Here is a 57,671-nt window from a genome sequence, read left to right as displayed (position 1 = left end):
CCAATTGCTGCGTAATGCATCTTTAGCAGTACTGCGTGAAATTGGTGTAGAAACTGGTGGTTCAAACGTTCAGTTCGGTATCAACCCGAAAGACGGCCGTATGGTTGTGATCGAGATGAACCCGCGTGTTTCTCGCTCATCTGCACTGGCATCTAAAGCAACTGGTTTCCCGATTGCAAAAATTGCTGCGAAATTGGCTGTCGGTTACACCCTTGATGAGTTGAAAAACGACATCACTGGCGGTACAACTCCTGCGTCATTCGAACCTGCAATTGACTACGTTGTAACGAAGATTCCTCGTTTTAACTTCGAGAAATTCCCGCAAGCTGATGCAACTTTAACTACACAGATGAAATCTGTGGGTGAAGTGATGGCGATTGGCCGTAACTTCCAAGAGTCTGTATCTAAAGCGCTTCGCGGTCTTGAAGTCGGTGCATGTGGTTTTGATGAAAAAATCGCAGTGGGTACTGAAGGTGCGCGTGACAAGATCTTAGTTGAGCTTAAAGTTCCGGGTCCAGAGCGTATTTGGTATGTGGCTGATGCATTCCGTCACGGCTTCACATTGGATGAAGTTTTTGAAGCAACGAAAATTGACCGTTGGTTCTTGATCCAAATCGAAGACATCATTAAAACTGAAGAGCAAATCCGTACTTTAGGTTTTGGTGACTTAAACGCTGACAATATCCGTTCATTCAAACGCAAAGGCTTATCGGATCTTCGCATTGCGAACTTGATGGGTATTTCACAAAAGCAATTCCGTAAACACCGTTGGAACTTGGGCGTAACCCCAGTGTACAAACGTGTAGATACATGTGCTGCAGAATTCGAATCTGATACAGCGTACATGTACTCAACTTACGATGAAGAGTGTGAAGCAAATCCATCGAACCGTGACAAAATCATGGTGATCGGTGGCGGTCCTAACCGTATTGGTCAAGGTATCGAGTTCGATTACTGCTGTGTACACGCTGCCCTTGCAATGCGTGATGACGGTTATGAAACCATCATGGTGAACTGTAACCCTGAAACAGTTTCAACCGACTACGATACATCAGATCGTTTGTACTTCGAACCAATTACACTTGAAGATGTTCTTGAAATCGTTCGTATCGAGAAGCCAAAAGGCATTATCGTTCAGTACGGCGGTCAAACGCCGCTTAAATTGGCTCGTGCTTTAGAAGAAGCGGGTGCGCCAATTATCGGGACATCTCCTGACGCGATTGACCGTGCAGAAGACCGTGAACGTTTCCAGCAAATGATTCAACGTCTACAACTTCGTCAACCAAACAACAGCATCGTAAAATCTGCTGAAGAAGGTATGGCTGAAGCGGCAAAAGTTGGTTATCCACTTGTGGTACGTCCTTCATACGTACTGGGTGGTCGTGCGATGGAAATCGTCTATAACGATGACGAACTAAAACGCTACTTACGTGATGCGGTTCAAGCGTCTAACGAAGCACCTGTTCTGCTTGACCACTTCCTAGACGATGCGATTGAAGTTGACGTGGACTGCGTATCTGACGGTAAAGACGTTGTGATCGGCGGTATCATGCAGCACATCGAACAAGCCGGTATTCACTCAGGTGACTCAGCATGTTCAATTCCTCCTTACTCTTTATCTAAAGACGTTCAGGACGAAATGCGCCGCCAAACCATCGCTATGGCGAAAGAGCTTGGCGTAATCGGTTTGATGAACGTTCAGTTTGCGGTTAAAGGCACTGACGTCTACATCTTAGAAGTGAACCCGCGTGCATCACGTACTGTTCCGTTCGTTTCTAAATGTATCGGCGAATCTTTAGCGAAAGTTGCTGCACGTTGTATGGCGGGTCAATCTTTAGAATCTCAAGGATTCACTACCGAGATTATTCCTGAGCACTTCTCTGTAAAAGAAGCGGTGTTCCCATTCAACAAATTCCCTGGTGTTGACCCAATTCTTGGCCCTGAGATGAAATCTACAGGCGAAGTGATGGGTGTAGGCAAAACATTTGGTGAAGCGTTCTATAAAGCTGTACTTGGCTCAAATGACCGTTTACCAGGCCTGCCAACTGAAGGCGAAGTGAAACATGCATTCTTATCTGTACGCCATTCTGACAAGCCGCGCGCTGTAGGTATTGCGAAACAGTTAACAGACCTTGGCTTCAAAGTGATCGCGACTGGCGGTACTTATGATGTAATTAAAGAAGCGGGTATTGAATGTGAACGTGTGAATAAAGTTACTGAAGGCCGTCCAAATATCGTGGACCGCTTGAAAAATGGCGAAGTTCACCTCATTATCAATACCACTGAAGGCAAACAGGCTCAAGAAGATTCATTCTCGATCCGCCGCTCTGCACTGCAAGGCAAAGTGTATTACACTACTACCCTTAACGGTGCCGATGCAGTATGCCAAGCTTTAGCAATTAAATTGCCAATGGATGTATACCGTCTGCAAGACCTTACTAAAGGTTAATTAAGTTACCGAGAAGTCCCGCCACCTCTCGGTGGCGGGCTTTTTTTCATTTATAGGTCAGTGGTTTTTACTGATTTTTTCTTTTTTACAAACATGAGGGACAACAATGCAACGTTATCCTATGACTCCCGAAGGCAAAATTGCCCTAGAGAAAGAATTACAGCAGCTTAAAAGTGTAGATCGTCCACGCATTACTGCAGCCATTGCTGAAGCGCGTGAACATGGGGATTTGAAAGAAAACGCGGAATACCACGCTGCGCGCGAGCAGCAAGGTTTCTGTGAAGGCCGTATCCAAGATATCGAAGGTAAATTGGGCGCTTGCCAAGTGATTGATGTTAAAGCGCTGGAGCAAACTGGCCGTGTAGTTTTCGGTGTAACCGTCACTATTGAAAACCTAGACACAGAAGAACAAAAGACCTATCAAATCGTGGGTGATGACGAAGCAGATTTTAAAATCAATAAAATCTCCGTGAACTCTCCGATTGCGCGCGGCCTGCTGGGTAAAAACGAAGGCGAAGACGCCAAAATTACCACTCCGCAAGGCGAAGTGGAATATGAAATTGTAAAAGTTGCTTATCTTTAATTCATAAAGATAGTTACTGTTAAGCCCCTCTGTTGAGGGGTTTTTTATTGCCTTGAAATTCCCCTGCTGCAGGTATCTGAAACTGGAAATATCTAATTTTTAAAGCTGCACATGCATTGACCATAAGTATCAATATAGATGGGGCTAAAACATCATTGCATATTCAGCGCATTGCATTAGAGTTTTCATCCATATAACAACAAATTTGAGATGAATGATGAAAATAGGCCGCGCCAGCCGAACTGCGCAAGCTGCTGCTGCAATTCGCGCCAATCACTATCTGTATGCCAATAATCCGGTTTTTTCTGATCCTTATGCATTGCACATGACCAGTCCAGCTTGGCAGGCCGTGCTATCAAACCGCTTCTTAATTAAAAGCTTAAACTCAAAAATTGCGAATCACGCTTTCGGCCTGCTGACGGCGCAAGTGGTTGCGCGCTCCCGCTTTGCTGAAGATTTATTGAAACAGGCGATTCAAAAAGGCATCCATCAATATGTTTTGATCGGCGCCGGGCTTGATTCATTTACCTTGCGTTTAGCGAAACAGTACAGTCAGATTAAAATTTATGAAGTGGATCACCCAGATACGCAGGCTTTAAAAATCAAGATATTAAGTCAATTAGGCGATATTCCAGACAATGTGGAATTTGTACCAATTGATTTTGAACAAGAACAGCTCAGTGATGCACTGCAGCGCAGCCACTATGATTCAGGCCAAGCCGGCTTTTTTTCTTGGCTGGGCACCACGCATTATCTCAGTCCGCAAACCACCTTAAATACCCTGCAGGACATTGCCATCCTAGCCGCCGCAAAAAGCGAGCTGGTGCTGGACTATTCGATTCATTATCAAGATTTAACAGGGATTGAACGCCTAGGCACTTTTGCCGTCTCCCAATTCACCCATCTGCTGAGTGAGCCGATTATTGGCGCGTTCAATACCTGGCAATTGCATGATACCGTGCAGCGCATGGGGTATCAGATCATCGATGATCTTTCTGGCCAAGAGATTACGCAGCGTTATTTTCATCAGCGTGTGGACGGCATTCAGCATACTCAGGCCACGCATTTGCTGCATTTAATTACGGCTTAGACTTTTGCATCAAGTCATATAAAATAGCGCTGTGCATGTCCAGCCCTTGTAAATTGTATGTCTGAAAAATTGATTAATTCTCCTGTGAATCATTGGTGTGAATTTGAGTTCATCTCCAAAACTGTGAAGAATCCGAATATTCACATTAAGGGCAATTATTCATATTATTCGGCCTATTGGGATCAAGGCTTTGAGCGCTGTGTGGTGCGTTATTTGCATGATAAGCCTGCAACCGCAGAGAAACCCATTGATCAGCTCTATATCGGCAATTTCGTCTGTTTTGGCGCTGAATGTGTGATTATGATGGGTGGCAACCAACTCCATCGTACAGACTGGATTTCGGCTTTTCCGTTCGATACACGCAGTTTTGTGCCTGCTGGCGATACTATCATTGGCGATGGCTGCTGGATTGGTTCACGCGCCATGATTATGCAAGGTGTGACGCTTGGCGAAGGTGCTGTGGTGGCTACAGGCGCTGTAGTGACCAAAGATGTGCCGCCTTATGCTGTAGTGGGCGGTGTTCCTGCAAAAATTATTAAATACCGCTTTTCTGAGGAAGATATCAAAAAACTGCTTTCACTTAAACTCTATGAGATGAATGAAAAGCAGTTTTTAAAGATGCGGGAACAGTTGCAGACGGAGGATGTCGATAAATTAGTTCAATATTTTCAAACTAAAACTCTTTAAAATTCCAAATATTATATTTCTTTCATAAATCAAGAAGTGATCATCAAGTGGCAATGAAATTAATATTAAAAGTTCCTTCTCCCTTTGGGAGAAGGTTAGGATGAGGGAGTTTTTTAATAAAATCCTCACCCTAACCCTCTCCTTAAAAAGGAGAGGGAATTTCCATTGTGAATTAAATACTGTTTAAAAATCAATTTATGAAAGAAATCTATTTATAAGCAAATCATATAAATAAACACAAGGTATCTAATAGCTCTGACCCGTAAAATTAAATTAGTTATGAATTGGCTTTCTGAACCTAAATTACTATTTTATATCTATTGTTAGCTTTCTCTTGGATAAGCGTCTTTCACTATTCTGAACCTAGCTTTCGATTAAGCGGATTCCTGCCCCAAATTTTAGGTATCCTCCAAACTCGTGAACAGTTTGGGCATGACTAATATCTCAGATTATTTTCAGCTTGTTGGATACAACGATTTCCACTTAAGTTAAGAATAAAAGCTAAAAAGTCCGACATTAATAATTTAAACACAAGCTATCTGAACAGAAAATTTTAGTCAACTCACCAAGTTGCAAAACCTGCAGACAAAAAAAGACCACGTTTTGGAACGTGGTCTATAAAAATGGTGGCTATGACGAGACTTGAACTTGTGACCCCCGCATTATGAGTGCGGTGCTCTAACCAACTGAGCTACATAGCCGTAAACAGTGCGCGCATTATGTGGTTTTATCCAAAGTACGTCAAGTACCTAATGCGCTTAATTGATCAAAATTTAGTGAAGTGAGCCGATAAGCCGGGTTCTGTCGAGGACGATCATTCCTCTAGGCGCACAATCACTCATGCGCTCAAGCGACCTACCCGGATCCAGCATGGGCCATGCCTAAAGGATCCCTATTTGGTCTTGCTTCCGGTGGGGTTTACCATGCCGTGAACTGTTGCCAGACACGCGGTGCGCTCTTACCGCACCCTTTCACCCTTACCTCCGATTCTAATTGCTTAGAACCATAATGAAGGCGGTCTACTCTCTGCTGCACTTTCCGTCGGCTCATGCCGCCCAGGCGTTACCTGGCACCTTGCCCTATGAAGCCCGGACTTTCCTCCCCTGTTTCAATCACGGAGATCTCCACAGCAGCGATCGTCTGGCTCACTTCGGGGCGCATCTTAGCAAAATTTCAAACTAATTGCTTGATGTTTTTTGAGCAGTCAGTTTTTCATACTTCAATTGCAGCTCTTCCTGCGTCTCGGCATGGTTCGGATCCAGCGGGATGCAGTCGACTGGGCAGAACAATTGGCACTGCGGTTTATCGTGATGCCCGACGCACTCTGTACATAAGTCTGGATTGATTTCATAAATGACCTCACCCAGAAAAATCGCCTCATTCGGACATACAGGTTCGCAAACATCGCAATTGATGCATTCATCAGTGATATATAAAGACACGCTACTCGCCTTGTTGGAATTTGCGTTTAAATGCGGCTTCCACGTTTGCCGGAACAAACTTGGTGACGTCGCCTTTCAAACGCGCAATTTCACGCACCAGTGTGGATGAAATAAAAGAATATTGCTCTGACGGCGTTAAAAATACTGCTTCAAAATGCGGATCCAGCTGGCGGTTCATATTCGCTAGCTGAAATTCATATTCAAAATCAGACACGGCGCGCAATCCGCGCAGGACAGCAGTCGCATTCTGTTCATGAAAGAAATTGACCAGCAGGCCGTCAAAACCTACAAACTCTACGTTGTTCAAATGGCTTAAAGACTCTTTTGCCAGCTCTACACGTTCTTCCAGACTAAATAATGGATTTTTATGATGTCCTATAGCAATTGCAACCACCACTTCATCAAACATGCGCGATGCGCGTGTCACTAAATCAATGTGGCCATTGGTAATTGGATCGAATGTGCCCGGATAAATTACGCGAGTTTGAGACATCCATTTGTACTCAGTTGGTTTGGTAGAGCCCTATTTTAGCAAAATCTTGTTTTTGGGTGAAGAAACTCCATCAATTTAAAAAGTTCATCTAGATGCAAGTTCGGGTACAATAGTCCTAACTTTGGAAGTTTCTGATTATGACGAAAGTAGTTGTTAAAAAAAATAACACTGGCACCATCGCGCAGAACAAACGCGCACGCCATGATTATTTCATTGAAGAGAAATTTGAAGCCGGACTTTCGCTGCAAGGCTGGGAAGTGAAGTCTTTGCGCGCGGGCCGTATGACTTTAACTGAAAGCTATATCACCTTCAAAAACGGTGAAGCTTTTTTATTTGGCGCGCAAGTGCAGCCGCTGTTAAGCGCCTCTACGCATATTGTTCCTGAAGCGCGCCGCACACGCAAACTGCTGCTGAGCAAGCGCGAAATTGACAAATTACTCGGTGCGGTCAATCAAAAAGGCTATGCCTGCGTACCTTTGGCCTGCTACTGGAAAGGCCGTTTAGCCAAACTGGAAATTGCGCTGGTGAAAGGCAAGCAGCTGCATGATAAGCGTGCAACTGAAAAAGACCGTGACTGGCAGCGTGATAAAGCGCGGATTATGCATAAATAAAATGCACTATCCATCAAAAAGATCACAGCCTCCCATTGGAGGCTGTTATTTTTTGGCTCATCAAGTTAGGCCAGCACGGCGCATAGACAGTGCGCAGATCATTGCTCAGACAATCAGATGAACAAATCCTCAATCCGCCAAAGCAGTTTGATTTTACTTCCTGATTGCCCAAAATTTGATTTTTCCGCATCAAGGCAGCTGACCTGAATTAAACAGATTCAGTAATAAAAAAAGCCAAAAGAAGATAAGTTTCTCTTGGCTTTTCATTGTTTTATCTATAAATAATAAAACAATCCATTATTTGAATTTATTTAACAGCAGTCCTAAATATTCACCAAACCAAAGCGCAGTTTCCAAATCACCTTTGGGCGGCGTAACTTCAACAGGCGCATTGTCCGACTGCGTCATGAGGCCCAAAAAGCTCGACATGCGGTTTAAGTCATCAATGCCGCGGCCAGTCGGCATGATAGGCAAACCCGACCACAGCATGCCATGCTGCATGGCGAATAAATTAATCTGCTGCAGCACCGCCAGCTTATCACCGCTCAAACCGCCGCCATTGGTAAAGCCCGCGGCCAGCTTGCCCTGCCATGCCCGCGCCAGCCAGCGTTTCGACGACTGCTCCATGAACTGTTTTAAGCCGGAAGTTAGATTGCCCATATAGGTGGGACAGCCAAAAACAATAGCATCCGCTTGGTCTAAAATATCCCAATCCACTTGTTCAATGTTCATGCTATGCACAGCCGCACCCGTTTGGGCTGCGCCCTGCGCAATACATGAAGCGACTTTGGCGGTATGGCCATAAGGGCTGTGATAAACAATGGCGATAGATTTAGCCAATACAGATGCAGTTAAAGACATAATAATCAAAAGTCTACAGATTCGCTCAAGTTTAGCATTTTCATGCTATAAACACGAATGTTGCCATGCGGCCGGTTTTCGCTTCACGGCGGTAAGAATAATAATCATCCTGCTGCTGATAAGAGCACTGATCACCGCCTAAAATGGTTTTCACTCCATGCAGCGTCAGAATATAGCGGGCAATGGCATATAAATCCGCATAGAACTTGCCTTCTTTCACACCCGCCTTAAAAGCGCTGTCCAGCTCTGGATATTTTGAGCAAAACACCTGTTTCACCTCAGCGCCAATTTCAAAATTCTCCTGGCAAATTGCCGCCCCCAGCCATGCCCAAGCGGGCGGGCTTTGCATTTCAGCAATAGTGTTTTCAATAATACCGCCGGCTAAACCGCGCCAGCCTGCATGCAGATTCGCTACTTCTGTGCCTTCAGCATTGCCCAAGACCACAGGCAGGCAGTCGGCAGTCATCATCATTAAGGCATGGCCAGCCGTTTGCGTGACTAGGCCATCACCTTCAAGCGCATCAAAAGACATTTCCGCATTGATGGTGCGGCAAATCGTGCTGTGGGTTTGCGTCATCCAGGTGATTTTATTCACCCCATGCTCGGAAAACTCCTGCAGCAGCGTCATGCGGTGGCGCTGCACGCGCTGCGGATCATCATCGACATGCAAAGCCAAGTTAAAGCCTGCCAATTCAGCGATGTCTGACGGCAGCGCCTTATCGTGCTGTACGCGGGTCTGGCCTGCAAATACGCCTTTTGGCAGCCCTTGAACAAATTGCATGTCAATTTCCTTATGTATGATGATGAAAGCTGATCGTTTTGCCGTGAGCCAGATCTATCGATAGACGCAATCAGCCCCTAAAACAGCAGCGGCACCGGCCCTTGTTCGATTCAGGCCGGCATCCGTTTCGGCTTAGTAAGCTTTGTTTTCTGTACGCAGCACGTCCACCAAATGAGTGAAGTCTTCCGGCCACGGCGCTTCAAACATCATTTCTTCGCCGCTGCGCGGATGCACCAAGCCCAGTTTCGCGGCATGCAGCGCCTGGCGCTTAAATGCACGCAAGGTTTCCGCCAATAGCGGAGATGCGCCCGCCGGCACGCGCACACGGTTCATATAGACTGGATCGCCGACTAAGCCGTGGCCGATGTAGCTGAAATGCACACGGATCTGATGGGTGCGGCCTGTCTCCAGGCGCGCTTGAATGCGGGTGAAATGCTGAAAACGCTCTTTCACATTGTAATGGGTAACCGCTTCTTTACCGCCCGGCAGAATCGCCATTTTGATGCGGTCGACCGGATGGCGCTTAATCGGCTCATCAATGGTGCCGCCGGCAATAATCGCGCCATACGCCACCAAATCATAAATACGGTAGACTGATTTCTTTGCCAGCTGCTTGCTCAAAGAGAACTGCGCCTCTAAGTTTTTCGCAACAACCAGCAGGCCCGAGGTGTCTTTATCGATCCGGTGCACCAAGCCCGCACGGGTCAGTTCAACCGATTTAGGATAATGATGCAGCAGCGCATTGACCAGCGTACCCGTCGCATTGCCTGCGCCCGGATGCACAACCATGCCGACCGGCTTATTGATCACGATAATGTCGTCATCTTCATACACGATGTCTAAAGGAATGTCTTCCGGCTGGCTGCGGGTTTGCGCTTCCAGCTCAACTTCCAGTGTCAGCAGCTCATCTCCCTCAGATTTATACTTTGGCTTCACGCTGTTACCATTCACTAACAAATGGCCTTCTTTCAGCCACTGCTTGAGTTTTTCGCGTGAAAAATCAGGCCAAACCGCTGCGGCCACTTGGTCGATGCGCTGTCCAAAAAAGCTGTCATCCAATTGAAATTGCAACGATAAACGTGTTGCAGTTGCGTCTGAAGTATGGTTATCTGCATCCTCAGAATCTTCAAGCAAATTGAAGTCAGTTTCAGGGATATCGGAATTAGAAGATTGTGCTTGAGTCATTTGATCATTCAGGCAAAAGTGGTTTAATAGTGCAATTGTAGCTCATTGCCAGTATTAACAGAGGAATTTTTATGTCGCTACCACATTATAAAAAGACAATGCTTGCTCTAACCCTTGGCGTTGCGGCAGCAATGGCAGGCTGCAGCAGCAATCCAAAAAAAGATGTGGTTGATACTGGTCCGCAATCCAGCGAACAGGTTTACATTGAAAAAGCAAAAAAAGCGCTGGACCGTCATCAATATACTGACGCCGCCAAGCATTTAGAAGCGCTGGAAACTTATTACCCAACAGGCAGCTATGCAACGCAGGCACAGCTGGAACTGCTGTATGTAAAATTTCAGCAAAAAGATTATGAAGCGGCTATCACTTTGGCAGAGCGTTTTATCCGCCTGAACCCGCAGCATCCGAATGTCGATTATGCTTACTATGTCCGCGGTGTCGCGAACATGGAACAAAACTATGACGGCCTGATCCGCTATACCTCGCTGAAGCAGTCGCACCGTGATGTCAGCTATCTCAAAATCGCGTATCAGAACTTCGTGGACTTTATCCGCCGCTACCCATCCAGTGAATATGCGGTCGATGCCGCACAGCGCATGAAGTTTATCGGTCAGGAATTGGCTGAAAGCGAAATGAACGCTGCGCGCTTCAACATTAAGCGCAAAGCCTATTTAGCAGCGGTTGAGCGCTCTTTATGGGTGATTGAGCATTATCCGCAAACCCCGCAAATTCCAGAAGCGCTGGCCACTGTGGCCTATGGCTATGACAAGCTGGGCGATAAACAAACTTCGCAGCAATACGTGGATGTGCTGAAACTGAACTATCCAGAGCTAGTGAAGTCTGACGGCTCTGTCAACATGCGTGCAGCGCGCAGTGAAGGCAGCTTCTGGAACCGTGCAACTCTAGGCGTATTCGGCAAGGGCGGCAGCACGCATTCTGAACAGGATGAAGTGAAAAATGCCGGCAGCGAAGAAAAACGCAGCTTAACCAACCGCCTGTCTTTTGGCCTGCTGGACCGTCCAAAAGCGGAAGCCGCTGATATCCCTCAGCCGGCTGAATCTGACGCCGCTGAATAAATCCGCCGATTCAGATGATTTTTCGCAAAGGGCAAGTTATCATACTTGCCCTTTGTCATTTCAGCTTCAGGCGTTTTCACGCTTGATCCGCATGATCAAAAAGGATACAACAGACAAAGCAGATGTCTGTCCGATGCTTCAAGGCATCAAACCTGAACTGCACAAGCAGGGCTTTCTTTTTCCATCAGCTTTTAAGGCGCATTGAAATAACAGCATGGCGATTCCTCAGCACACCATTGATCAAATTTTAGACCGCACCGATATTGTCGATGTGATTGGTCAGTTTGTGAAATTAAAAAAGACTGGGCGAACCTACTCCGGCTGCTGCCCCTTTCATCAGGAAAAGTCCCCTTCTTTTCACGTTTACCGCGATAAGCAGTACTTTCACTGCTTCGGCTGTCAGGCCAACGGCAACGCCATCCGCTTTTTAATGGATATCGGCAGCCGCAATTTCATCGAAGTGATGAAAGACCTGTCGAGTCAAACTGGCATTGAGCTGCCGAAAGATAATTTTGATTCCAATAAATTAAAATACAAACGCGAAGCGCCCAAAGCTCAGGCGCCTGCTCCGGCAGCGCAGCCCGCAGCGCCAGAAGCCCAAAAAACCGCGGCAAAGACCGTATCCAATGATGCCGCGCCGGCTTTTGACCACGACCCCTTTGCAGAGTTTCAGCAGCAGGATGAGGCCTTTTACGGCAATGATCCTTTTGCGGCTTTTGATCAGCCTGCAGCATTTGAACAGGCGCAGCCAGACGGCAACCTCTATGACCTGCTGGAAAATATCGCCCAGTTTTATGAACATCAGCTGCCGGCCAGCCGTACAGCGCAGCAGTATTTCAAGCAGCGCGGACTGTCCGCAGAAACCATCGCCTACTGGCGTTTAGGCTATGCGCCGGAAGACTGGCAGCATTTAGAAAAAGCCTTTCCGCAAGATATTGAGGGCTTAAAGCTGCTGGGCTTAATCCGCACCAGCGACAGCGGCCGCGACTTTGACCTGCTGCGTGACCGGGTGATTTTCCCGATCCGTGACGCCAAAGGCCGTGTGGTCGGTTTTGGCGGGCGCGCGCTGAATGATGAAGTCAAACCCAAGTACATCAACTCGCCCGATTCTGAAGTCTTCCATAAAAACCAGCTGCTGTATGGCCTCTACGAGGGCCGCAAGCAAAAAGCCAATGACTGGCTGATGGTGGAAGGCTATATGGATGTGATCGCCCTGCAGCAGTACGGCATTGCAGGTGCAGTGGCGACGCTGGGAACGGCGAGCAACACCGAACATTTAAATATTTTATTCAAGCAGAACAACCGCATTACCATTGCCTTTGACGGCGATGCCGCGGGGCAAAAAGCGGCGCGCCGAACCTTGGAAATTGCCCTGCCGCTGCTGAATGACGGCCGTGAGCTAAAATTCTTTGTGCTGCCGAATGATCACGACCCTGATTCTTTGATCCGCCGCGAAGGCATTGAAAATTTTAGGCGCCTGCTGGACACTGCGCCGCTGCTGTCTGAATTTGTCTTTGCGCATTTGACGCAGAATTTTGACATCACTACGCCGGAAGGCAAAAGCCAAGTCATGGCCGAATTGCGCCAGCTGACCGAACTGCTGCCGCCTAAAGGCTCTTACCGCTATCTGCTGCAGCAATATTTCCGTGAAAAACTCGGTTTCAGCCGCAAGTGGCAGCGGCAGGTCAATAATGATGCTTCACTCAGCTTCAGCACCAAAATTGATGCCGAAGAATATGTGATTGCGATTTTGATCAATCACCCTTATCTGTATATTCATTTTGAACCGCTGCGCGCAATCATCTCATCCGATCTGCTGCTGTTCAATATTCTGAATATTTTCAATGTGATTTTTGATGATTTGCCGGATGATCCTGAACTGTCGCGCTATTATGTGTTAGGCGCATGCTCAGCGTATCATCATGAATTGCAAACCATTTTAGAAAACGCCAATATCAGCGACTATACCTCATCTCCAGAGCAGGCTGATAAATTGGCCGCCGATTTCTCCACCAAACTGCAGTACGAATATTTGCAGCAGAAGCTGAAATCCAAGAAGTTTTCCAGCCTTGCTGAAATGCGCAACTTGAAGCAGAAAATTTATGAGATCGGCAAAAAAAGATCGCTGACCCTGCTGGATGAGTAATCCAGACCAGAAAGCGATTTGATTGTTAAAGAAGAAAACAGCTGAAATGCAGCAGCGCATTCACATGTTTGAACTTAAAGCTTTTTGACTTAATACTTTTTAGTTTAAAGCTTGAATCAGCTGCCTGCAAAAAGACACCAGCTGAAATTTTTTAGACGGTTGCCCTGTTAATGCTTCGGCTTGCGGCGTTTTTCTGCGGTTGCAGCCAGATCCTGCTCCAGCATTTCAAAATACGCGGGATCCTCAGCCGTAGCAGCATGGCGCAGCGCAATTGAAGTCGGATGCAGCAGCTTATTGGTCAAACGGTAGGAAAGTTCCTGCAGCACCTGCTCTGCAGGCGCCCCTTTTTGCAAACGCGCCAAAGCCTGCGCCAGTTCTTCCTGCCTTAAGCTTTCACCCTGATCACGGTAGACTTGAATCGTCGCGCCAGCCAAATTCACTTTTTGCTGAGTAATCAGTTCTGTCGCCAGCTGATTGACCATCACTTCCGCTTCAACCGCGGCTTGGCGGCGCTGCGCAAGGTTTTCATCAATCACGCTTTGCAGGTCATCCACGCCATATAAATACACGCCATCCAAGCTTTCGACTTTCGCTTCGATATCGCGCGGCACAGCCAAATCGACCATGAGCATTTGTTTGTAGCGGCGTTTTTTGAGCGCCGCTTTGACATCTTTGAAATAAATGACCTGATGCAGGCTGCCGGTACAGCTGGAAATCACATCAGCGCGGTGCAAATTATCCGCCAGCTGATCAAAATCAATGATTTCCACTTCAACACGGTGCGCGATTTCCTGCGCTAATGCCTCGGCCCGGGCGCGGGTACGGTTGCAAATGATAATTTTGCCGACCCCCATTTCAGCCAGATACTTGGCCACCAAGCTGTTCATTTCTCCCGCAGCGACAATCATCACCGTTAGCTGTTCCGGCTTGCTGAACACCTGTAAGGCCAGCTGCGCCACCGCATAGCCCATCGACACCGCATGGCTGCCGACGGCCGTTTCCGAGCGCACGCGCTTGGCGGCATAAAAGGCATATTCAAAAATTTTATTCAGGCTGCTAGACACCGTTTCGGCATCCTTGGCCAAGGACAGTGCAGTCTTCACCTGCCCTAAAATTTGCGGCTCGCCCAGCATGAGCGAATCCAGGCCGCTGGCAACACGCATCAAATGCGTCACGGCCTGCGCATTTTCATAGCGGTACACATGATTGGACAGCTGTTTGACATCAATCTGATTTGCTTGGGCGAGCCAGTTCAATACCATGTCTGCATTTTCAGACATCGCATAAACTTCAGTACGGTTGCAGGTAGACACCACAACCATATCATTCAAAAAATCGGCATGACTTTGCTGCGCCAGCAGCGCACTTAACTTTTCCGGGTTAAATGCGATTTTCTCACGCAGTTCTACAGAAGCGGTTTGATGGTTGACACCCAATGCAAAGAAAGACATATCAGATCATCATTTCGCTAAATTTATGCTATTGTGCAACATCGGTGTCATAAAAAGCATTACTTGGATCAAGAAAAATTGCGTCAAACAAATAGCCGGCTCAGCGGCGCGACAATAAAGCAGTATTCTACCACATTCTTGCTGGTCGGTAGCATGGCTTCCAGTGCTCAAGTACGAGCATTTGGAGAAGTTTACCACGCCAATTCAAATTATGATGCCATAAAACAAAGCATGATTGCAGAGTTTGCACTTGCTTATGATGATATCCCCACCGCATTGCACAACTATACTGTTCTCGCTATTAAAAGCAATTCCACTGCAGTCAAGCAGCGCGCGCTGAATATCGCTTTAGAGCAAAATGATTTGCAGGCGGCTTTAGACATTGCCACGCATTGGGTGGTCCAAGAGCCTGAAGATGTTCCTGCGCTATTTTATTTGTCGCATATTGCTTTAAAAACCCATGAATATGATCTGGCGGCAGAAACCTTAGATAAGATTTTAAATATTGATCCTAATGCGGATTTAGAAGAAATTTTAGCAGGCATTGCGCCGGAATCCGCAGATGACCGCGAATTTTTGATTGGCGCGCTGCGGGCCAGCAAAGAAAGCCGCAATCCGTCTATTTTGGTGCTGATTGCCGGGCTTGAAGCGCAAAATGGCCAGCTGACTGACGCGCTGAAGACCATTAATTCCGCATTAAAAAAGCGCCCGAAGACCACCGGCTATATCTTAATGAAAGCCAATTTGCTGATTGCGCTGGGCGATGAAGAAGCCGCGCGCCAATGGTATGATAAATCCAGCCGCAAGCACCGCAGCAATTTAGATGTGCGGCTCGCCGAAGCCAAATATTTAGTCAAAATCAATGAGTCGGAACTGGCGCTGCAAAAGCTGGAAGAGATCATTAAAAAATGGCCCAAAGCCGAAGAAGCGCTGTTTCTTGGCGGTCTCACCAGCATTGACTTAGAACAGTACGAAAAAGCGGAAAAGTATCTGGTGGGTTTGCGCTATTCTGCACAGTATCAAAATGAAGCCTATTACTATTTAGCCGTCAATGCTGAACGGAAACAGCATTTTGAGACAGCGAAAGCCTATTACCGCCTGGTGGATGGCAGCCTCTATACCGTCTCGCGCCGCAGCATGGTGAATATTTTCACTCAGCAGGACAAACTGCATGATGCCTTGCGCTTTTTAACGCAGGAACGGGTGAATTATCCGCAGCACGCCAGTTTTTTATACCTTGCGCAGGCCGATATTTTAAAGCGCATGAACAACAAAAAGGCCGCGATGCGCCTTTTGGATGAAGCCATTAAAAATCTGCCGGATGACCCTGAACTGATCTATGCAGAAGTGCTGATTCTGGATCCTTATCAAGACCGCGACAAACTGGATAAACTGCTGACCAAGCTGCTGTCGATTGAACCCAACAGCCCAACCTATTTAAATGCCTATGCCTATACACTGGCGCTGCAAAACCGGCGGCTGGATGATGCGCGCAGATTTGTAGAACATGCCTTAGAGTTCGCACCGGAACAAGCCTCTATTTTGGATACACTGGGCTATATCTGTTATTTACAGAACGATTTTGCCACGTCTGCAGCCGTGCTGAAAAAGGCCTATGAACTCAGCGGCAGCGTTAAAATCGGCGTGCGTTATGCCCGCTCGATTTACATGCAAGGCAACATTGCAGAATTTAGCCAAGTGTTACAACAACTCAAACAAAAGCACCCGAATGATCCTCAATTAGATCAATTAAATACGCTATTGTTACCCCAGCAAATCAAAAAGAGTTAAGCCCTGCTTATGCATACCTTGTCAAAATTCTGCCTGTCTATTCTGGCGTTCAGCACTGTTGCCCTGACCGGCTGCCAGCAATACATCCAGCCCTCAGAACAGCCACCAGCCCACGTGCTGGAAGCGCCGGATCAATTCAGCCTGCAAGGCAAAATCGGGGTGCGCACACTGCAGCAGTCCGGCAGCGCGTTCTTCACTTGGGTGCAGGAAGAAGATGAGTTTGATATCGAGCTCAGCGGCATTTTGGGTGTGGGCAAAACACAAATCAGCGGCAAGCCCGGTGAGGTCACGCTAAACAGCGCAAAAACCGGTTTAATCAGCGCAGCAACGCCTGAAGAGCTGCTGGAGCGCGCAACCGGCTGGCAAGCGCCGATTACCCATTTAGTGAAATGGGTGCAGGCAAAACCCGCAACCCGGCAGGCGCAGCTGAACAAAGATGACAGCGGCCGGATTGCGCAGATTCAGGAAGACGGCTGGCAAGTCGATTTAAGCTATGCGGACAGCGCCGCTTTGCCGAATAAACTGATTTTGAAGCAAGCGCTTGAAACGGGTAAAGAAAACCGTATTACAATGGTCATTCAAAACCGCTAAGTCTAATTTAAACTGATATTGCTATGATCCGAGTTCCCTCTCCTGCCAAACTTAACTTGTTCTTGCATATTACTGGGCGCCGTGCAGACGGTTACCATGAACTGCAAAGCATTTTTCAGCTGATTGATTTATGCGATTGGCTGGAATTCAGCCCCATTGCATCCAAAGAAATTTGCATTGATGGGCTGGAATCCGTCAATGTAGAGCAAAATCTGATCTACCGGGCCGCGCAAATACTGCTGCCGCATGCCAAGCAGCCCACAGGCCTGAATATCCGGGTTGAAAAAAATATTCCTATGGGCGCAGGCCTCGGCGGCGGCTCATCCAATGCCGCCACAGCCCTGATTGTGCTGAATCAATTGTGGCAATGCGGTTTAAATACTGAACAGCTGGCTGCGCTGGGCCTCAAGCTGGGCGCCGATGTGCCTATTTTTGTGCATGGCCGCAACGCGTGGGCAGAGGGCATTGGCGAACACTTAACATTCATAGACTTAGATCAAAAACAGTACATTGTGCTAAAACCTGATTGTTTTATCAGCACTCAACTGCTTTTTTCGCAAAAAACATTGACAAGAGACACGAAGCCTACTAAATTTTGCGCCTATCAGCTAACGCCGTTTAGTTTTGGAAATAACTTTGAGCCAGTGGCAAGAAGCTTATACCCGGAAGTGGACGAAGCAATGCAGTACTTAGATCAGTTCGGTACAGCCAAGCTTACAGGTACAGGTGCTTGTGTTTTTGCTGAGGTAACAGAGAATATGAATGTAAATGACATTCTGAAAAACGCGCCTTGTAAATCTTACTTGGTCAGCAGTTTAGCAGAATCGCCATTGCGTCATTTCGAAGTTTGATAGGGGCGTCGCCAAGTGGTAAGGCACCGGGTTTTGATCTCGGCATCCGTTGGTTCGAATCCAGCCGCCCCTGCCATCAAATTCACCTGTAGATGTAAGTTGTATTAAAGGGGCGTCGCCAAGTGGTAAGGCACCGGGTTTTGATCTCGGCATCCGTTGGTTCGAATCCAGCCGCCCCTGCCATTTAATACAACACATCAATTTAGGGGCGTCGCCAAGTGGTAAGGCACCGGGTTTTGATCTCGGCATCCGTTGGTTCGAATCCAGCCGCCCCTGCCATTTTCTCAAAAAAGACAGAACATTCTTTTGTGGCTAGCCTGTTAAATCACCTTGACAAAACAGCTCAAAAACATTAAAGTTCTGCCGCATTAGGGGCGTCGCCAAGTGGTAAGGCACCGGGTTTTGATCTCGGCATCCGTTGGTTCGAATCCAGCCGCCCCTGCCATCTATTTCCATACATTTCAACCGCCAAGGGTGCTTCATGCCCAATCTTGTCGTTTTTAGTGGAACCGCGCATCCACAATTCGCTCAAAAAGTCGTTAGCCACTTACATATTCCACTAGGTGCTGCTGCCGTTTCAACCTTTTCTGATGGTGAAATTGCTGTAGAAATCACTGAGAATGTCCGTGGTAAAGACGTATTTATCGTACAGCCTACTTGTGCCCCAACGAATGATAACCTGATGGAAATCTTAGTTATGGCAGACGCGCTTCGCCGCGCAAGTGCTGGCCGTATCACTGCCGTCATTCCTTACTTCGGCTATGCTCGTCAAGACCGTCGTCCGCGTTCGAGCCGTGTGCCAATTACCGCTAAAGTGGTTGCAGATATGCTGACTACTGTAGGTATTGACCGCGTCGTGATGATTGACCTTCATGCCGACCAAATCCAAGGTTTCTTCGATATTCCAGTAGACAACATCTACGGTACTCCAGCCTTGCTTGCTGACTTGCGTCAACAGTCACATGACAACCTGATGGTTGTTTCTCCTGACGTTGGCGGTGTTGTCCGTGCACGCGCTGTTGCGAAGCAAATGGGTGATATCGATCTTGCGATCATCGATAAGCGCCGTCAAAAAGCAAATGAATCACAAGTGATGCATTTGATTGGCGATGTGAAAGGCCGTGACTGCGTAATTGTAGATGACATGGTTGATACCGCAGGTACACTCTGCAAAGCTGCTGATGCACTGAAAACTTTTGGTGCGCGCCGTGTCGTTGCTTATGCAACTCACCCAGTACTTTCTGGTAAAGCATTAGAAAACTTGAAAAATTCTGTAATCGACGAATTGGTTGTTACCGACACAATTCCGCTTTCAGAAGAAGCTCTAGCTCTTGGCAAGATTCGCCAAGTTTCAGTAGCAAGCATGGTTGCTGAAACAATTCGTCGTATTAACAACGAAGAATCTATTAGCGCAATGTTCGATTCTTATCTATAATATAGCGCTGAATTTTCAAAACCCTGCTTTTGGCAGGGTTTTCTATCGCTGAACTGGTCGAAAGTTCAGCTCAATCAAAACTTAAAATAGGATGTCTATCATGGCAAACTTCGTATTAGACGCAGCAGCACGTGAAGAAGCAGTTCAAGGGAAAGGTTCGAGCCGCCGCCTTCGTCTGCAAAACAAAGTTCCAGCAATCATCTATGGTGGCGCTGCTGAACCTGTAGCTGTAACTTTAGAACTTCGTCAACTTGTTAAAGCATTAGAAAGCAATGCTTTCTTTGAAGAAGTTGTAGAAATCAAAGTTGGCGACAAAACTGAAAGCGTTAAAATCAAAGCGTTACAGCGTCACCCAGCTAAAAACACGCCTATGCACGCTGACTTCGTTCGCGCGTAAGTGTTTATTGGTGTAATTAGTGTCTAATATTTCACTGATTGTCGGTTTGGGCAACCCTGGTAAAGAGTATGCCCAAACCCGCCATAATGCAGGCTTCTGGTTCGTAGAACGCCTTGCAGAACAATATGGCATCAACTTGAAAGCTGATCCGAAATTCAATGGAATCAGCGGCCGCGGCAATATCGAAGGCCAAGACGTACGTCTGCTGTTGCCGACAACCTTTATGAACCTTTCCGGTAAAAGTGTTGTTCCCTTCGCCAAATTCTACAACATTGCTCCAGAAGCAATGCTCATTGCACACGACGAACTGGACATGAATCCCGGTGTAATCCGCCTGAAAACTGGCGGCGGTCACGGCGGTCATAATGGTTTGCGCGACATCGTTCCTCATACCGGTCCAAACTTCCATCGCCTGCGCATTGGAATTGGCCATCCTGGTTCTAAAGAACGTGTCTCAGGACATGTTTTAAGCAAAGCGCCAAGCAGCGAACAAGATTTAATGGACAATGCCATTCACCACGCTTTAAGCCGCATCAACTTGCTGGTTGACGGTGAAGTGCAGGCAGCCATGAATCAAATCAATGCTTACAAAGCAAACTGATAAGTCAATAAATTGTTGAACAATGCTGCTTGCCATGCTGCCGTTTTAAAGGCAAAATGCGCTGGCCTGATTGCTGATCCAGCAAGTCCAGATTGATTCAACCGCAAGATTAATATCTTAGGTCCCACTAAGGAGACGCTAGCCATGCTATCTCGTTTATTAAAAGCTAAAATTCACCGCTGTGTAGTAACGCAAGCAGAATTGCATTATGAAGGCTCTTGTGCAATTGACGGCATTTTATTGGATTTAGCCGGCATCCGTGAATATGAAGAAATTCATATGTGGAATGTGACTAACGGTAAGCGCTTCACCACTTATGCGATCCGCGGTGAAGAGGGCTCAGGCATTATCTCTGTCAATGGCGGCGCTGCGCTGCAGGCAGATGTTGGCGATTTAATGATTATCGCCACATTCGGCGATTTCACTGAAGCAGAAGCCAATGCGCATAAACCGCGTTTAGTCTATGCGAATCCAAACAATACCGTGAATCACACAGCAAACTGCATTCCAGTTCAAGTGGCTTAATCTTTTAAGCATCTCCAGATTCTAAAAAGCCTGCATATTCGCGGGCTTTTTTATGGGATAAATCACCTGTTCGGCCAGTCCATTATCAAGCCACATCTCCAAGCAGCAAAAGCACACTAATCAGCAAATGCGAAAGCGCAGCCGGTCGATTAACTGTGCGGCCCTTTCCACCACGCCTGCTGCTGCTCGCAATTCAGCGGCTGCAATTGCTCCCCCACCAACCCCACCAATAAAGGCTGGCCATTCTCCTGCACTTTCAGTTCTGCAAATTGCGCATTGCGGTAACATGGCTCTAAACCTTCAGCAAATAAAAAACTGCGCGCGGCTGGATATAAGCCCTCAAAAGTATTTTCAGGATTTTTTAACATCAATCTGGCGGATGCGTTTGGATAAGCCATCAATAAATCCGCGTTAAAACTGGTTCGAATCACGCGGCGCTGTGCATCAAGCTGTACATAGCTCATAACGCGCTGCTGATTAAGAAAACCTTCACGCTTCAGATTTTCCGAATCCGCATGCTCAGCAATGTGCTCCTCGGTAAATGCCATTGCAGGCGGTACGCCGCCAAAATACAGATGATAATTCAGCGCCATATAATCGCCTTGCATCATGGAGCGCGGGTCCACAGGCTTAAGCCGGACATATATGCTGGCGCTGTTCGACAAATGCCGCTCATGCTGTGCAATCAGCACAATAAAGAATGCAATGCTCAGCACCGCAAAAACCAGGGGCATGCTTTTTTTCATGATTGTTTTTATGATTATTTTCATGATTTTTCCCCTGCTATTTGAACCGGCATCACTGACAGCATCCAGGCGATAGCCAACAGTAAAACCCCGGAAATCAAAATACTGAAGCTCTTCAGCAGAAAACTCAGCCCCAAATTGTAATACAGCATCCATAAGCTGAAGATCAATAAGACAATGCTGAGCGCTTTAACGAGATTCTGCGGATAGGCAACAGACCAAGACAGTAGCACCAGCAGCAGAAAAATCTCAAAATAACCCATGGCGATCAGCGCAATGCCCAGCGCCAAAAACAGCCATTTTTCTAAGCCTGAATGCTGCCGCCCAATGCCAATATAAAGCCCAAGCCAAAGCAGCGGAAGCGCATAAGCAATGACTGAACGCATGGCGGCATGCTGCGTATGATCTACATAAATAAAGCCGCTCGACAATGTTTTCAGCAGCACACTGGCCAAAATAATGAACAGCAGCCAAAGCGCAGCCGTTTTGCGGTAAATCGTTGACTGCCAATACGGCGCTGCGCATAGCAGCGCAATCAGAACACTATAATTCAAGCCCATCACAGCTAAAATTAAGCCGTCTTCAGCGCGGAAAAATTCGCCCAGCCCTATCGCCGCAATGCTGAGACCATAGCAGGCGATCAGCTGAATCAAAATAATAAACCAATGCATTCGGCTCAAGAGGCACAGCAGTGTGAAGCCTATTTGCAGAAAGAGAATCAGCGTAAAACTATCAGTCAAAATTTGGGTATGAGCCAATACCGCCGTTTGACCGCAGATCCACAAACAGTAAGCAAACTGCCTGCTGAATGCACTGATAGAACGGCGGATCATCCACCAAGCCAAAGCTACAAAGACCGCACCCATGGCAATGGAAAATGACTTCCAAAAGGTCAGCAATAGAGACGATAAGATAATCCCCGCCAGCCATGCCCCTATTGCCAAAGGAATCACGGTAAATTTAGTTTGCGGCAAAAACTTCATCAATAGCGCGCTGATTGCCGCAAACCATGCAAAAATCAGCAGCGCTAAAACCAGCAAGCCGCCCACCGAATCGGACAGCGCATGTGCTGCAAACTGGAAAATCAGAATGCTGATGCTTGCCGCCAGCCCTGCCGCCTGCAAACTGGTATCCAGTGCGCGATGCTGCAGATAAAAATAAGCGATGAGATACAGCGGCAGCGCGATCGAAAGCGGCAAATACGGCCAGTCATACTGCTCTGCGCTATAACCGCAGAACAGCAGCATGCAATAGATCGATATGCAACTGATCAAAACGATAAAAACAAAACGCAAAGCTGGATAATATTTGAGGCAAAGGGTCACGCAAACGGCGGTCAGCGCATTCATGCAGAGCAAATACATCAGCTGATGATCTGGCATTAAATAGCTTTGTTTAAAATACATCCATAAAGCCAGCTGGCTGACGATGCAGAACAGCGCAAACACACCGATATTCGGCCGATACAGCCAAGGCAAAAGCAGCACAGCCCAGACCAGAAACAGCAAATAACTGTCCGCACCCGTTTGGTAGACCTGCCCGATCACTGCAAGGCTTAAGCCCAGCATCAGGCCGCTGACAGCATCCAGACTTTGCTGTATCCATTGCTTGCCTGAAAAATACATACTGCCGATGGCGCTGCATAACAGCATCAGCATCGGGATCAGCAGCTGAATCAATTTAGGAATCATCAGCCAATTGGCGGCAATCAAATACAAAAAACTTGCTGCAATCAGCGCAAGGCCAATCACTTGCAAATACCGAATGAATTGCACATTGTGAAATAAACGCGGGGAAAATTCGTTGCGGCGCTTTAAATACTGCTGCTTCGCTGAACCAGATTCTGTCATTTTTATCATTATGGTTTCATTGTCGATTTATCGGCAAAATAGCATGCTTTTCACTTTTTTATAAAACCGCTTACAAATCCAATCATCTGCATGGCTTATCTGAAATTTTGCTGAGATTCCCAAGCCATAATTGCCCATCAGCATGAAAACAGGTCTATACTGATTGCACATCGCTTCAGGGCGGGGTGCAATTCCCCACCGGTGGTAAGTTCAGCCTAATTAATCGTTATGACTGAATCAGCCCACGAGCCTATTGCGCTTTGCAATTCGCAGATTTGGTGAGAAACCAAAGCCGACGGTATAGTCCGGATGAAAGAAGACGACGTCACATATTCATAGCTTGATCTTTTCAAGCTATTGCGTAACGCCACACTATTTCACACGTCCTGAAATGTTCAACCGTATCTGAAAACTTACGAGAGCGTTTCAATGTCCAGTTTAATTCAACCCGAAATTTTCTTTTCTGCCCTTCCGCCATTCGAGCAGCGCATTGCACAGGCGCTGGAAGATATGCGCCAAGGCAAACCTGTTTTGGTCATGGATGATTTTGACCGCGAAAATGAAGCTGACCTGATTGTCGCAGCCGAAACTTTAAATGTCGAAACCATGGCACGCATGATTCGTGACGGCTCAGGCATCGTTTGCCTCACCCTGACCAATGCGCTGGCTGACCATTTAGACTTGCCGCCGATGGTCGCAGACAATTCAAGCCAGTTTAAAACCGCATTCACCGTCACTATTGAAGCGGCTGAAGGCGTCACCACAGGCGTTTCCGCCAAAGACCGCACCACCACCATTCAGGCCGCGATTAAAGACGGCGCTGCTGCCAGTGACTTAAACCGTCCGGGACATGTGTTTCCTTTACGCGCCCGGGATGGCGGTGTGCTGACCCGCCGCGGCCATACCGAAGGCAGTATCGACCTTGCCCGTTTAGCAGGCTTAAAACCTGCAGGCGTGCTGTGTGAAGTAACCAATCCAGACGGCACGATGGCTTCTGGCGTGCAAGTCCTGTCCTATGCGCAAACGCATCATTTAACATTGATTACTATTGATGAAATTGCGCAATACCGCCTTGCGCATCAAATTTAATCTTCAGCTTCAGCATATAAAGCCCAGCTCGCGCGCTGGGCTTTTTTCTTTTATGTGCACATGCAGCTAATGAATCCAAGCTTGATGATTCCAGCATTCTTGCCATCAGCAGGCAGCCGATTTTTAAGGTGATTAGCACCTTTCAAAAGCCAGCGCTCGATCAAAACCAAACCTCGTAAATGCCATAGAGCGCGACAGCAATCAAAATCACTCCGCACGCGACCAGCAGCTTTGGATAGCAGGCAGATTTGGCTAAGCGGCTGAATGACAGATAAACCACACTCAAAGTGGCAAAATCCAAGATGATCCAGCTGAGCGTCAGCACCATTAAACTGAAATTTAAACCGGCAGTAATGCCGGTAAATTGCGGGAAAAATGAAGCGAAGAAAATAATATCTTTAGGATTGGAGATCCCGACCAAAAAACCTTTCTTAAAACCGCCCGATGCTGCGCTCAGCGTCATCGTATTTTCACTGGAGGAACTTGTGAGAGCATCTTTCAGAATATCAAAACCAATATAAGCGATATACAGACAGCCCAGCAGCTTAATGCCATTCAGCCAGTGCTCATTAATATTCAGCGCGCCTTTTAAAATCAGCACGGAAAGCACAATAAGAATCAATGAAGCAAAATTGGTTCCAAAAATTGTTTGCAGCGCACGCTTATATCCGCCTTGCAGGCCTGCGCTTGCCACCAGCAGCATGACTGGCCCCGGTGTCGCAATCATCACCACAACAGCCGCGCAATATAAAAAATATTCCGCAAAATTCACCTTCTACCCCCTTCTCTATTCTAAACATCCATAAAAAAAGAGGACTCAGTCCTCTTCTTCCATCTGCTGCAGCAAATGAAGACTGATGCCGTCTGCCCGTAAAAAGGCCAAGTCATAGCTGGCCGTCGCCAGCGCCAAGACGCGCCGCTCAAACTCTTCCCACAGTGGGCGCACCTGCTTATAGTGGATGCCTAATCCGCTCTCATCGGTAAAATGGCGGTTTTTTTCGCATAATTTCAAAGCATGGTACAGTTTGCGCCCACGCGTCGCATCTGGGCGCAGCCGCACACGCTTAGACAGCACAAAACCTTCGACATGGCGAAGATCCGCCAGCGGCAGCAGCGGCACCAAAATCTGATCCAGCTGCGCATCCAGCCGATGCCAAACGGCGCTTTGCTGTTCAGCCGTATAAGTATTCCATTTAATCACTTCATGATTAAATCGGCGGCAGCCGCGGCAGACTGAATCACCAAATACCGTCGAACAGCGTCCCGCACAAGGGGTTAATGAGGCAATCCGGCGATCCGTAGTCAATGCAAGCTCCCATAACATTCATAAAATTTGCACTGCCGGCATTTTTCCGGCTGGTCAAGAATATACACGCTCTCCTGCAGGATGAGAAGCCGTGAATCTGCATTGGGCCGCTCGCTTATTGCTGCAATTCACGTTAAAATATGCGCCTTTCAAAATTCTTAGTTTTTAATTGGAGTATCCATGAACGCTACTGTAGAACAGCTTGCACCTGTAGAACAGCATGCGGCCGATGGCTGGGTTGTTGCGGCGCTTTATCAATTCAAAGAAGTACAGGACTCTGCAGATTTGCAGCAGCGCCTATTGGATTTGGTAAAAACCATCAACTTATGCGGTACTCTGATTGTTGCAGATGAAGGCATTAACGGCACTGTTGCCGGCGACCGCCAAGCGATTGATACTATTCATCAATTCCTTCTCAATGAAGGTTTTAATACGATGGAGTATAAAGAGTCTCACAGCTCTGAAAAACCATTCCGTAAAATGAAAATCAAGCATAAAAAAGAAATTGTCACTTTAGGCGTTGAAGTGAAACCGCGCGATTTGGTCGGCCACTATCTTGACCCGAAAGAATGGAATAAACTGATTGCGCGTGATGACGTGATCCTGATCGATACCCGCAACGATTACGAATACAAAGCCGGGACGTTCACAGGCGCGATCGACCCTCAAACAGAAACGTTCCGCGAATTCCCCGAATACGTGAAAAAAGAGCTGGAACAGCACAAAGACAAAAAAATTGCGATGTTCTGCACAGGCGGCATCCGCTGTGAAAAATCCACATCGCTGCTGCTGCAAGAAGGCTTCAATGAGGTGTACCACCTGAAAGGCGGCATCTTAAAATACCTCGAAGAAACCCCTGTTGAAGAAAGCATGTGGGAAGGCGAATGCTTTGTCTTTGATGGCCGCACTGCAGTTACCCACGGCATGGAAGAAGGCGCCAACATTAAATGCCACGCTTGCGGCTGGCCTTTGTTGCCAGAAGAAGTGGAATTGCCAAGCTATGAACATGGTGTATCGTGCAAATACTGCATCGACAAAACTACAGAACAGCAAAAAGCCGGTTTCCGCATGCGCCAATCGCAAATCTTAGCGGCGAAACGCAAACGCCTCTAAGTTAAGCGCTGTTTGCAGCGTCTCCGCTATCCCAATAAAGAGGTCCTCAAATGAGGGCCTTTTTTACTCAATATACACAATAGAAATAAAAAGTGACAAAAATCACAGTTCAACCTCTTTCCGGCAAATGCAATCTTCATATATGCTGAATCAAAAATAGCCATTTTGATTCATAATTCATTGAAAAGGATAGCAAAATGTCAAAAAATTTAGCCGCTGAAGCTCAAAACCCGCTGCCTTCTCCTATATGCAGCGACCGTGCTGAATCCAGCCAGCTGCATCAGCAGTCACATGTGTTCATTGTCAGCTTAGGCGCAATTCTTGGCGTGCTGATTTCCCTTTCAATCGGCTATCATCTGCGGACGACAGCGATAAATATGATGTTGCTGAGCCTGATTCCGCTGGCGCTTTCCTATGTGCTGCGTGAAGTGTATATCTACACGCTGACCCATATGCAGGATTAAAGCCGCCTTTCAACGGTATTTTTTTGCAGCAGCGCAGGCAAATAATTTTCACATAAATATTAATGCTGCGCTTTACCCAGTCGGCAAGAACGCATAGCATGATTTCAATACATAAGAATCAGGCGCATATGAATTTAACCGAGTGGATACTGTCCATCATGGAACAGCTGGGCTATTTAGGCATTGCGCTGCTGATGTTTTTAGATAATGTGTTTCCGCCTATCCCCTCTGAAATTATTATGCCCTCGGCCGGTTATGCCGCGTCACGCGGACAGCTGCTCTTAAGCGGCGTCATCATAGCAGGCTGTATCGGGTCATTGCTGGCTGCGGCCCTGCTGTATTGGATTGGCTATCAATTCAAGCATGAAGCGATTTTCCGCTTTGTAGACCGTTATGGAAAATTTCTGTTTATCAAATCCGCAGATGTGCAGAAATCGCTGCAATGGTTTGAAACCTACGGCCACCGCATCGTCTTCGTAGGCCGCATGATCCCTGCAGTCCGGTCATTGATCAGCATTCCTGCCGGCATGAGCCGCATGCCGTTCTGGAAATTTATGGCCTACAGTACGCTGGGCACCACGATCTGGACCACATTTCTCGCCTGCGTCGGTTTTTATTTTGGTGAAAATCAGGCGTTGATGCACCAAATTTTCAGCAATGTCGGCTATGTCATCATCAGCATCACCGTGATCGCGGTGCTGTGGATTTTGCGCCGCCGCCATCAGCGTAAAAAGGCGTCAAGCAGCAAATAGATTCCAGAGTGAAGATCCTGAACTGTTCACATGATTAGAAAAGTATTAAACCGGCATGAAAGATACGGGCTGCGGCAGTTATAACAATCAAATCAAGCACTCACCCGCATGCAGCGCAAAGATTGCTCAATTGATAAATTACGTTAAGATGTAAATCCGCTTCACTCTTTTGTGAGCCTATCCATATCAATAACGGCAGATTTAAAACCTGCAGTACAAGAGCCTTAATGAAAAAATACATCCTCTATTTTTCTCTCTGTTATGGAGCGGCTGTGGTCATCACAGCCATTATTGTCAGCTTCTTTGATTTGCCGGGCGGTACTTCGGCGGCCTGCCTCATTGCAGCCGGCTTTGCTGCCGCCATGAAGTTTGCTCAAGATCAGCAGCGTGCGCCCAACCCGAAAGAAAAGAAACAGCTGATCTGGGGATGCCTTGGCGCATCGGTGCTCCTCAGCATGCTGGCTTCGGCCGTGTCATTGTTCATTTTCTCTGAAACCGCTGAATTCTTCAGCATGCTCAAGGCTGTTCCAGTATGGGTCTGGCTACTGGCGATCGCGCTGACACTGGCAATTCATTATCTTGTTCTGGCGCTGTCTTTCGGCTGGTTTGCCAGAAGAAGCGCGAAAACCGTGCAAAAATAAAGCCGCAATCTTTCATCTGCTGCGTAAAATTCTAAAAATTCGGCAATAAAAAAGCGCCCTGCTCGGCGCTCTTTTACATGCGGTTTTGACCTTAAATGTCTTAATTCGGTGTGTGGTACATCAAATACAATTCATTTAAATTGTCTGGAATTTCTTCCGCAAGCTCATCCATCAACTGGCCATTGCGGCGGAATGTTTCCATTTGCGGATCTTCTTCATCAATGCCGCTGAACACCATGATTGGCAAGGTTAAATCAACCAGCTGTTCTTCAAATTCGTCAGTAAACCAAGCGTCTTCGTTTAAGAACATCGCATCAACAAAACCGACGCTCCAGTCCCCTAAGCTTGATTCCACATCCGCTTCTTCAATCTCAAAAGGAAATTCAATTCCTTCTTCATTCGCCAAGTTTTGACGAATGGATTCCAGCCATGCTTTAACTTGAGCGATAATTTCCGCCGGCACTTTCTTCTGATTGTTATCAAAAAGCTCGTCCAGCCATTTCGCAAATGCCGGGCCAACTGCAATTGCACAAAGAAAACCGTGAGTTGCAGCAAAATCTAGACCGTGTTCATTGTCATCACCGTCCAGATATTCACTCAATAGGTCTAAATCTAAAGCACTCATTTCACATCCAAACTTAGAAACTTAAAGGCGTAGCATAGCATTTTCATCGTCCGCACAGAATCAGATTTTACTCGTCATCATCATCCAGATCGTCATCGTCGAAATCGTAATCAAATTCTTTTAATTCTCGTTCCAAGCGGCGCTGCGCCAGTAAATCATCAATCAAGCGGCGTTTTTCCAATGATTCCTTTGCACTGATTTTGCTGCCGGCTTCATCGAAATTAACGTCATCATCACTGTAGCTATCATCTAGTTCAAAATCTGTAGAAGACACTAAAACTACCTCATAGTGAAAAAATGTGAAGGGTCCTAGCCGCTATTTATATGGGTTCAGAAACCTTGTCAAGTTTTATTTGCATTTATGGCATTTAATTCGAATTTTGGTCTTTATTTTTAACCATTTTCTTGGCATGATATAATCCACCCTGCGTTTTTCAATTTGATGACGGGTTTAATGCGTTATTGCATGCCATCACCGCTTAAATTTACTCATGAGTATTTGATTAAATCTAAGCTTCAAAATCCAAATGCCAAATTTGGATTTTGAATTTGAGCGCGCTAGGGATGAACTTGAAAACAACAAATTCACCCCCATCTAAATTACTGAATTTATATTTTATATATTTTGTCAGACAGCTGTACGCTGGTTTTGCTGACGAAATACACAAGCTATTCACAGATAAATTTGATTAAGCGAATTGTGCTGCAAGGCACGGTTTTTTACTGCCACTGATTCAACGAAGAGTAAGCAAAAGATGAGCGATATGACTTCCCCTACTTCACAAGTAGCGGCTCTGATTAGCCGAGGCAAAGAGCAAGGTTACCTAACTTTCGCCGAGGTTAACGATCATCTCCCAGACTCGATCACGGAAAGCGAGCAGATTGAAGACATCATTCAAATGCTGAATGACGTTGGTATTCCTGTACATGACCGCGCACCCGAATCTGACGACACCATGTTTGAAGGCGGCAATGAAGCTGCTGACGAAGTTGCAGAAGAAGAAGCGGCTGCGGTACTGGCTTCGGTGGAAAATGAACCGGGCCGTACAACTGACCCTGTACGCATGTACATGCGTGAAATGGGGACAGTTGAGCTATTGACTCGCGAAGGCGAAATCAGCATTGCAAAACGCATTGAAGAAGGTATCCGTGACGTTCTTCATTCGATTGCTTACTGGCCGAATGCCGTTGAAGTGGTATTGCAGGAATATAAAGAGTACGAAGCGGGCGAACGCCGCCTTGCCGACATCCTTTCAGGCTATTTAGACCCTGAATCAGATGAGGAAATTCCAGAAGTACTGGAAGAAGAATCTGAAGAAATTGATGAAGAAGAATCTTCAAACAGCAAATCAACCAAAGATGTAAAATTGGATGATGATGAAGAGGAAGAAGAATCTGAAAGCGATGATGATTCTGAAGGCGATTCTGGTCCAGATCCTGAAATTGCGAAAGCGCGTTTCACTGAACTGGAAAATGCGTGGAAAAACACCAAAGTTGCAATTGAAAAGCATGGCCGCAACAGCACAGAAGGCGCAGAAGCTTTAGAAGCGCTGGCATCTGTGTTCATGATGTTCAAATTCACTCCACGCCTGTTCGATATTATTTCTGAACTGATCCGCGGCACACACGACCAGATCCGTACATCTGAACGTGAAGTGATGCGTTACGCAATCCGCCGCGGCCGTATGGACCGCACGCAATTCCGCACTTCTTTCCCAGGCCAGGAATCAAACTTCGCTTGGCTGGATGAGCAAATTGCGAAAGCGCCTGCTGATCAAAAAGCCTATCTGGAAAAAGTGCGCCCAGACATTCTGGCGTTCCAGCAAAAAATTGCGGACATCGAGAAAGAACTGCGCCTGAATGTGAAAGAAATTAAAGACATTTCTAAACGCATGGCTGTAGGTGAAGCAAAAGCCCGCCGCGCGAAAAAAGAAATGGTTGAAGCCAACTTGCGTTTGGTGATTTCGATTGCGAAAAAATACACCAACCGCGGTTTGCAGTTCCTCGACTTGATTCAGGAAGGCAACATCGGCTTGATGAAAGCCGTAGACAAGTTTGAATACCGCCGCGGCTATAAGTTCTCGACTTATGCGACCTGGTGGATCCGTCAGGCCATTACCCGTTCGATTGCCGACCAAGCGCGCACCATCCGTATTCCGGTGCACATGATTGAAACCATCAACAAGATCAACCGTGTATCCCGTCAATTGCTTCAAGAAATGGGCCGCGAACCGACCCCTGAGGAATTGGGTGAACGTTTGGAAATGGACGAAGTAAAAGTCCGTAAAGTGCTGAAAATCGCCAAAGAGCCGATTTCGATGGAAACACCGATCGGTGATGATGAAGATTCGCACTTGGGTGACTTCATTGAAGACAGCAACATCACCTCTCCTGTCGATGCGGCTACTTCAGAAGGCTTGAAAGAAGCGACCCGCGAAGTGCTGGAAAACTTGACTGAACGTGAAGCGAAAGTCTTGAAAATGCGTTTCGGTATCGACATGCCGACCGACCACACTTTGGAAGAAGTCGGCAAGCAGTTTGATGTAACGCGTGAACGTATCCGTCAGATTGAAGCGAAAGCATTGCGCAAATTGCGCCACCCTTCCCGTTCTGAACACTTGCGTTCATTCCTGGAAAACGACTAATGCTTCACGCCTGATGGAGGCTTGAAAAATAATTGAAAGCCTCCATTAAGTATTGAAGAGAATCTCAAAGCCTGCACTTTTGCAGGCTTTGTCCATAAAATTTGAGGTGAACTATGATAGACCGCACTCCATCTCGCGAACTCCGTGAAGATCTTTGGGTATTTCCAATGGACTACCCAATCAAACTCATTGGTAATGCAGGTACAGAATTGCACGGTGCTGTCGTAGAAATTTTAGTGAAGCATTTTCCTGAATTTGACCAAGCCACTTTAAAAGTGCAGCCGTCCCGTACAGGCAAATATCACTCTATTACTGCGCAGCTTCGTTTTGAAGAGCTTGAACAGGTTCATGCGCTTTATGCAGACCTTGCAGCTTGCGAACATATCCGCACAGCGCTGTAATCACCAATATAAAAAAGCACGCAAAATTGCGTGCTTTTTTATGCGCAATGATTTTTCATCATCAGCTTTATTCAGTATTTTTCACCGCAGTTGCGAAGAATGCTTTTTCGAATCCTGCTTGATCCGCATCTGCGCATTGTTAACATTGCCAACCTGAATCAACAGCGAACTGCAGTAAAAATCACACCGCAGAATCTGTCCTATTCAGAATGCAATTCATTATAATAATCCCATAGCTTTGACCAAAAAGGACGCTCTGCGCGTGACTGAAACTGTTCAAAAACCGAATTTGATTATCCGTCAGTACAATCAGCTGACACCTTATGAAGACCGCTTTCTGGAAATGAAAACATTGACTGAACAGCGCGATGAAAACACCCCCGATGAGCTGTGGATTCTGCAGCACCATGATGTGCTGACCCAAGGCCAAGCCGGCAAGCCGGAACATATTTTAATGGCCAGTAATATTCCTGTGGTACAGACTGACCGCGGCGGTCAGGTCACTTGGCATGGCCCCGGCCAGCTGGTGGCTTACTTTATGTTTGATTTAAACCGTTTAGGCTGGAATGTGCGTACGCTGGTTTCTTATACCGAAAACTTGATGATTGAACTGGTCAAGAAATACGGCATTGAAGCGTATGCCAAACCGGATGCGCCGGGCGTCTATGTCAATGAACGTAAAATCGGCTCGCTGGGCTTCAAGATCCGCAAAGGACGCTCTTATCATGGCCTCGCCCTGAATATTGACTGCGACCTGTTCGGTTTTCATACCATCAACCCATGCGGCTATGCCGGTTTGGAAATGGTGCGGATTCAGGATCTAGTCGAAAATTACCCTAAATTTGAAAACTTATGCGCTGATATCATTGAAACATTAAAAAACAGCGGGTACTTTAAAGACGTTCAAGTCGAACAGCGATAAAGCTTTTGCTTTCAGCATAAAAATTAATTAGAGTATTTACTCTAAATAAATAACAGTCAAAAAAGGGATAAACGCGTGATTGCAGCAAAATCCGTTAAGCCCGCACTGCAGCTAGCCTATGTCAAACTCATGATGGACGTGATTGGCAGAGGCTTAGTGATGGCGAGCCAAGTTGATGAAGAAGTCAAACAGGAAGTGGCTAAATTTCCAGAGCAGTTCACGCTCTCCATGAAAGTTTTCCCGCATGGGCCTTCTTTCATTGCGCGCGTGACAGCGGATAAGCAGCTGGAATTGGTGCCGAATTTAGCCACCAAGCCGGATCTGACCATTACCTTTAAACATCTCAGCCATGCTTTTTTAGTGTTCTCATTTCAAGAAAGCACAGCGCAGGCTTTTGCCAATGACCGCATGATTGCCGATGGTGATATTTCTTATGCCATCCGCCTTGTGCGCTGCTTAAATAAAATGGAAGCGCTGATTTTGCCCAAATTGGTTGCAGAACTGGCTGTCAAAGAATACCCAAGCGATTTAAGCCTAAAAGAAAAACTCACTGGAGCTGCCAGCATTTATCTCAAAGTGGCTCAATCTTATTTCAAACGGAGCGCATAACCCATGGCTAAGCCTTATTACGAATTTTTTTGCCCAGTTAAAGTCATTGCAGGCCATGCTGCTTTAGAACATATTCCGTTTGAACTGGCTGCGCTAGGTTCTTCGCGCCCAATGCTCATTACCGATAAAGGCGTGCGCAGCAATAACCTCTTGGCGCCGATTGAAGCCGCTTTTGAAACCACCGATGCAGTGATTGGCTGTATTTTTGATGATGTCCCGCCGGATTCTAGCCTTGAAACAGTGCGCAAAGCGGCGCAGCTGTACCGTGACAATAACTGTGATGCCATTATTGCAGTCGGCGGCGGTTCCGTCATTGACACTTCAAAAGCCACGAATATTTTGGTGTCTGAAGGCGGCGATGACCTGCTGAAATATTCAGGCGCGCATAACTTGCCGCGTCCGCTGAAACCGTTTTTTGTAATTCCAACCACATCCGGCACCGGTTCTGAAGTGACCATGGTTGCCGTGGTTTCAGACAATCAGAAAAACGTCAAAATGCCGTTTGCATCATATTATTTGATGCCGCATGCCGCGATTTTAGACCCGCGTATGACGCAAACCTTGCCGCCGCACTTAACCGCGATGACCGCAATGGATGCCATGACGCATGCGGTTGAGGCCTATACCTGCTTAGCCGCAAACCCGATTTCTGACGCCTATGCAACAGGCGCGATTAAAAAAATCAGCGCAAATTTATTCAATGTGCTGGACAATCCAACGGATGCCACTGGCCGCTTAGAACTGGCGCAGGCATCAACCATGGCAGGCATCGCATTTTCCAACTCGATGGTGGGCTTGGTGCATTCTCTTGGCCACTCTTTGGGTGCAGTTGCGCATCTGCCGCATGGCCTGTGCATGAACCTGTTCCTGCCGTACGTGCTGGAATTCAACAAGGAAACCAATGCCGATAAACTGGCGGATTTGCTGCTGCCATTGGCCGGCCCGGATATCTATGCGCAAACCCCGGCTCATTTGCGTGCAGATAAAACCATTTCTACGCTGCAGACCATGCGCGACCGTATCTATGCGCTGACCAAGCTGCCGCGCACTCTACGTGAAACAGGCAAAGTGTCTGAAGCTCAATTCGATGAAATTACAGAAAAGGCCCTGAATGACGGTTCGATTATTTACAACCCGAAAGAAGCGACTTTGCAAGATCTGAAAACTATCTTAGAAAAAGCTTGGTAATTACTGAAAAATAAGCCAATATAGCGAAAATTAAAGCCTGATGTTTTTTTAAACATCGGGCTTTTATCTTGCTGAGCGGAAACTTTGCGTAGTTGAACAAAATTGGCACAATTTCTGCTAAAAAACTTGCAAAGTTGCTGACAAATCGCGTCTTTCTGGAGTAAATTGGCGCGCTTTTAAATGAAATGCTTTTTATAACATGTAGGGGGGACCGTTCGTCTCAAACGGTCCTTATTGTATATGAATGATCCTTGATCAACGATTAAGAGGAAACGCCGTTGACAAATATCTCTGGGACTCAATCGGCAGCTAAACTGCAAAAAACGCTAGGGCTCTGGCACATCATTATCATTGGCTTGGCGTATATTCAGCCAATGACCTTGTTTGATACGTTCGGCTTGGTATCAGAAGAAAGCCACTATCACGTGCCTACCTCTTACATCATTGCTTTAATTGCAATTTTGTTTACATCCATCAGTTACGGCCATATGATCCGCCGTTACCCGTCTTCCGGTTCCGCATATACCTATGCGCAAAAATCGATTCACCCCAATGTCGGTTTTATGGTGGGCTGGTCTTCTTGGCTGGATTATTTGCTATCGCCGATGGTGAATATCATTTTGGCCGTCATTTATTTGGAAGCGCTGTTCCCAGACATCAATCACTGGGTATGGGTGATTGGACTGACCGTATTCATGACTGCAGTGAACTTGCGCGGCGCAAAATTTGTCGCCGACTTTAACAGCATTATTGTGTTCATCCAATTAGCTGTTGTCGCGTACTTTACTTGGATGGTCTACAGCCTGCTGGCAGACGGCATCAATGCCGATGGAACCTTGGTCAATGCAAAATATCAGCTGTGGAGCTTGGAACCGTTTTGGAATGAATTGACGCAAGTGGGCCCCTTAATTACTGGCGCAACCCTGCTCTGCTTCTCATTCACCGGTTTTGACTCTCTCAGCTCGCTGGCTGAAGAAACCAAAGATACTGAAAAAACACTGCCTAAAGCCATCTTTTTGACGGCCCTCATTGCAGGCGTCATCTTCATTATCAGCACGTATTTCATGCAGATTTACTTTCCAAATGACCCGAAAACCTATTTTGAAGATGTCGCGGCAACTCAGCCGGATATTCTGCAAGCCGTGGGCGGGCTGGCATTTAAAACAGTGGTGCTGTACTTCGCAATTGTGACCGTTATGGCATCGGGTATTTCTGCGCATGCGGGCGTTTCACGCTTAATGTACGTCATGGGCCGTGACGGCGTGATCAATAAAAAAATCTTCGGCCATATCAGCTCAAAAAATTTCACGCCGTCTTACAACATTTTGATTGTAGGCGCTGTGGCATTGACTGCTGGCTTTATGGATTTGGATATTGTCATTTCCATGATCAGCTTTGGCGCATTGACCGCATTTACATTCGTCAATCTGTCTGTCATTTCACGCTATGCGCTGCGCGATGGCCGTACAAAAAATCTTAAAGATATCGTCAGTTTTGTGATTATTCCATTGCTCGGCTTTATCAGTATTTTTGCCATGTGGCTGGAAATTGAAGAATCCGCGCTGAAATTCGGCTTATGGTGGGCTATGTTCGGGGTTTTATACTTAGGCTACAAAACCAAAGGCTTCAAGCATCCTGCACCGCAGCATAACGAATTTGATGATACGCATCATTGATACGTTCTGCTCATTCAATAAAAAGGCGCTTCAGGCGCCTTTTTATTTTGACGCTAAATTTCCAATAGATTTAAATCTCAAGCTTTAAGCATTGTTTGAATTAGCCTGATTCAGCATTTTGAACACTCGAGAAAATCAGGCTGAATCTTCCGATGCACAACAAATGCCTGCGCCTATTGCAGAAGCCTAAGTAAACGTACAAAAGGCTAAAGCGTTCTATCTTTTAAAATACAGCGGATCAATTTATGTTACGAAATCAGTCCCAGTGATTCAAAAAGATAAGACCTAAAATCAAAGGCGCGTTTATTTCAAACGGCAATTAAAGCCCATTTGCGTATCGACCAGATTGTTTTTATAACCGAGCGACTGTATGAAGGCATTGCGGTCTTGCAATAATTTTTGATCCGCTTCCGGCAAACGCTCTTTATTTTGCAGCGCCAATTTTATGGTTTCATTGACCGTGTCCTGATATAAGCCGCAAACTTCCTGACGCTTCGGTTTTTTCAGAATCCGGCCAAACCAGCTGCGTTCAAAATCTTCAGGCTTTAAAGTTGAGCCCCACGCTTCAATGCGCTGATTTTGCCGTTCACGCATGGAAGCAATACCCTGCATCATTTCATCCTTGGTAAAAGGCTGCACTTCAGTATTGGCTGCGGGCGGCGCCTCAACCTGACTTGGCGGCACAGCAACAGCATCTTCTGCATGCAGGGCTGGGCATAATGCAAAGACAGCAATACAGGCCAAGATTTTATGTGATGTTTTTAATGGTTTTGACGATTCCAAAAAATTAACCCTTTTCCCATGAAATACTTATTGTTATACACAATTCATCAATCAATACAAAGCTTGAATAAAAAATATTACATATTTGGTCTCTGGGATATTTTTATTAAAAAATACAATATACACAACCTACAATAAAAACCTATCCGATTGATTTTATTTAAATTTAAACAACTCATTATATTTAATCATGGTTTATTTAAAATAATACCCATTATGTATAAACTCAGCTCCATATTATATTTAAATCTGCTCATGCTGTTCCAATGGAATGATTTGAATCCATCAGCGCGATATTCTGAAATAGATGCATAAAAAAGCCATCTTCATCGAGATGGCTTTTAATACTGGAGCTTAAACCAGCGCTTTAAAATCCTGCTGGCGCCATACTTCATATAAAATCACCGCAGTCGCATTGGATAAATTCAAGCTTCGTGAATTCGGTGCCATCGGCAAGCGGATCCAGTGTTCTTTAGGGAACATCATGCGTACATCTTCTGGCAGGCCGCGGGTTTCAGGCCCCATCAACAGCGCCACTGGACGGTTTAAATTTGACGTATGCGGCGTTTCAGAACCCTTGGTGGTCAATGGATAAATCGCATCCATATCGATGCCTTTCTCTTTTAAATGAGCAAGACAGTCTTGAAAGTTTTCCCATACGTTCATGTGCGCCCATTCATGATAATCCAAACCGGCGCGGCGCAATTTTTTGTCATCCAGCTCAAAGCCCAGCGGCTTGACCAAATGCAGCTGCGCTCCTGTATTGGCGCACAAACGAATGATATTCCCTGTATTCGCTGGAATTTCTGGCTCGTATAAAACTACATGGATCACTGGATTACTCTTCTCTTTAATAAATAAAACAAGGTGGGCTTCACCTTGCGCTTCAGGCAGCATAACGCTGCTATCCTCTTTGCTCAGGCACAGCTTTCTTTCGCCTTGCGCTTCGGGCAGCATAACACTGCTATCCTCTTTGCTCAGGCACAGCCTTCGCCTTGCGCTCGGGCAACGCTTCGCGTTGCTTTATCCTCGCTCATGCCATTGAAGCTGATCACGCAGGCTGACCACATCACCGATAATTGTGAGTGTCGGCGCTTGGATATGATGTTCCGCCACCTTAGAAGCGATATCCGCCAAGGTGCCAACCAGCACTTTCTGCTCCGGTGTTGTACCTTTCGAGATCAAAGCCACCGGCATATCTGGACGCTGGCCATGCGCGATCAGTTTTTCACAAATGCTTTCCAGACCGACCAAGCCCATATACAGGACTAGGGTCTGATTTTGATAAACCAGTTCATTCCAAGGCAGTTCCGGGGAACCCTCTTTGAGATGCCCCGTTAAAAAACGCACACTTTGCGCATAATCACGATGAGTCAATGGAATACCAGCATACGCCGAACAGCCCGAAGCTGCAGTGATGCCTGGGACAACTTGAAATGCGATGCCTGCAGCAAACAGCTCTTGAATTTCTTCACCGCCGCGGCCAAAAATAAAAGGGTCACCGCCTTTTAAACGGCAAACGCGTTTGCCCTGCTGCGCATACTTCACCAGCAGCGCATTGATGCCTTCCTGCGGCACAGCATGATTGGAACGCGCCTTGCCCACATACACTTTTTCCGCATCACGGCGGCATAAGTCCATAATAGGCTGAGACACCAAGCGGTCATAAATCACCACATCCGCCTGCTGCATTAAACGCAAAGCTTTTAAGGTTAAGAGCTCTGGATCGCCCGGCCCTGCACCGACCAAATACACCTCGCCTTTCGGCTGTATCCATTCCGTCAATGCCTGCTCAATCAAGCGGTCTGCTTCTGCAAGGTTGTCATTGAACACCTGCTCTTTCAGCGGGCTGGCATACAGATTTTCCCAAAAGATACGGCGTTCATCCGGATTTGCAATTTTCGCTTTTACCGCTGCACGCCATTTGCCAGAAAATTCCGCCAGCCTGCCCATGCCATGCGGAATGCCGGCTTCAAGCTGCGTGCGGATCTGGCGCGCCAAGACTGGCGAAGCGCCATTGGTCGCAATAGACACCACAAGCGGCGAACGGTCGATTATCGCAGGCACCATAAAACGGCAATGCGGCGGATCATCCACGCTATTGACCAGTATATTTTCAGCTTCACAGGCTTCAAATACCGACTGGTTCACGGCTTTGTCATTGGTTGCCGCAATCACCAAACGGTAATGACGTAAAGGCATCGCTGCATGGAATAGCGCCTGCTGATATTGCCCTTGGCTTTGCTTAACCAGCGCCAGCAAACTGGGCTCAATTTCTGGAGCAATGACATGCAGCACTGCGCCCGCTTTGGCCAAAAGCACCGCCTTGCGGTAAGCAATGCGGCCGCCGCCGACAATCAGACAAGGCTGCTGCTGCAGCTTTAACGAGATGGGAAAAATATCCACACATAACCTCAATTGATGAATTCTGATTGTCTCAAGCAAATATCGTGCACAAATCTGCGCACGCGATCTGCTTTATTCTGTCAGCGTTCTTAGTCGATGTACGCTGCGCCGCCCATATATGGACGCAAAACTTCCGGCACTTCAATCGAACCGTCAGCGCGCTGGTAATTTTCCATAACCGCAAGCAAAGTACGGCCTACAGCCAAACCAGAACCATTCAACGTATGCACCAATTCAGTTTTCTTTTGATCCACGCGGTAACGCGCTTTCATGCGGCGCGCTTGGAAATCGCCCATGCATGAACATGAAGAAATTTCACGGTAAGTATTTTGGCTTGGCACCCACACTTCCAAATCATAAGTTTTGATCGCGCCAAAGCCCATATCGCCGCCGCACAATACAATTTTGCGGTACGGCAAGCCTAAAGCTTGCAAAATACCTTCGGCATGGCCAGTCAATTCTTCCAAAGCATTCATTGAATCTTCAGGCTTAACGATCTGCACCATCTCAACCTTGTCAAACTGATGCTGGCGGATCAAGCCGCGGGTATCACGGCCATAAGAGCCCGCTTCACTGCGGAAACATGGCGTATGCGCTGCATATTTCAACGGCAGGCGGTCAGCATCAATAATTTCGTCACGGACAAAGTTGGTCACTGGCACTTCAGCAGTCGGGATTAAATAAAATTCTTTTTCGCCTTGCAGCTTGAATAAATCTTCTTCAAATTTAGGCAGCTGGCCTGTGCCGCGCAAAGAATCCGCATTGACCAAATACGGCACATAAGCTTCAGTATAGCCATTCACATCAGTATGCGTATTCAGCATGAATTGCGTAATTGCACGCTGCAAACGCGCTAATGGGCCTTTTAATACACTAAAGCGTGTACCCGTCAGCTTAGTCGCAGTTTCAAACTCCAAACCGCCCATCATTTCGCCTAAGTCGGTATGGTCTTTGATTTCGAAATTAAATTCGCGCGGAGTGCCCCACTTTAAGACTTCAACGTTGTCACTTTCATCTTTGCCTTCAGGCACAGATTCATGCGGCATATTTGGAATAGAGAGAGATTTCGCTTCAATTTCAGCTTGCAGTTCAGCCAAAGCCACTTCAGCCGCTTTAATTTCATCGCCAATGGCCGACATGCGCGCCATAATTTCAGATGCGTCACCGCCTGATTTTTTAATTTGACCGACTTGTTTTGCGCCGGCATTGCGTTCTGCCTGCAGGCTTTCAGTTTTAGATTGAATTTCTTTACGGCGCGCTTCAAGCGCAGCCCATTCTGCAGTATCCAGCTGAATGCCGCGTTTTGCCAAGGCTAAATTTACAGCCTCAATATTATTTCTGAGTAATTTCGGGTCGATCATAGCCAATCATTTGCAAAGAAAAAAACTGGCTATAGTGTAAGCTCTTAATAGTAAAAAATACAGTAACCAAGCTTACAGCTGGGGCTTATTAGAACAATAAAATGCAACTATTCTGCAAATTACTGATTTTCGTAATTTGGCAAATTCGGCAAATATTCCGCCTTAAACAGGCCTTTAACCATATGGTACGGCAAATTCAGCTCAGTCATGCCCTCTGCATAGCTGGCCAGTTCATACAGCGGATAAACAAATACAATGCCGCTGGCGCCATAATAAAAATTATCGCTGAGCTGCAGCTTGCTGCGTTCAATATTATGTTCTTCCAGCCACATGCTGTTTGAATCATACAGTGCGCTCAATACTTTGCTGTCTGCGCCCTTGGCCAAAATATCCTGCAAAGCTAGACGCTTTTTGGCTTTTAAATCAAAATTGATATATTCCACATGCGACATGCCGTGCGCCGCGCCTGCGGTATAGGTATAGCTTTCCAGCGCAAAAGTCGCAATTTTGCCCCACTGGCTGATATAGCGGACAGTTGTTGTGCTTTGATTCAGGCCAGGATCGGCACCTTCAGATAAATTTACTTTTTCATTCGGTGTATTCGAGAATGCGATTGGATCCGCTTTCTTCATTCGGTTGGTAAAATACTGATTAATCCAGTCCACATTGGTTTCTACTGTCTGAATTGAGTAACGCGTGCATCCTTCCGCATCGCAGGCATCAGGTTTCATCAGCTTCATAACGGCAGCTTTCGACTCAATTAAAGGAATGCTTTCCGCTTTTACTTCAGCAGCTGGGGCTGATTTTTCTTTATCATTGACTGGTTCATTTCGAGGCTGGCATGCCGTCAGCATGCTCAGTGAAAAAATGGCTGCCGCTGAAGCTGCCCATGCGCCCTTGTGAAATGTACTCATGACCGGTTCCCTATTGCACAAACTGCAAAAAAACAAATAAACCTGCACACTATACTCAGACTGCGGCGCGGATCAAATTACGAAATGTATCTGCGGGCTCAAGCAAAATGAATACTGAGCCGCCAATAAAAAGAGCAGGCTGATGCCTGCTCTTTTCTAAACTGCAAATGGTTCAGCTAATCCATCTGCATGCGCAGCACGGACTGACGGCTGAGCCTTTAAAGCTTACTGATCAATAATGTCTGTACCCTTAGGCGGTGTAAAGTTAAAGGTAGAGGCTGGAATTGAGGCATTGACTTTCATATTGCTGAAACGCACATAAGTCGTTTGACCCAATGAATCCGCTAAAATCATCAAGGTTGGCGCTTTATTTGCGCCAAAACTGATGGTTAAGCTTTGAAAAGCGCCATCTTTATTTTTAGGGTACAGCGTGTAATAGGTTTTGGTCTTATTCGGCTGTGTGACGCGATAGGTCTGCATAATCTGGCTGGTATTGCCTGAAAGCAGCAGCGCCGGCGTATTGGCCACCTGCTCATCCAAGCTTTGACGCACTGCCTGCTGCAAGTCAGGATCATAAATCCACACTGTTTTGCCTGAAGTTACAATGGTTTGCTTAGATGGACTGGACGTTTCCCAGAAGAATTTCCCGGGACGCTCAACTTTCATTACGCCTTTAAAGGTTTGATTCATATGCTGCGCAGATAAACCTTTCTTTTGGACCGCTTTGCCGCTGCTGACTTTCGTCGTTTGTTCAAAATTTGCAGAAAAACTTTTTACACCGCTGAGCTGTTTAACCAAGCTGGCTGTCGCTTGCTGCTCCGATGCTGCAGTAGCAGCAAAAACTGTTGTACTCATCACAGGTGCTAATGTCGCCGCACCCAATGCCATAGCACACATGGTTTTACGAAGCATATTCATAGATTCACCTTTTATATTTGCAGTATTGCATTTTGTTAGATGACCCATCTTAAACCAATTTTTAAGACTAATATGAGTGAAAACAAGAAGTTTTGTATGGTTATTAATGCAAATCGCTTATTTTTATTCATCATGATGGAGAAAATTAAACGATCATAAAAAAGCTCCCAACGGATTGAGAGCTTTTTTAAATTCCCTTCATGTAATGATTTCAGCGTTTACTTCCATTGCCATCCAATCGATGCGCCAGCGCCAAAATCGCCTTCGGTGTTGGTTGTAGCAGCCAGTTTATACACATATTTATTATTTTCAGTGACGCCACTGAAACCGACGGCATACCCTTGCTCACCCTCCCAGGTTCCCATACCGACACTCAGCATGCTGTAACCGGCATCTGTAGGCTGTGGTAAAGAAGCGATAGCAATACTGGATGCGACTGCCGCATGCACGCCATCTTTGAAACCGTCAAATCTGCGGTTTAACTCATCTACACGGCTGTCTGTATACAATTTGGATTCAGCGACAGCGTCTTCCACTGCACGTCCGCCTGGACCAGCAGCGCCTTGCAGACTAAGCAGCCAGGCTGCTTCATTACCATCAAATCCATTGTTTACCGCCACTTCATAGGCACTAAGCCCTTGTGGACCTATAGGGCCTTGCGGACCTTCTGGGCCTATTGGACCGCTATGTCCACCGCCGTTTCCGCTATGTCCATCGCCACCGCTTCCACCATGTCCACCGCCATTGCCGCCATGTCCACCGCCGTTTCCGCCATGTCCATCGCCACCGCTTCCACCATGTCCACCGCCATTGCCGCCATGTCCACCGCCATTGCCGCCATGTCCATTGCCGTTGTTGCCCTGTCCACCGCCATTGCCGCCATGTCCATTGCCGTTGTTGCCCTGTCCATTGCCGTTGTTTCCGCCATGTCCATTGCCATTGTTGCCCTGTCCATTGCCATTGTTTCCGCTATGTCCATTGCCGTTGTTGCCCTGTCCATTGCCGTTATTGCCGCCATGTCCATTGCCGTTGTTGCCCTGTCCATTGCCGTCGTTTCCGCCATGTCCATTGCCGTTGTTGCCCTGTCCGTTGCCGTTGTTGCCCTGTCCGTTGCCGTTGTCATTATGACCTGAAGAACATCCAGTCCAGCAGTAGTTATCAGCAGTGGTAGAATTTCCTGCCCATGCCATGCCACCAAGCGCAAGCAGCACGCTTGCGGCTAAAATTTTCGGCATTTTATTTACAACATTGAGGTTTAATGCTGTTGCAAGCCCTGTTTTATGTGAAAGTTGAGCAGCTGTTCTAGGGAGTACGATGTTCAGTCTATTTTCTGTAAGTTCATTGCCGCTTTTGGAGCAGGCATTTATCGATACTTTTCTTAATATTGTATTCATGTCCTTATCCTTTTCTTGTACTTCTCCTTTTCAATTACATACCTTAAACAATGTGATTTAAATCACATTAAATTACATATTTGAGACTTAATTATTAACAAAAATTTCAAACTATTTGTTATTTTTCTGGTGATTATTGGATTATGTAATTTTATGCAAGCAGTTATTAACAATTCAATTAGCAAAAAAAAACCCGCAAAATTTGCGGGTTTTCTTTCTATTAAAGCTTAAACTTCAACAGATACGTAGCGACGACCGAATTGGCCTTTCACTTCGAATTTGATTACGCCGTCAGCAGTAGCGAACAGAGTATGGTCACGGCCCATACCAACGTTTGCACCAGCGTGGAATTCAGTACCACGTTGACGAACGATAATGTTACCAGCAGTCACTGATTGACCGCCGTACATTTTAACACCTAACATTTTAGGATTCGAGTCACGACCGTTTTTAGTCGAACCACCGGCTTTTTTAGTTGCCATGTCTATTTACTCCTCGTAATTAGCCTGAAATAGCTGTAATTTTCAACTCAGTGAACCATTGACGGTGACCTTGTTGTTTACGATAGTGTTTACGACGGCGCATTTTGATGATGCGGATTTTGTCGTGACGACCATGGCTAACTACTTCAGCAGTTACAGTAGCGCCAGCAACAACTGGAGCACCGATTTGAATGCTTTCACCGTTTACAAGCATCAACACGTCATCAAAAGTGATTGTTGAGCCAGTTTCAGCTTTCAATAATTCTACTTTAAGGGTTTCACCCTCAACTACACGGTGCTGTTTACCACCGCTTTGGATTACTGCGTACATAATGTACTCCAAACATGCCCGTGTCGCCGTGCCGGTAAAGGAAGATACCGATCTTAATACGATCGCCACTGGGGTTATACAAGGGCAAGGAGTTTAAGCGAAATGCCAAAAAACAACAAGCCATTTGCACAAAAAATTATCGAGAAATAACGATTGTTTTATAAACATTTCATGTTCAGAGCCTGCGCATTCGCGCCAAAGCAAAAACTGATGCAAAAATAGCTTTCAAAAATTCAAATAGATTTTTAAAATCAATTCGCTAGTATAGACTGAATAAAAAGACGTAATGCCAGCCAGATTTTTTATGACTTTACGCCTGCACCAGCTGATCTGAACTTAGACTAAATTTGAAATTTTCACTTAATTTTAAATCAATCGCTTAGCTTCTTATCTGTAATTATTAAATGAAATTGCTAAACTACGGCAGCAATTTAAAAATTATTGAGGTTTTTCTTCATATGGCCATCGACTTCAAGCAAGACATTCTCGCTCCTGTTGCTGCGGACTTTGCCGCGATGGACACATTTATCAACGAAGGGATCACCTCAAAAGTCGCACTGGTCATGGCAGTCAGCAAGCATGTGGTTGAAGCGGGCGGCAAGCGCATGCGCCCAATCATGTGCCTTTTGGCCGCCAAAGCCTGCGGCGCGCAGGATTTGGAAAAGCACCGCAAGCTGGCAGCCATTATTGAAATGCTGCATACCGCCACTTTAGTGCATGACGATGTGGTGGATGAATCCGGCTTGCGCCGCGGCCGCCCAACAGCAAATGCGACATGGAACAACCAGACCGCGGTTTTGGTCGGCGACTTTTTGATTTCACGCGCGTTTGATTTGCTGGTCGATTTAAACGACATGGTGCTGCTGAAAGATTTCTCTACCGGTACATGTGAAATTGCAGAAGGTGAAGTGCTGCAGCTGCAGGCGCAGCATCAGCCGGAAACTACCGAACAGACTTATTTAAATATCATTCACGGCAAAACCTCACGCCTGTTTGAGCTTGCAACTGAAGGCGCGGCCATTTTGGCCGGCACGCCGGAATACCGTGAACCGCTGCGTAAATTTGCCGGGCACTTCGGCAATGCTTTTCAAATTATTGACGATATTTTGGACTACACTTCCGATGCTGAAACATTAGGTAAAAATATCGGCGATGATTTAATGGAAGGCAAACCGACTTTGCCGTTAATCTCAGCATTGAAGAATACATCGGGCGAAGAACACGACATTATCCGCCGCAGCATTGCCACTGGCGGCACAGCCGATTTAGCGCGGGTGATTTCCATTGTGCAGACTTCCGGCGCTTTAGAATACTGCAGCCAGCGCGCAACGGAAGAAACTGAAGCCGCGCTTCAAGCTTTGGCCGCATTGCCGGATACAGAGTACCGTCAGGCGCTGACGAATTTGGCAAATCTCGCCCTGCATCGAATCCAATAAAACGAAAGAATGCCTTCCATTTGCTTATGCATATAAAATTTAATGATTTATTTATCGAGATGCAGCAACAGCTTGACTCCCCTCAAGCTGCGCTGGATCAAAACTTGCTGATCGAACTGATCAACCGCATCCGCCCAGCGGACTCAAATAATACCGAAGAAATCCATCAAAACTTTCAAGCCTTTTACAGCGCGCTTTTACTGACGCCAGATGCCGCCTCCACCCTGCAAGGTTTTGTTTTAAAGCTGATCAGCGGCTATAAGCAAACCAGCCTGTATGCCGATACCGGCATTTTGTCCTTAGACGGTTTTTTAAATCAGTTTTTTCAGCGCCTCGGCGCGCACTTCCTGCCGTTGATCAATGATGCCAGCCAGCTGCAGGACCTGCTGCGTCAGGTTTTCCATCAGCGCAGCGACAAATACTGGCTGGATGACATTTCCGATTCAGAATGGCAAAAGCTGTTTCGCCTGTTTAATCAAGGCCACAGCAATCAAAATGAAAAGAAACAGATCCGCCGTGAATTGATTAAAGCCATTACCGTGCTGTCCTACCGGGTCAGCGGGATTGGCCTCTATCCTGAATTTATTAATGCGCATCCGGAACTGACGGAATATGAATCTCCGTTTCTGGTTCAAAACCGCGAAATCAATGACTTCATTCAGCAGTACAAACTGCTGCATCAGCATGCAGAAAAAATGAGCGCCGTCATACCGCCCGATGCCTCGCAGGCGCTGGTGATGCTGGATCAATGCCGTGAAGTAGTGCTGAAGATCCGCAGGGCGACCAAGCGCAGCGGCGTCAGCGTCAGCCTGACCTATCTGCTGTCTTTGCTGGAACAATGCTTGGACCGCATTGAAATTCTGCTGAATTTGATTGTTGAAGAAGATGATGTGCGCTACAGCTCGATTGGCACACTGCTGGTTGACGTGACGGATGCACTGTACAGCGAACGCAGCGTGCGCTCCTTGCTGGCCGCAAACAGTGAGTTAATAGCGCTGCAAGTGACTGAAAATGCCAGCAAAACTGGCGAACACTACGTCAGCAGCGACAAAAAAGGCTTTATTGACATGTATAAGGCCGCCGCTGGCGCTGGGGTTATTATCGCCTTCATGGGCAGCCTGAAGATCCTGACGGCCCGCCTCGTTTTAGCGCCCCTGATGCAGGCATTTTTATTCAGCATGAACTATTCCTTAGGCTTTATGCTGATTCATGTGCTGCACTTTACCGTCGCGACGAAACAGCCGGCCATGACCGCGGCGGCTTTGGCGTCTACGGTTCAGCACCGCAAAGGCTCCAAGAATGCGCAAATTGCCGAATTGGCTGCGCTGATTATCAATATTATACGCACCCAGTTCATTGCTATTTTAGGCAATATCTCGATTGCCATTCCCACAGCAGCCTTAATTACTTATTTTTGGCAAAAGGCGATGGATGAACCGCTGCTGGATCATTCGAAAGCCTCTCACCTGCTGCACAGCTTAGATCCTTTTACCTCATTGGCGATACCGCATGCGGCCATTGCCGGCGTCTGCCTGTTTTTATCCGGCCTGCTGGCAGGCTATTTTGACAATATGGCCATTTACCGCAAAGTCGGGCCGCGCTTAAAAGCGCACCCCGCACTGAAACGCTGGATGGGGCAAGAGCGCTTAAACACTTTTGCGGCTTATATTGAGCGGAATTTAGGCGCGCTGGCAGGTAACTTCTTATTCGGCATTATGCTGGGAAGCATGGGAACCCTCGGCTATATTCTGGGCCTGCCGCTGGATATCCGCCATATTGCCTTTGCCTCGGCCAATTTTATTCAGGGGCTGATGTGCATTAACGGCGGGCCTGAAATTGGCCTAATCATTGTGTCTTTTCTGGGAGTCTTGTGTATTGGCCTGACCAACTTGTTTGTCAGCTTTACCTTGACTATTATTGTCGCGCTGCGCGCGCGCCGAGTGCGCTTTGAACAATGGAAGCCGTTAGCGAAATTAGTGCTGACGCATTTCCTGACCCGGCCGAGCGACTTTTTCTGGCCGCCGAAGCAGCCGCTGGAGATTCATGAAAGCGCGCAATCGCAGAAACAGAATCATTAAGGAAATTGTTAATTTATATTATCGGATGTTAAAAAAATCCAAAAAAGAAATTAGCATAATTTACACACACTTGAAATAAAGTGTACTGATGAGTACACTTTACAGTCTAATTTTATCCGGGCCCGTTCCGTGTAAAATAACAAGGATTCAAGCATGCCAAAACGATTGCTTTTCCTGGGCTTTTTATTGTTAATAATCAGTATTTTGATGCTAAAACTGCCGGCGCTTTCAGTTTTTGACTTGGACGCCGTGCAATGGATGCACCAGCATAGAACACTGTTTTTCAATCAATTGGCCATAGGACTTTCTGCAGCTGGCGGCATGCCATGTGTATTATTTTTTACCGCGCTATGGTGTTTGCACCAAGCATGGTATAAAAAATATTCAAACACTGTTTTTATCAGTATAGGTATCATCGGAAGTATATGCATCGCATGGATGCTGAAGTATTTCGTCTCTAGACCGCGTCCACCTGAAATGTATTTCTTAGTGAAAACTTATGGAGATTCATTTCCAAGTGGGCATAGCCTTTATGCAGCTGCTCTAGGCTGTTTGGCGATGTACGTGTCCCTGCAGCATTCAAGGCATAAACTGATCTGCCTGTCAGCAAGCATATGGATCTTGCTGATGGGCGTTTCAAGAGTTTATGCCGGCGCGCATTTTCCTTCCGATGTCCTTTCTGGCTGGAGCATAAGTTTTATTTGGATCACGCTGCTGTATTGGTTTATGAAAAGATATCAGCAGCCTAAATAAATAATTTTAGAGAAAAATCTCATTGAGGTGAAAGAATGATGTCTGCAAAGCTTTGGGCTCCTGCCCTGACTGCTTGCGCATTAGCGACAAGTATTGCACTTGTCGGTTGCAGTAAAGATCCAAAAGATGCGCAGCAAGCTGGCGCCGCTCAGCAAATGCCGCCTACGGAAGTTGGCGTCATTGTGGCTCAGCCGCAAAGCGTTGAGCAGTCTGTCGAACTTTCTGGCCGTACAACAGCATATGAAATTTCAGAAGTCCGCCCGCAAACCAGCGGCGTCGTGCTGAAACGTTTATTTGCTGAAGGCAGCTATGTGCGTGAAGGCCAAGCGCTTTACGAAATCGACTCTAGCACCAACCGTGCAAATGTTGATAATGCCCGCGCTGCGATTGCCAGCGCTGAAGCGAATTTAAATGTTCTTCGCATTAAAGAAGGCCGTTACCGCCAGCTGGTCGGTACAAATGCGATTTCAAAACAAGAATTTGACGATATCGTCGCGCAGGTAAAACTGGCTGAAGCCACACTGAATGCCAACAAGGCGACATTGAAAAATGCGCAAATCAATTTAGGCTATTCTACAGTGCGCGCGCCGATTTCAGGCCAAACCAACCGTTCTACAGTGACTGCAGGCGCGCTGGTTACCGCAAGCCAAGCTGATCCATTAGTGACTATTCAGCGCTTGGATCCAATCTATGTGGATATCAATCAATCCAGCGCAGAATTGCTTCGCTTGCGCCAGCAGCTGAGCAAAGGCTCTTTGGACAGCAGCAACAATACCAAAGTGAAACTGATGCTTGAAGACGGCAGCGAGTATCCGCAAGAAGGCCGTTTGGCATTCTCTGATGCAAGCGTCAATCCGGATACAGGCACTGTGACAGTTCGCGCAGTCTTCGCTAACCCGAATCACCTGCTGCTGCCAGGCATGTTCGCCAATGCGAAAATCGTGCAAGGCATCATTCCAAATGCGTACCTGATTCCTCAAATCGCCGTGACCCGCACGCCAACTGGCCAAGCGATGGCGATGCTGGTGAATGCCAAAGGCGCGGTTGAACCTCGCCCAGTGACCACTGCAGGCATTCAAGGCAAAGACTGGATCGTTACTCAGGGCTTAAACCCAGGTGATAAAGTGATTGTCGACGGCATTGCGAAGGTCAAGCCTGAACAGCAAGTTACTGCAAAACCATATCAGCCTCAAGCTGCAGCTCCGCAAGGCGCTCCAGGTGCAGCCGGCCAAGCTAAACCATCTGCTCCAGCTGCCGCGAAGGCTGAACAAAAAGCTACTTCAAATTCATAAGGGGTAGACTGAATGGCTCAATTTTTTATCCATCGCCCAATTTTTGCTTGGGTGATCGCACTGGTCATTATGCTGGCGGGGGTTCTCACGCTGACAAAAATGCCGATTGCGCAGTATCCGACCATTGCTCCGCCAACGGTAACGATTTCTGCAACATATCCAGGTGCATCTGCAGCGACAGTTGAAAACACTGTCACCCAGATCATTGAACAGCAAATGAACGGCCTTGACGGCTTGCGCTATATTTCTTCAAACAGTGCAGGCAACGGTCAGGCTTCTATTCAGCTGAACTTTAACCAAGGCGTCGATCCTGATATCGCGCAGGTTCAAGTACAGAACAAATTGCAGTCTGCAACAGCGCTTTTGCCTGAAGACGTACAGCGTCAAGGCGTTAAAGTGACCAAGTCTGGCGCAAGCTTCCTGCAAGTTATTGCGTTTTATGCGCCAGAAGGCAAATTGTCTGCAGAAGACATTAAAGACTATGTCAACTCAAACATTTCTGAACCGTTAAGCCGTGTTGCCGGTGTCGGTGAAGTGCAAGTATTTGGCGGCTCATATGCGATGCGCATTTGGATGGATCCATCTAAAATGTCTAGCCTGCAAGTGACGCCAAGCGATATTGCTGCCGCATTAAGAACACAGAATGCTCAGGTTGCTGTCGGTCAATTGGGCGGCGCGCCATCTGTACAAGGTCAAGTGCTGAACGCGACTGTGAATGCGCAAAGCCTGCTGAACACACCTGAAGAATTTAAAAATATCTTCCTGAAAAATACAGCCAACGGCGCCCAAGTCCGCTTAGGTGACGTTGCCCGTGTTGAATTAGGTGCAGATAACTATCAGTTTGACTCTAAATTTAACGGCAAGCCTGCTGGCGGTGTTGCAATTAAACTGGCAACCGGCGCCAATGCCTTAGATACTGCAGATGCAGTTGAAGCGCGTTTAAAAGAACTGCGTCCAAACTACCCTGCCGGCATGCAAGACAAACTCGCCTTTGATACAACGCCATTCATTAAGCTTTCGATTGAAAGCGTAGTGCATACGCTGGTTGAAGCGGTCATTCTTGTATTCCTGGTTATGTTCCTCTTCCTGCAAAACTGGCGCGCGACCATTATTCCAACCATGGCGGTACCGGTTGTTGTATTAGGCACATTTGCGGTTATTAATGTATTTGGCTTCTCTATCAACACTTTAACCATGTTCGCCATGGTGCTCGCCATTGGCCTTCTGGTCGATGACGCCATTGTTGTTGTGGAAAACGTCGAACGTATTATGGCGGAAGAGCATCTCGACCCTGTGCAGGCCACTGAAATCTCGATGAAGCAGATTTCTGGCGCATTGGTCGGTATTACGTCCGTACTGTCTGCGGTATTCGTACCGATGGCATTCATGAGCGGCACCACAGGGGTAATTTACCGCCAGTTCTCAATCACGCTGGTCACAGCAATGATTCTGTCCTTGATTGTGGCGCTGACCTTTACTCCTGCGCTTTGTGCGACCATTCTGAAACAGCATGATCCAAATAAAGCGCCAAGCAACAGTTTGCCTGCGCGTTTCTTCCGCTGGTTTAACGAATCTTTCGATAAAGTGGCTGGAAAATACCAAAACGGCGTAAACCGCATGACGCATCACAAACTGTTTTCAGGTGTGCTGTATGGTGCTGTGATTGTGCTTTTAGGCGTTCTGTTCACTAAGCTTCCGTCATCGTTCCTTCCGGAAGAAGACCAAGGTGTAGTCATGGCCCTCGTTCAATTGCCGCCAAATGCGACATTAGAACGTACAGACAAAACCATCAGCGCCATGAACGACTACTTCCTGAATAAAGAAAAAGACTACGTAGAATCCGTATTCAGCGTATCTGGTTTCTCATTTACAGGTGTCGGTCAAAATGCGGGCTTAGCGTTCATTAAACTGCGTGACTGGAAAGACCGTACGACAGCTGAAGCTAAAGTAGGCGCAATTATTCAGCGCGGCATGGCATTGAACATGATCGTGAAAGATGCGTCTTACATTATGCCGTTGCAGCTTCCTGCTATGCCTGAATTAGGTGTGACAGCCGGCTTTAACTTGCAATTGAAAGATGCAAGCGGCAATGGCCATGATCAGCTTCTTGCGGCGCGTAATGCCATCTTAGGCATGGCGGCTCAAGACAAGCGCTTAGTCGGCGTGCGTCCAAACGGTCAGGAAGATACACCGCAGTACAAAATCATTGTGGACCAAGCGCAAGCTGGCGCAATGGGTGTCAGCGTCTCTGAGATCAATACCACCATGGGTATGGCTTGGGGCGGTTCGTACATCAACGACTTCGTTGACCGCGGCCGCGTGAAAAAAGTGTATGTGCAAGGCGAAGCCAATGCCCGCATGATGCCTGAAGACCTGAACAAATGGTATGTCCGCAACAATCAAGGCACCATGGTACCGTTCTCTGCATTTGCTACTGGCGAATGGACTTACGGTTCACCTCGACTTGAGCGCTATAACGGCATTTCATCGATGAACATTCAAGGTACACCTGCCCCTGGCGTCAGCTCGGGTGATGCGATGCAAGCAATGGAAGAAATCGTTGCTAAACTTCCTTCAATGGGCTTGACTGGCTTTGACTATGAATGGACAGGCCTGTCACTGGAAGAACGCGAGTCTGGCGCGCAAGCACCATTCTTATATGCGCTTTCACTGCTGATCGTCTTCCTATGCTTGGCGGCTTTATATGAAAGCTGGTCAATTCCATTCTCTGTACTTTTGGTTGTGCCTTTAGGTGTTGTTGGTGCAGTTGCATTAACCTTCCTTGGCATGGTTCTGCTTAAAGATCCAAACCTTTCGAATAACATTTACTTCCAAGTCGCGATCGTTGCAGTCATTGGTTTGGCTGCCAAAAACGCGATTTTGATTGTAGAATTTGCGAAAGAACTTCAGGAAAAAGGTGAAGAGCTGTTTGACGCAACAATGCATGCGGCAAAAATGCGTTTGCGTCCAATCATTATGACGACGCTGGCCTTTGGTTTTGGTGTACTTCCGCTTGCGTTAGCATCTGGCGCCGGCGCAGGCAGCCAGCACTCTGTAGGCTACGGCGTACTGGGCGGCGTAATCAGCTCAACTTTCTTAGGCATCTTCTTTATCCCTGTGTTCTACGTATGGATTCGAAGCATCTTTAAGTACAAACCAAAACAACAAAATAATCAGGAGCACACATCGTGATGCAAAATATATGGTCTATTGCAGGTCGTAGCATTGCGGTTTCTTCACTTGCGCTTGCTTTGGCTGCCTGCCAAAGCATGCGCGGTCCAGAACCGGCTGCTCAGGCGAATATCCCGCAAGGCTATACTGCGGGCACGTCTGGCACTTCAGCTGCGGCGCAAGGCTACAAAGACTTCTTTGCTGACCAGCGTTTGGTTCAAGTACTGGATTTGGCTTTAGCCAATAACCGCGACCTGCGCACAGCTGCATTGAACATTCAGCGCGCGCAGCAGCAGTACCAAATTACGGAAAACAACCAGCTGCCAACCATTGGCGCCAGCGGCAGCGTGCTGCGTCAAGATACGCTGACCTCTAAACCGATGACAACCTATAACGTCGGTTTAGGTGTGACGGCTTATGAACTGGATTTGTGGGGCCGTGTCCGCAGCCTAAAAGACAATGCTCTGGACAGCTATCTGGCCACTTCCAGCGCGCGTGACGCTACGCAAATTGCACTGATTGGCCAAGTAGCGCAAGCTTGGCTCAGCTATTCATTTGCCAATGCAAATTTAAAACTGGCTGACCAGACCTTAAAAACCCAGCTTGAATCTTACAATCTGAACAAAAAACGCTTTGATGTCGGCATCGACAGTGAAGTACCTGTCCGTCAGGCGCAAATCTCTGTAGAAACTGCGCGCAGCGATGTTTCAAATTACAAGACTCAAGTTGCACAAGCGCAAAACCTGCTGAACCTTTTGGTTGGCGAACAAGTTCCAAACAGCCTGCTGCCTAACCAGCGCGTAACCCGCATTGCCTCAACCGGCACAATCGGTTCCGGCTTGCCTAGCGACTTGCTGAACAACCGTCCTGATGTGCGCGCTGCAGAATACAAACTGTCTGCTGCCGGCGCAAACATTGGCGCGGCCAAAGCACGCATGTTCCCAACCATCAGCTTGACTGGCACTGCAGGCTATGCCTCTACAGATCTAAGTGATTTGTTCAAATCAGGCAGTTTTGTATGGGGCCTGGGTCCAAGCATCGATATTCCAATCTTTGACTGGGGCACACGTAAAGCCAATATCAAAATTTCTGAAACTGATCAGCAAATTGCACTGTCTGATTATGAGAAATCAATTCAGTCTGCATTCCGTGAAGTGAATGATGCATTGGCTGTACGTCAAAACATTGGCGACCGTATTTCTGCACAGCGCCGCTTAGTCGACGCGACCAATACCACGTACAAACTGTCCAATGCACGCTTCCGTGCCGGTATTGACAGCTACTTGACTGTATTGGATGCACAGCGCACTTCTTATGCTGCAGAACAAGGCCTGCTGCTGCTTGAACAAGCGAACTTGAACAACCAAGTTGAACTGTACAAGTCTTTAGGCGGCGGCATCAAAGCCAACACTGGCGATGCGGTGCAAGAACAGCCTTCTACAGCTGAACGCAAAGCGGATGCTGCAAAATAAACTCATGATGAAATAAGCCTATGGCTGAATAAGCTCATGGCTTAAAAATCCTTCAAAAAAGCTCACTTCGGTGGGCTTTTTTATTGCTGTAAAAAGCGGAAATCAAAATGAAAATATTGCTTTTTCAAGCCAACTTTCCTATCTTCGACTGATCTTTTTTCTTATTGATAACTAAAAATGCTTTTAAGTAACTTAGAATCTGTACCTGGCCACACGATTACCCAGCAGCTCGACGTGGTATACGGCAGCACGGTACGCAGCAAGCATGTCGGCCGTGACTTTATGGCGGGCCTGAAAAACATTGTCGGCGGTGAACTCAAAGGCTATACCGAACTGCTGGAAGAATCCCGTCAGGAAGCCATGAGCCGGATGATTGATAAAGCGCGGAGCCTTGGTGCAAATGCCGTGGTCGGCATCCGTTTTTCCACTTCGAATATTGCGCAGGGCGCATCTGAACTGTTTGTGTATGGCACGGCGGTACGGGTAGAAGCCAACGCGCCAAAATTGGCTGATCCCTTCCCTGCACAAGGCTAAAACCATGGATGCATTTCTTTTTAAGATTCTCATCTTTGTGATTTTGTTTGCGGTGGGCTGGACTTTTGGCCGTCATGCAGAGCGCAAGCATTTGAACGAATTGGAAGCACAGGAAAAGCGTTTAGCCTACATCCGCATTGATAATAACCGCTTTAAAACCAGTGAACATCCAGGGCAGCTGGTATCCAGCAATGTGGTGATCTCGCATGACTATTTTAAATATGTGATTGCCAATATTCAGAACTTTTTTGGCGGGCGTCTGACCAGTTATGAAAGCGTGGTCGAGCGCGCGCGCCGTGAAGCCGTAGTCCGCTTAAAGCTGGAAGCGGAAAAGATGGGTGCAACGCAGATTATGGGATTGCGTTTAAGTACAACTGAACTCGGGATGCAAGGCGGCATGATCGAAGTGTTTGCTTATGGCACGGCGATTCAGGATTAAGTAAATTGAGGAAGTTTGAATCTCCTCAAATCCCCCTCCCCCCCTAAATCCCCCTAAATCCCCCTTTTCCAAAGGGGGACTTGCCATGTATTTCATTGGCTTTCAAGAAGCATAGCTCCTCCCTTTTTAAAGGTGAGCATCCTCGAAATATATTTCGATGCACAAGGGAGGGATTATATCTTCATAAATATTCCCTCACCCCAACCCTCTCCCAAAGGGAGAGGGAGCATCATATGATTTTATAGATATTTGAATTAAATAATGGAAATTCCCTCTCCTTTCAGGAGAGGGTTAGGGAGAGGTACTTTTTTAATCTCATATATCAATAAAAACCTATTTCACTTTTGCTTTGCGAATCATTTTATACAGCGTGCTTGGCGATAAACGCGCCATCCATGTGCCCAGCACTTCTTTGCTGCCGCCCACGACTATATATTCATCGCCTTTCAATAACGCTTTCACAGCTATTTTTGCAAATTCATCCGCTTCCAGCCCATTTTCAATGGCTTCATCTTGATGGCCTTGCGCCTTGCCCGCGCCATTCAAGGCATTAAAAGACACATTGGTTTTGACAAAACCGGGGAAAATCACCGAAACATCAATGCCTTGATCCGCCACCTCTGCGCGCAGGCTGTTGGCCCACATATGAATGGCGGCTTTGGCAGCCGAATAAGACGCACGGTACTGCGTGCCCAGCAAGCCCGCAACACTTGAGACAAAGGCAATACGCCCTGATTTTTGCTCAAGGAATGTTGGCAGCACGGTTTTGGTTAAAAACACTTGCGAGAAATAATCCACTTCCATCAAGGCGCGTTCTGTCTGCATGGTGGTATC

55 protein-coding genes, 5 tRNA genes, 1 other RNA gene and 1 riboswitch (2 of these 62 cut by a window edge) are annotated in these 57,671 nt (G+C 46.9%); of the genes, 37 read left to right on the top strand and 24 right to left on the bottom strand.

Translation table 11 applies throughout. From position 1 onward, the window contains the following. From carB to ACE3T3_RS01655, 4 genes are all read left to right on the top strand, one after another. On the top strand, positions 1–2,449 hold the 3' portion of the coding sequence (gene carB, locus ACE3T3_RS01670) for a carbamoyl-phosphate synthase large subunit (protein WP_374663426.1). The gene continues 782 nt to the left of window position 1, outside the view; only the last 2,449 of its 3,231 coding nucleotides appear in the window; the start codon falls outside the window, past its left edge; its stop codon occupies positions 2,447–2,449. A gap of 106 nt (positions 2,450–2,555) precedes the next feature. Next, positions 2,556–3,032, top strand: a complete 477-nt coding sequence (greA, locus tag ACE3T3_RS01665; RefSeq protein WP_374663424.1) for a transcription elongation factor GreA — start codon at positions 2,556–2,558, stop codon at positions 3,030–3,032. Positions 3,033–3,249: 217 nt separating this feature from the next. After that, complete coding sequence (locus tag ACE3T3_RS01660) at positions 3,250–4,122, top strand: class I SAM-dependent methyltransferase (RefSeq protein ID WP_374663641.1); 873 nt, start codon at positions 3,250–3,252, stop codon at positions 4,120–4,122. 57 nt (positions 4,123–4,179) lie between these two features. Further along, positions 4,180–4,809: a CatB-related O-acetyltransferase gene (locus tag ACE3T3_RS01655; protein WP_374663422.1), complete on the top strand. Its 630-nt coding sequence runs from the start codon at positions 4,180–4,182 to the stop codon at positions 4,807–4,809. Between the two features lie 624 nt (positions 4,810–5,433). Here the strand turns inward: ACE3T3_RS01655 and ACE3T3_RS01650 are convergent. The 4 genes from ACE3T3_RS01650 to coaD all read right to left on the bottom strand — a co-directional run bounded on the left by ACE3T3_RS01650 (position 5,434) and on the right by coaD (position 6,744). After that, positions 5,434–5,510, bottom strand: a tRNA-Met gene (locus ACE3T3_RS01650). Positions 5,511–5,583: 73 nt separating this feature from the next. After that, positions 5,584–5,961, bottom strand: an RNA gene (gene rnpB, locus ACE3T3_RS01645) — RNase P RNA component class A. 26 nt (positions 5,962–5,987) lie between these two features. Continuing rightward, positions 5,988–6,251: a YfhL family 4Fe-4S dicluster ferredoxin gene (locus ACE3T3_RS01640; RefSeq protein ID WP_374663420.1), complete on the bottom strand. Its 264-nt coding sequence runs from the start codon at positions 6,249–6,251 to the stop codon at positions 5,988–5,990. A 1-nt stretch (position 6,252) separates the two neighbouring features. After that, entirely contained in the window at positions 6,253–6,744 is a 492-nt protein-coding gene (gene coaD / locus ACE3T3_RS01635) for a pantetheine-phosphate adenylyltransferase (protein ID WP_374663418.1), read from the bottom strand. 137 nt (positions 6,745–6,881) lie between these two features. On the opposite strand from coaD, the gene smpB reads away from it, so the two are divergent. Then, positions 6,882–7,355: an SsrA-binding protein SmpB gene (smpB, locus tag ACE3T3_RS01630; RefSeq protein ID WP_374663417.1), complete on the top strand. Its 474-nt coding sequence runs from the start codon at positions 6,882–6,884 to the stop codon at positions 7,353–7,355. Positions 7,356–7,652: 297 nt separating this feature from the next. On the opposite strand, the gene ACE3T3_RS01625 is transcribed toward smpB, so the two are convergent. The 3 genes from ACE3T3_RS01625 to rluD all read right to left on the bottom strand — a co-directional run bounded on the left by ACE3T3_RS01625 (position 7,653) and on the right by rluD (position 10,182). Then, positions 7,653–8,216, bottom strand: coding sequence for a flavodoxin family protein (locus tag ACE3T3_RS01625; RefSeq protein WP_374663415.1), 564 nt, complete (start codon positions 8,214–8,216; stop codon positions 7,653–7,655). Between the two features lie 40 nt (positions 8,217–8,256). Then, positions 8,257–8,997, bottom strand: coding sequence for a peptidoglycan editing factor PgeF (gene pgeF, locus ACE3T3_RS01620; RefSeq protein WP_374663413.1), 741 nt, complete (start codon positions 8,995–8,997; stop codon positions 8,257–8,259). Positions 8,998–9,129: 132 nt separating this feature from the next. After that, complete coding sequence (gene rluD, locus ACE3T3_RS01615; protein ID WP_374663411.1) at positions 9,130–10,182, bottom strand: 23S rRNA pseudouridine(1911/1915/1917) synthase RluD; 1,053 nt, start codon at positions 10,180–10,182, stop codon at positions 9,130–9,132. Positions 10,183–10,253: 71 nt separating this feature from the next. On the opposite strand from rluD, the gene ACE3T3_RS01610 reads away from it, so the two are divergent. Together ACE3T3_RS01610 and ACE3T3_RS01605 are read left to right on the top strand one after the other, a co-directional pair. Further along, on the top strand, positions 10,254–11,258 hold the full coding sequence (locus tag ACE3T3_RS01610) for an outer membrane protein assembly factor BamD (protein ID WP_374663409.1): 1,005 nt from the start codon (positions 10,254–10,256) through the stop codon (positions 11,256–11,258). 214 nt (positions 11,259–11,472) lie between these two features. After that, entirely contained in the window at positions 11,473–13,404 is a 1,932-nt protein-coding gene (locus tag ACE3T3_RS01605) for a DNA primase (protein WP_374663407.1), read from the top strand. 167 nt (positions 13,405–13,571) lie between these two features. Here ACE3T3_RS01605 and hemA read toward each other — a convergent pair whose 3' ends face one another. Next, a complete protein-coding gene (gene hemA, locus ACE3T3_RS01600) occupies positions 13,572–14,855 on the bottom strand; it encodes a glutamyl-tRNA reductase (RefSeq protein ID WP_374663405.1) in 1,284 nt (427 codons plus the stop codon). Positions 14,856–14,933: 78 nt separating this feature from the next. On the opposite strand from hemA, the gene ACE3T3_RS01595 reads away from it, so the two are divergent. From ACE3T3_RS01595 to panD, 11 genes are all read left to right on the top strand, one after another. Next, positions 14,934–16,646 (top strand): tetratricopeptide repeat protein, encoded by a 1,713-nt coding sequence (locus tag ACE3T3_RS01595; RefSeq protein ID WP_374663403.1) that lies wholly within the window; start codon positions 14,934–14,936, stop codon positions 16,644–16,646. A gap of 9 nt (positions 16,647–16,655) precedes the next feature. Beyond that, positions 16,656–17,237: a lipoprotein insertase outer membrane protein LolB gene (gene lolB, locus ACE3T3_RS01590; protein WP_374663401.1), complete on the top strand. Its 582-nt coding sequence runs from the start codon at positions 16,656–16,658 to the stop codon at positions 17,235–17,237. Between the two features lie 23 nt (positions 17,238–17,260). After that, positions 17,261–18,088 carry a 4-(cytidine 5'-diphospho)-2-C-methyl-D-erythritol kinase gene (ispE, locus tag ACE3T3_RS01585; RefSeq protein WP_374663399.1) on the top strand — a complete coding sequence of 276 codons (828 nt, stop codon included), beginning with the start codon at positions 17,261–17,263 and terminating at the stop codon, positions 18,086–18,088. A gap of 1 nt (position 18,089) precedes the next feature. Next, a tRNA-Gln gene (locus ACE3T3_RS01580) sits at positions 18,090–18,164 on the top strand. A gap of 32 nt (positions 18,165–18,196) precedes the next feature. Beyond that, a tRNA-Gln gene (locus ACE3T3_RS01575) sits at positions 18,197–18,271 on the top strand. A gap of 21 nt (positions 18,272–18,292) precedes the next feature. Next, a tRNA-Gln gene (locus tag ACE3T3_RS01570) sits at positions 18,293–18,367 on the top strand. Between the two features lie 91 nt (positions 18,368–18,458). Continuing rightward, a tRNA-Gln gene (locus ACE3T3_RS01565) sits at positions 18,459–18,533 on the top strand. Between the two features lie 36 nt (positions 18,534–18,569). After that, positions 18,570–19,523 (top strand): ribose-phosphate pyrophosphokinase, encoded by a 954-nt coding sequence (locus ACE3T3_RS01560; RefSeq protein ID WP_374663397.1) that lies wholly within the window; start codon positions 18,570–18,572, stop codon positions 19,521–19,523. A gap of 100 nt (positions 19,524–19,623) precedes the next feature. Beyond that, positions 19,624–19,920, top strand: a complete 297-nt coding sequence (rplY, locus tag ACE3T3_RS01555; protein ID WP_374663395.1) for a 50S ribosomal protein L25 — start codon at positions 19,624–19,626, stop codon at positions 19,918–19,920. 19 nt (positions 19,921–19,939) lie between these two features. After that, a complete protein-coding gene (gene pth / locus ACE3T3_RS01550) occupies positions 19,940–20,521 on the top strand; it encodes an aminoacyl-tRNA hydrolase (protein ID WP_374663393.1) in 582 nt (193 codons plus the stop codon). 144 nt (positions 20,522–20,665) lie between these two features. Then, on the top strand, positions 20,666–21,046 hold the full coding sequence (gene panD / locus ACE3T3_RS01545; protein WP_067668515.1) for an aspartate 1-decarboxylase: 381 nt from the start codon (positions 20,666–20,668) through the stop codon (positions 21,044–21,046). Positions 21,047–21,195: 149 nt separating this feature from the next. On the opposite strand, the gene ACE3T3_RS01540 is transcribed toward panD, so the two are convergent. After that, positions 21,196–21,792 (bottom strand): GDYXXLXY domain-containing protein, encoded by a 597-nt coding sequence (locus tag ACE3T3_RS01540; protein WP_374663639.1) that lies wholly within the window; start codon positions 21,790–21,792, stop codon positions 21,196–21,198. 20 nt (positions 21,793–21,812) lie between these two features. Beyond that, entirely contained in the window at positions 21,813–23,651 is a 1,839-nt protein-coding gene (locus ACE3T3_RS01535; RefSeq protein WP_374663391.1) for a DUF2157 domain-containing protein, read from the bottom strand. Positions 23,652–23,810: 159 nt separating this feature from the next. Beyond that, a riboswitch (FMN riboswitch) is annotated at positions 23,811–23,967 on the top strand. Between the two features lie 104 nt (positions 23,968–24,071). Between ACE3T3_RS01535 and ribB the strand changes: the two genes are divergently transcribed. Further along, positions 24,072–24,731, top strand: a complete 660-nt coding sequence (gene ribB, locus ACE3T3_RS01530) for a 3,4-dihydroxy-2-butanone-4-phosphate synthase (protein ID WP_374663389.1) — start codon at positions 24,072–24,074, stop codon at positions 24,729–24,731. Positions 24,732–24,891: 160 nt separating this feature from the next. Here the strand turns inward: ribB and ACE3T3_RS01525 are convergent, their stop codons facing one another. Together ACE3T3_RS01525 and ACE3T3_RS01520 are read right to left on the bottom strand one after the other, a co-directional pair. After that, positions 24,892–25,503: a LysE family translocator gene (locus tag ACE3T3_RS01525; protein WP_374663387.1), complete on the bottom strand. Its 612-nt coding sequence runs from the start codon at positions 25,501–25,503 to the stop codon at positions 24,892–24,894. 45 nt (positions 25,504–25,548) lie between these two features. Further along, positions 25,549–26,055: a DUF1289 domain-containing protein gene (locus ACE3T3_RS01520; protein WP_374663385.1), complete on the bottom strand. Its 507-nt coding sequence runs from the start codon at positions 26,053–26,055 to the stop codon at positions 25,549–25,551. A gap of 162 nt (positions 26,056–26,217) precedes the next feature. Here ACE3T3_RS01520 and ACE3T3_RS01515 point away from each other — a divergent pair, with 162 nt between their 5' ends. The 4 genes from ACE3T3_RS01515 to ACE3T3_RS01500 all read left to right on the top strand — a co-directional run bounded on the left by ACE3T3_RS01515 (position 26,218) and on the right by ACE3T3_RS01500 (position 29,007). Beyond that, complete coding sequence (locus ACE3T3_RS01515; protein WP_374663383.1) at positions 26,218–27,150, top strand: rhodanese-related sulfurtransferase; 933 nt, start codon at positions 26,218–26,220, stop codon at positions 27,148–27,150. A 197-nt stretch (positions 27,151–27,347) separates the two neighbouring features. Beyond that, positions 27,348–27,614: a hypothetical protein gene (locus tag ACE3T3_RS01510; RefSeq protein WP_374663382.1), complete on the top strand. Its 267-nt coding sequence runs from the start codon at positions 27,348–27,350 to the stop codon at positions 27,612–27,614. A gap of 128 nt (positions 27,615–27,742) precedes the next feature. After that, positions 27,743–28,366 (top strand): DedA family protein, encoded by a 624-nt coding sequence (locus ACE3T3_RS01505; protein ID WP_374663638.1) that lies wholly within the window; start codon positions 27,743–27,745, stop codon positions 28,364–28,366. Positions 28,367–28,593: 227 nt separating this feature from the next. After that, positions 28,594–29,007, top strand: coding sequence for an ABZJ_00895 family protein (locus ACE3T3_RS01500; protein ID WP_374663380.1), 414 nt, complete (start codon positions 28,594–28,596; stop codon positions 29,005–29,007). Positions 29,008–29,107: 100 nt separating this feature from the next. On the opposite strand, the gene ACE3T3_RS01495 is transcribed toward ACE3T3_RS01500, so the two are convergent. Then, positions 29,108–29,632: a YecA family protein gene (locus ACE3T3_RS01495; RefSeq protein WP_374663378.1), complete on the bottom strand. Its 525-nt coding sequence runs from the start codon at positions 29,630–29,632 to the stop codon at positions 29,108–29,110. Between the two features lie 67 nt (positions 29,633–29,699). Further along, on the bottom strand, positions 29,700–29,906 hold the full coding sequence (locus ACE3T3_RS01490; RefSeq protein ID WP_086211386.1) for a PA3496 family putative envelope integrity protein: 207 nt from the start codon (positions 29,904–29,906) through the stop codon (positions 29,700–29,702). A 424-nt stretch (positions 29,907–30,330) separates the two neighbouring features. On the opposite strand from ACE3T3_RS01490, the gene rpoD reads away from it, so the two are divergent. From rpoD to ACE3T3_RS01460, 6 genes are all read left to right on the top strand, one after another. Continuing rightward, entirely contained in the window at positions 30,331–32,277 is a 1,947-nt protein-coding gene (gene rpoD, locus ACE3T3_RS01485; protein ID WP_374663376.1) for an RNA polymerase sigma factor RpoD, read from the top strand. 113 nt (positions 32,278–32,390) lie between these two features. After that, positions 32,391–32,678, top strand: a complete 288-nt coding sequence (locus ACE3T3_RS01480; protein ID WP_374663374.1) for a YbeD family protein — start codon at positions 32,391–32,393, stop codon at positions 32,676–32,678. Positions 32,679–32,940: 262 nt separating this feature from the next. Then, complete coding sequence (gene lipB, locus ACE3T3_RS01475) at positions 32,941–33,600, top strand: lipoyl(octanoyl) transferase LipB (protein ID WP_374663372.1); 660 nt, start codon at positions 32,941–32,943, stop codon at positions 33,598–33,600. Between the two features lie 75 nt (positions 33,601–33,675). Further along, entirely contained in the window at positions 33,676–34,209 is a 534-nt protein-coding gene (locus ACE3T3_RS01470) for a hypothetical protein (protein ID WP_374663370.1), read from the top strand. Positions 34,210–34,212: 3 nt separating this feature from the next. Further along, complete coding sequence (locus ACE3T3_RS01465) at positions 34,213–35,397, top strand: iron-containing alcohol dehydrogenase (protein ID WP_374663368.1); 1,185 nt, start codon at positions 34,213–34,215, stop codon at positions 35,395–35,397. Between the two features lie 278 nt (positions 35,398–35,675). Next, positions 35,676–37,073: an APC family permease gene (locus ACE3T3_RS01460; RefSeq protein WP_374663366.1), complete on the top strand. Its 1,398-nt coding sequence runs from the start codon at positions 35,676–35,678 to the stop codon at positions 37,071–37,073. A gap of 303 nt (positions 37,074–37,376) precedes the next feature. Here ACE3T3_RS01460 and ACE3T3_RS01455 read toward each other — a convergent pair whose 3' ends face one another. The 9 genes from ACE3T3_RS01455 to rplU all read right to left on the bottom strand — a co-directional run bounded on the left by ACE3T3_RS01455 (position 37,377) and on the right by rplU (position 45,662). Next, on the bottom strand, positions 37,377–37,856 hold the full coding sequence (locus ACE3T3_RS01455) for a hypothetical protein (RefSeq protein WP_374663364.1): 480 nt from the start codon (positions 37,854–37,856) through the stop codon (positions 37,377–37,379). Positions 37,857–38,210: 354 nt separating this feature from the next. Next, positions 38,211–38,690 carry a tRNA (cytidine(34)-2'-O)-methyltransferase gene (locus ACE3T3_RS01450; protein ID WP_374663636.1) on the bottom strand — a complete coding sequence of 160 codons (480 nt, stop codon included), beginning with the start codon at positions 38,688–38,690 and terminating at the stop codon, positions 38,211–38,213. Positions 38,691–38,879: 189 nt separating this feature from the next. After that, a complete protein-coding gene (gene cysG / locus ACE3T3_RS01445; protein ID WP_374663362.1) occupies positions 38,880–40,262 on the bottom strand; it encodes a siroheme synthase CysG in 1,383 nt (460 codons plus the stop codon). Positions 40,263–40,351: 89 nt separating this feature from the next. Next, positions 40,352–41,623, bottom strand: coding sequence for a serine--tRNA ligase (gene serS / locus ACE3T3_RS01440; RefSeq protein WP_374663360.1), 1,272 nt, complete (start codon positions 41,621–41,623; stop codon positions 40,352–40,354). A 119-nt stretch (positions 41,624–41,742) separates the two neighbouring features. Then, on the bottom strand, positions 41,743–42,537 hold the full coding sequence (locus ACE3T3_RS01435; protein WP_374663358.1) for an RsiV family protein: 795 nt from the start codon (positions 42,535–42,537) through the stop codon (positions 41,743–41,745). Positions 42,538–42,762: 225 nt separating this feature from the next. Further along, the gene (gene lolA / locus ACE3T3_RS01430; protein ID WP_374663356.1) at positions 42,763–43,455 is read right to left on the bottom strand and encodes an outer membrane lipoprotein chaperone LolA; all 693 of its coding nucleotides are present in this window, start codon (positions 43,453–43,455) and stop codon (positions 42,763–42,765) included. A 218-nt stretch (positions 43,456–43,673) separates the two neighbouring features. After that, a complete protein-coding gene (locus ACE3T3_RS01425) occupies positions 43,674–44,849 on the bottom strand; it encodes a YadA C-terminal domain-containing protein (protein ID WP_374663354.1) in 1,176 nt (391 codons plus the stop codon). A gap of 227 nt (positions 44,850–45,076) precedes the next feature. Further along, positions 45,077–45,331 (bottom strand): 50S ribosomal protein L27, encoded by a 255-nt coding sequence (gene rpmA / locus ACE3T3_RS01420; protein WP_005011531.1) that lies wholly within the window; start codon positions 45,329–45,331, stop codon positions 45,077–45,079. A 19-nt stretch (positions 45,332–45,350) separates the two neighbouring features. Continuing rightward, complete coding sequence (gene rplU / locus ACE3T3_RS01415; protein WP_068911959.1) at positions 45,351–45,662, bottom strand: 50S ribosomal protein L21; 312 nt, start codon at positions 45,660–45,662, stop codon at positions 45,351–45,353. Between the two features lie 458 nt (positions 45,663–46,120). Between rplU and sdsA the strand changes: the two genes are divergently transcribed. The 8 genes from sdsA (at position 46,121) to ACE3T3_RS01375 (ending at position 56,837) form a co-directional block, all read left to right on the top strand. Then, a complete protein-coding gene (gene sdsA / locus ACE3T3_RS01410; RefSeq protein WP_374663352.1) occupies positions 46,121–47,098 on the top strand; it encodes an All-trans-nonaprenyl-diphosphate synthase in 978 nt (325 codons plus the stop codon). Between the two features lie 26 nt (positions 47,099–47,124). Further along, positions 47,125–49,176, top strand: coding sequence for a site-specific recombinase (locus ACE3T3_RS01405; protein WP_374663350.1), 2,052 nt, complete (start codon positions 47,125–47,127; stop codon positions 49,174–49,176). Between the two features lie 153 nt (positions 49,177–49,329). Further along, the gene (locus ACE3T3_RS01400) at positions 49,330–49,929 is read left to right on the top strand and encodes a phosphatase PAP2 family protein (protein WP_374663348.1); all 600 of its coding nucleotides are present in this window, start codon (positions 49,330–49,332) and stop codon (positions 49,927–49,929) included. A gap of 35 nt (positions 49,930–49,964) precedes the next feature. Next, complete coding sequence (locus ACE3T3_RS01395) at positions 49,965–51,221, top strand: efflux RND transporter periplasmic adaptor subunit (protein WP_374663346.1); 1,257 nt, start codon at positions 49,965–49,967, stop codon at positions 51,219–51,221. A gap of 12 nt (positions 51,222–51,233) precedes the next feature. Beyond that, positions 51,234–54,413: an efflux RND transporter permease subunit gene (locus ACE3T3_RS01390; RefSeq protein WP_374663344.1), complete on the top strand. Its 3,180-nt coding sequence runs from the start codon at positions 51,234–51,236 to the stop codon at positions 54,411–54,413. Next, complete coding sequence (gene adeK / locus ACE3T3_RS01385) at positions 54,413–55,864, top strand: multidrug efflux RND transporter AdeIJK outer membrane channel subunit AdeK (RefSeq protein WP_374663634.1); 1,452 nt, start codon at positions 54,413–54,415, stop codon at positions 55,862–55,864. Before ACE3T3_RS01390 ends, adeK begins: the two co-directional genes overlap by 1 nt. Positions 55,865–56,041: 177 nt before the next feature. Beyond that, entirely contained in the window at positions 56,042–56,398 is a 357-nt protein-coding gene (locus ACE3T3_RS01380) for a YbjQ family protein (RefSeq protein WP_374663342.1), read from the top strand. Between the two features lie 4 nt (positions 56,399–56,402). Next, the gene (locus ACE3T3_RS01375; RefSeq protein ID WP_374663340.1) at positions 56,403–56,837 is read left to right on the top strand and encodes a YbjQ family protein; all 435 of its coding nucleotides are present in this window, start codon (positions 56,403–56,405) and stop codon (positions 56,835–56,837) included. A gap of 333 nt (positions 56,838–57,170) precedes the next feature. Here ACE3T3_RS01375 and ACE3T3_RS01370 read toward each other — a convergent pair whose 3' ends face one another. Then, a protein-coding gene (locus ACE3T3_RS01370) for an SDR family NAD(P)-dependent oxidoreductase (RefSeq protein ID WP_374663338.1) crosses the window boundary here: on the bottom strand, positions 57,171–57,671 show its 3' portion. The gene runs 306 nt beyond the window's last position; 501 of the gene's 807 nt are visible here — the last part of the coding sequence; its start codon lies beyond the right edge, outside the window; it ends in the stop codon at positions 57,171–57,173.

This window comes from Acinetobacter sp. (genome assembly GCF_041919735.1).
Taxonomy (GTDB): Bacteria; Pseudomonadota; Gammaproteobacteria; order Pseudomonadales; family Moraxellaceae; genus Acinetobacter.
Note: the sequence above shows the minus strand (reverse complement) of the source record. Positions and strands in the feature narration are given on the sequence as shown.

What these genes read in the sequence shown, in the direction of transcription:
- greA (WP_374663424.1), top strand. Translation starts at nt 2,556, where the DNA reads ATGCAACGTTATCCTATGACTCCCGAAGGCAAAATTGCCCTAGAGAAA.
- ACE3T3_RS01660 (WP_374663641.1), top strand. Translation starts at nt 3,250, where the DNA reads ATGAAAATAGGCCGCGCCAGCCGAACTGCGCAAGCTGCTGCTGCAATT.
- ACE3T3_RS01655 (WP_374663422.1), top strand. Translation starts at nt 4,180, where the DNA reads ATGTCTGAAAAATTGATTAATTCTCCTGTGAATCATTGGTGTGAATTT.
- coaD (WP_374663418.1), bottom strand. Translation starts at nt 6,744, where the DNA reads ATGTCTCAAACTCGCGTAATTTATCCGGGCACATTCGATCCAATTACC.
- smpB (WP_374663417.1), top strand. Translation starts at nt 6,882, where the DNA reads ATGACGAAAGTAGTTGTTAAAAAAAATAACACTGGCACCATCGCGCAG.
- ACE3T3_RS01625 (WP_374663415.1), bottom strand. Translation starts at nt 8,216, where the DNA reads ATGTCTTTAACTGCATCTGTATTGGCTAAATCTATCGCCATTGTTTAT.
- pgeF (WP_374663413.1), bottom strand. Translation starts at nt 8,997, where the DNA reads ATGCAATTTGTTCAAGGGCTGCCAAAAGGCGTATTTGCAGGCCAGACC.
- rluD (WP_374663411.1), bottom strand. Translation starts at nt 10,182, where the DNA reads ATGACTCAAGCACAATCTTCTAATTCCGATATCCCTGAAACTGACTTC.
- ACE3T3_RS01610 (WP_374663409.1), top strand. Translation starts at nt 10,254, where the DNA reads ATGTCGCTACCACATTATAAAAAGACAATGCTTGCTCTAACCCTTGGC.
- ACE3T3_RS01605 (WP_374663407.1), top strand. Translation starts at nt 11,473, where the DNA reads ATGGCGATTCCTCAGCACACCATTGATCAAATTTTAGACCGCACCGAT.
- hemA (WP_374663405.1), bottom strand. Translation starts at nt 14,855, where the DNA reads ATGTCTTTCTTTGCATTGGGTGTCAACCATCAAACCGCTTCTGTAGAA.
- lolB (WP_374663401.1), top strand. Translation starts at nt 16,656, where the DNA reads ATGCATACCTTGTCAAAATTCTGCCTGTCTATTCTGGCGTTCAGCACT.
- ispE (WP_374663399.1), top strand. Translation starts at nt 17,261, where the DNA reads ATGATCCGAGTTCCCTCTCCTGCCAAACTTAACTTGTTCTTGCATATT.
- ACE3T3_RS01560 (WP_374663397.1), top strand. Translation starts at nt 18,570, where the DNA reads ATGCCCAATCTTGTCGTTTTTAGTGGAACCGCGCATCCACAATTCGCT.
- rplY (WP_374663395.1), top strand. Translation starts at nt 19,624, where the DNA reads ATGGCAAACTTCGTATTAGACGCAGCAGCACGTGAAGAAGCAGTTCAA.
- panD (WP_067668515.1), top strand. Translation starts at nt 20,666, where the DNA reads ATGCTATCTCGTTTATTAAAAGCTAAAATTCACCGCTGTGTAGTAACG.
- ACE3T3_RS01540 (WP_374663639.1), bottom strand. Translation starts at nt 21,792, where the DNA reads ATGAAAAAAAGCATGCCCCTGGTTTTTGCGGTGCTGAGCATTGCATTC.
- ACE3T3_RS01535 (WP_374663391.1), bottom strand. Translation starts at nt 23,651, where the DNA reads ATGATAAAAATGACAGAATCTGGTTCAGCGAAGCAGCAGTATTTAAAG.
- ribB (WP_374663389.1), top strand. Translation starts at nt 24,072, where the DNA reads ATGTCCAGTTTAATTCAACCCGAAATTTTCTTTTCTGCCCTTCCGCCA.
- ACE3T3_RS01520 (WP_374663385.1), bottom strand. Translation starts at nt 26,055, where the DNA reads ATGTTATGGGAGCTTGCATTGACTACGGATCGCCGGATTGCCTCATTA.
- ACE3T3_RS01515 (WP_374663383.1), top strand. Translation starts at nt 26,218, where the DNA reads ATGAACGCTACTGTAGAACAGCTTGCACCTGTAGAACAGCATGCGGCC.
- ACE3T3_RS01510 (WP_374663382.1), top strand. Translation starts at nt 27,348, where the DNA reads ATGTCAAAAAATTTAGCCGCTGAAGCTCAAAACCCGCTGCCTTCTCCT.
- ACE3T3_RS01505 (WP_374663638.1), top strand. Translation starts at nt 27,743, where the DNA reads ATGAATTTAACCGAGTGGATACTGTCCATCATGGAACAGCTGGGCTAT.
- ACE3T3_RS01500 (WP_374663380.1), top strand. Translation starts at nt 28,594, where the DNA reads ATGAAAAAATACATCCTCTATTTTTCTCTCTGTTATGGAGCGGCTGTG.
- ACE3T3_RS01495 (WP_374663378.1), bottom strand. Translation starts at nt 29,632, where the DNA reads ATGAGTGCTTTAGATTTAGACCTATTGAGTGAATATCTGGACGGTGAT.
- ACE3T3_RS01480 (WP_374663374.1), top strand. Translation starts at nt 32,391, where the DNA reads ATGATAGACCGCACTCCATCTCGCGAACTCCGTGAAGATCTTTGGGTA.
- ACE3T3_RS01465 (WP_374663368.1), top strand. Translation starts at nt 34,213, where the DNA reads ATGGCTAAGCCTTATTACGAATTTTTTTGCCCAGTTAAAGTCATTGCA.
- serS (WP_374663360.1), bottom strand. Translation starts at nt 41,623, where the DNA reads ATGATCGACCCGAAATTACTCAGAAATAATATTGAGGCTGTAAATTTA.
- ACE3T3_RS01435 (WP_374663358.1), bottom strand. Translation starts at nt 42,537, where the DNA reads ATGAGTACATTTCACAAGGGCGCATGGGCAGCTTCAGCGGCAGCCATT.
- lolA (WP_374663356.1), bottom strand. Translation starts at nt 43,455, where the DNA reads ATGAATATGCTTCGTAAAACCATGTGTGCTATGGCATTGGGTGCGGCG.
- ACE3T3_RS01425 (WP_374663354.1), bottom strand. Translation starts at nt 44,849, where the DNA reads ATGAATACAATATTAAGAAAAGTATCGATAAATGCCTGCTCCAAAAGC.
- rpmA (WP_005011531.1), bottom strand. Translation starts at nt 45,331, where the DNA reads ATGGCAACTAAAAAAGCCGGTGGTTCGACTAAAAACGGTCGTGACTCG.
- rplU (WP_068911959.1), bottom strand. Translation starts at nt 45,662, where the DNA reads ATGTACGCAGTAATCCAAAGCGGTGGTAAACAGCACCGTGTAGTTGAG.
- sdsA (WP_374663352.1), top strand. Translation starts at nt 46,121, where the DNA reads ATGGCCATCGACTTCAAGCAAGACATTCTCGCTCCTGTTGCTGCGGAC.
- ACE3T3_RS01405 (WP_374663350.1), top strand. Translation starts at nt 47,125, where the DNA reads ATGCATATAAAATTTAATGATTTATTTATCGAGATGCAGCAACAGCTT.
- ACE3T3_RS01400 (WP_374663348.1), top strand. Translation starts at nt 49,330, where the DNA reads ATGCCAAAACGATTGCTTTTCCTGGGCTTTTTATTGTTAATAATCAGT.
- ACE3T3_RS01395 (WP_374663346.1), top strand. Translation starts at nt 49,965, where the DNA reads ATGATGTCTGCAAAGCTTTGGGCTCCTGCCCTGACTGCTTGCGCATTA.
- ACE3T3_RS01390 (WP_374663344.1), top strand. Translation starts at nt 51,234, where the DNA reads ATGGCTCAATTTTTTATCCATCGCCCAATTTTTGCTTGGGTGATCGCA.
- adeK (WP_374663634.1), top strand. Translation starts at nt 54,413, where the DNA reads ATGCAAAATATATGGTCTATTGCAGGTCGTAGCATTGCGGTTTCTTCA.
- ACE3T3_RS01380 (WP_374663342.1), top strand. Translation starts at nt 56,042, where the DNA reads ATGCTTTTAAGTAACTTAGAATCTGTACCTGGCCACACGATTACCCAG.
- ACE3T3_RS01375 (WP_374663340.1), top strand. Translation starts at nt 56,403, where the DNA reads ATGGATGCATTTCTTTTTAAGATTCTCATCTTTGTGATTTTGTTTGCG.